Here is a 56,768-nt window from a genome sequence, read left to right on the forward strand (position 1 = left end):
CGGGCGCATCGCTTCGATACTTGCTGCGTGCTTCGGCGAGCACGCTTGCATCGATTGCGCCTTCGTCCACCAGCGCCTTCAACGACGCGATCACGATCGACTTGCGGTCCACTTCGAAGAACTCGCGCAACGCCTGGCGCGTGTCGCTGCGGCCGAAGCCGTCCGTGCCGAGCGTCACATAGCGGCGCGGCACGTAGGCCCGGATCAGTTCGGGCACCGCGCGAACATAGTCGGTCGCGGCGATGATCGGGCCGTGCGATGCTTCGAGCGCTTTCGTGACGTACGGCGCCTCTGTCGGTTCGCCAAGGCGCGCATTTCTCTCCGACGTCATCCCGTCACGCTGCAACTCGGTGAAGCTGGTCACGCTCCACACCGCGGCTTCAATTTGCCAGTCGTCCTTGAGCAGCTGCTGCGCCGCGATGACTTCACCGAGAATCGCGCCCGCGCCGAGCAACTGCACCTGCGCTGAAATTGCCGACGTTACCGCCTGCGCATCCCCGCCAAGGGGATAGATGCCCTTAAGAATGCCCTCACGCAGCGCCTGCAAATCACCACCCGGCACCGAAGGCTGCGCGTAGTTCTCGTTCATTACCGTCACGTAATAGAACACGTCGCGTTGCTCTTCGACCATCTCGCGCATGCCCTCGTCGACGATCGCGGCAGCCTCGTACGCGAACGCCGGATCGTACGCGCGGCAATTCGGAATCGTCGATGCCGCCAGATGGCTCGTGCCGTCCTGATGCTGCAAGCCCTCTCCACCGAGCGTCGTCTTACCCGACGTCGCGCCGATCAGAAAACCTCGCGCGCGCTGATCCGCCGCCGCCCAGATCAGATCGCCGATCCGCTGGAAGCCGAACATCGAGTAGTAGATGTAGAACGGCAGCATCGCCAGGTTATGCACGCTGTACGACGTCGCCGCCGCAATCCACGACGACACCGCGCCCGCTTCCGAAATCCCCTCTTCGAGAATCTGCCCTTTGGTGTCCTCGCGGTAGTACAGCATCGAGCCGAGGTCTTCCGGCTCGTACAACTGCCCGAGCGGCGAATAGATGCCGACCTGGCGGAACATGTTCGCCATGCCGAAGGTGCGCGCTTCATCCGCGACGATCGGCACCACACGTGGACCCACTTCGTTGTCCTTGAGCAGCGCGGTCAGCATGCGGACCAACGCCATCGTCGTGGACATTTCGCGGCCATTCGAATCCAGCGCGAATTGCCCCCAGGAGGACATCGGCGGGACGATCAGCCCCGTCGATGCCACTTTCCGCCTTCTGGGCAGATAGCCTCCCAGGGCAGCCCGGCGAGCGTGCAGGTATTGCATCTCCGGGCTGTCGTCCGCTGGCTTGTAAAACTTCACCTGTTCGACGTCCTCATCGGTGAGCGGCAGGCGAAAACGATCGCGAAACGCCTTGAGGTCGTCGAAGCCGAGTTTCTTCTGTTGATGCGTGGTCATGCGGCCCTGGCCCGAGGTGCCCATGCCGAAGCCCTTCATCGTCTTCGCGAGAATCACCGTCGGCTGGCCGCGATGGCCGAGCGCCTTCGCATACGCCGCATGCAGCTTGCGCACATCGTGGCCGCCGCGGCGCAAGCGGTCGATGTCGTCGTCGCTCAGTTGCGCGGCGAGCGCGGCAAGCTCCGGGTTCTGGCCGAAGAAACGCTCGCGGTTGTACGCGCCGTCATTAGCCGAGAAGGTCTGAAACTGGCCGTCGACGGTGTGTGCGAACGCGCGCAGCAACGCGCCGGTGCGGTCGCGTGAAAACAGCGCGTCCCAGTCGGAGCCCCACACCACCTTGATCACGTTCCAGCCGGCGCCGATGAAATGCGCTTCGAGTTCGTCGATGATGCGGCCGTTGCTGCGCACCGGCCCGTCCAGGCGCTGCAGATTGCAGTTGATGACGAACACGAGGTTATCGAGCCCTTCCCGCGCCGCAATCGAGAGCGCGCCGGTCGATTCCGGCTCGTCCATCTCGCCATCGCCGAAAAAGCCCCACACCTTGCGGCCTTCCGTTTGCACGAGGCCGCGATTGGCGAGATAGCGCATGAAGCGCGCTTGATAAATCGCGTTGATCGGACCGATGCCCATCGAGCCGGTGGGGAACTGCCAGAAGTCCGGCATCAACCACGGATGCGGATACGAACACAACCCCGGCCCGCCGATCTCGCGACGGTAGTGCTGCAAATGCTCCTCGGAGAGAAAGCCTTCCAGATAAGCCCGCGCATACACACCCGGCGACGAATGCGGCTGGAAGTACACGAGGTCGCCCGTGCCCTCCTCTCCGCCCGGCGCCGCGGCGCGAAAGAAATGGTTGAAGCCGACCTCGAACAGATCCGCCGCCGACGCGTAGCTCGCGATATGGCCGCCGAGTTCGCCGTACGCCTGGTTTGCGCGCACCACCATCGCCAGCGCATTCCAGCGCAGCGCGCCGGCCAGACGTTCCTCGAGGTCGAGATTGCCCGGATAGCGCGGCTGCTGATCGAACGGAATCGTGTTCTGGTACGGCGTGACGTTGGTCCGCGCCGATTCCACACCCAGCGACAGCGCATGCCCCGCGAGCTTGTCGAACAGAAACTGCGCGCGATCACGGCCGACATGCTCGACCACGGCATCGAGCGCTTCCAGCCACTCGGCGGTTTCCTGCGGATCGGCATCTTCCGGCTCCGCACGCTCCGCGCGCTGGAGATCCAAAGACTGCAACTGCTTGCTACCGCTGGACAAATCCGTCATGGCACCACTCCCGCATCAACGCGTTCGGCTCAAGATCAAGTGAATCAATGGTAATCACGTGCTCACAAAATGAGCATCTCATTTGCTTGTGATCCCGCACTGGGATAGGCTATTTATTCCGGATTTGGCCCACATGACAGAATATTTACTCTATGACCACGCCACCCAGACGACTCGACCGCATCGACATCGGCATCCTGAGCCAGTTGCAGCAAAACGCGCGCATCACCAATGCGGATCTGGCCCGCTCGGTGAATCTGTCGCCCACGCCCTGCTTCAACCGCGTGCGCGCGCTCGAAAAGCTCGGCCTGTTCAAGCAGCAGGTCACGCTGCTGAATCCGGAGCCGCTCGGGCTACGCATCAACGTGTTTATTCAGGTGAGTCTGGAAAAGCAGGTGGAAGACGCGCTGACTCGCTTCGAGCAGGCGATTTCGGAGCGCCCCGAGGTGATGGAGTGCTATCTGATGACGGGCGACGCCGACTATCTGCTGCGTGTGGTGATGCCGGATATGCAGACGCTGGAGCGCTTCATCGTTGATCATCTGACGAAGATTCCGGGCATCTCCAACATTCGTTCGAGCTTTGCGCTCAAGCAGGTGCGCTACAAGACGGCGTTGCCGCTGCCGTCGTCGGGACTGACGCTGGTCGATCCCGACGACGTTTCAACCGACTGGCGCTAGGCGCTCGCGAGGCGCACACCAAGCCAGCGATTACCCGCGTGTGTAACGCGCAGCCGGCAGGCTGTGCGACAGGTTCGGCCCGAGATGCTGGCGAGCGGTGTTGAAGCGCTCCCAGTCGGCCGCGTCCGGCAAGGACGGAATCGTCACGAGTTCATGCTGGTCGAGGCCCACGAGCGCGGCGTCCACCATGTCCTCGGCGGTCATCACGATCTGCGACGGCAGATGTTCGACCGCGAGACCGGCGCGGTCCCAGAACGCGGTGCTGGTTGCGCCCGGCAGCACGGCCTGCAATTGCACGCCCTTGCCGCCCACTTCGTGATGCAGCGACTGCGTCAGGTTCAACACGTAGGCCTTGGTGCCGCTGTAGGTGCCGTTCAGCGTTTCCGGCGACAGCGCGACGATCGACGAGATATTGATCACGATACCGTTGCCGCGCTCCACGAAACCCGGCACGACTGCAGCCGTCAGCCGCGTCAGTGCTGTCACGTTCAGCTCGATCATGCCGTCGAGGTCATCGATATTCGAGTCGATCAACGAAGCCGTCGCGCCGACGCCTGCGTTGTTGACCAGCATGGTGATGCCACGGTCGGCGCGCAGACGTTCCTCAATACGCCGCTGGTCGGCCTTGACGGTCAGATCAGCGGCAATGGTCTCGATAGGGCGGCCGGTTTCCGCGGTCAGACGCTCGGCGACGCCCGTCAGACGTTTGACGTCGCGCGCCACCAGAATCAGGTCGTAACCGCGCCGTGCGAGGCGGTCCGCATAAACCGCACCGATGCCCGACGATGCGCCCGTAATCAATGCCGTGCCCTTGTTTGCTTGCGTTGCCATGGTGAATCTCCTTGCGGGCTTGGCGCGTCACGCCTGAGCCCTGATCGATGAATGGGAAGACTGAAACCTCCGCCGCTGTGCCTTTTTTTGTGGGCATCGCGGTGTTGACGAGTGAAGTCTAGGCGCGTAGCCTCTTGTCTCAAATGTCGTATTTACCTCGTTTTAGGACATCGCAATGAAGCGCGTCGGCGTGGTGGTTTTTCCCGGCTTCCAGATCCTCGATATGGTGGCGATCTCCGTGTTCGAGCTGGCCAACCTCGAGGTCGGTCAGCCGGAATACCTGGTGGAAGTCATCTCCGAATCGGGCGGGATGGTGCGCAGCTCGGCGGGCGTCGAGGTTGCGACACAGGCGTTCGGTGACCCGGCGTATGACACGGTGGTCGTGACGGGCGCGATGCAGATCGAGCCGTCATCGGCGGGATTGCTGGGATTTCTGAATGACGCCCTCGCCGCCTCGCGCCGCACCACCAGCATCTGCACCGGCGCGTTCGTGCTGGCCGAAGCGGGCATTCTTGACGGCCGGCATGCCACGACCCACTGGTTCCATGCCCGCGACTTGCAGCAGCGCTTTCCCGATACGCGTATCGACGAAGACCGCATCTTTGTCGCCGACGGCTCGGTGTGGACCTCGGCCGGCATGACGGCCTGCATCGATCTGTGTCTGGCGCTGGTCGAAAGCGATCTCGGCGTCGAGGTGTCGCGCGCCATCGCCAAGAAGCTCGTGGTCTATCACCGGCGCACGGGCGGCCAGTCGCAGTTCTCGGCCATGCTCGACCTGGAGCCGAAGTCCGACCGGATTCAGGACGCGCTGTCATACGCGAAGAACCATCTGCGCGAGCCGTTGACGGTCGAACAGCTCGCCGACGTCGCGCATCTGAGTCCGCGCCAGTTCAGCCGCGCCTTTCGTGACGAAACGCGCCAATCGCCGGCCAAGGCCATTGAGGCGTTGCGTGTGGAAGCCGCCCGGGCCATGCTCGAAGCAGGCCGTCACTCGATGGAAGCCGTCGCGGCCGAAACCGGCTTTATCGATACCGAACGGATGCGGCGCGCCTTTCTGCGCGCGTTCGGCCAGCCGCCGCAAGCGATCAAACGCGCAGTGCGCGCCGTATAGCAGCGTGTTGTAACAGAGGTGGTGGACAATACGTCGGCAGCATCTCCACCTTGACCCGTACGGCATTTTGAGGACGCGTGATGAACTACGACGACAGCAATCCCTTCGCGAAGATTCTGCGCGGCGAACTACCCTGCATCAAAGTGGCGGAAAGCGATGCCGCGCTGGCCTTCATGGACCTGATGCCGCAAGCCGACGGTCACATGCTGGTCGTGCCGAAGGAAGCGGCGGTTGAGATTTTCGAGTTGTCGGATGCGTCGACGGTGGCCTGCATGCGCATGACGCAGAAACTCGCCATCGCCGTTCGCGCGGCCTTGCGCCCCGACGGCGTGTTCATCGGACAGTTCAATGGCGCCGCGGCGGGACAAACGGTGCCGCACGTGCATTTTCACGTGATCCCGCGCTGGGAAGGACAGCCGCTGCGCATGCATGCACGCGATGTCGCCGATGCGGCCACGCTCGAAGCGCTCGCCACGCGCATTCGCAACCATTGGCGCGCCCCTGCAGACGGCGCGAAGGCCGAGGACGACGCAACTGGTCACGCCCCGTAATATGTGTAATGGCCGGTGAAACCAGCCGCACGCGCTAGACGGCTAGACTGGCGTCTGCCTTGTACCCGCAAGGCATTGAGTGTGGATCTCTTTTCAGCCTGCCCGAAACGGCAGGCTTTTTTATTTGCGGGTCTGATTGTGGGTCTCGTTCGTGGGTCTCACACGAAGCGCCCTCGCCTCGCAGCGACGCTTGCAGCGCGATGATCGATGCATTCCCCTGAAAGGGTCAAACCCGATGCCGCGAGCGGCGCAGCGGATGCCGCCAGTCACGGCGCGGCTTCGTGGGCTCAAGATGCAGGTCATGCAGATGCCGATGCTCCTGCCACAATTCGTCGGAGAAAAGAAACGCGACGATGAGCAGCGGGATGACCAGAAAGGCGCCTAATATCAAGTGCTCGATCACGGTAGCCTCCATCGCAAGAGCATGATTTTCATTGTAGAGCACCGCATGTGCCCACACGGTGCCAAGCCCCTCACAAATTTGCGATAAGCGGCCTGCGACAACGCGACGCCCCTCCCTTGCCGAACCCGCGCAACGTCTCGCGCTTCGCAAGAACGCGCTGCGCGGGCGCGAGGCGTTGTAAGAACTCCCTGCGCTGAGGCCTGACTAACAGGAAACGCAAGCCTGAGCTCTCACGCTGAGCCTGCGCAATCAAACCAATAATTCTCAAGGGGAATCCAATGACTATCGAACGCAGCAGCGAACTGACCCTGCGCCCGCTCGAGCGCACCGATCTGCGCTTCGTCCACGAAGTGAACAACAACGCAAAGATCATGCGTTACTGGTTCGAAGAGCCTTATGAAACGTTCTCCGAACTGACCCAGCTCTACGATCAGCACGTGCACGACCTGCGCGAGCGCCGCTTCGTGGCGATCGACAACGACGGCCAGACCGTCGGTGTCGTCGAATTGATCGAACTGGACTATATCCACCGGCGCGGCGAGTTTCAGATCATCATCGCGCCGCATGCGCAGGGCCGCGGCTATGCCACCGTCGCCACGCAGCTCGCGATCGACTATGCGTTTTCGGTGCTGAACCTGCGCAAGGTCTACCTGATCGTCGACAAGTCGAATACCGCTGCCATCCACGTCTATGAGAAGTGCGGTTTCCGGCACGAGGCCGAGTTGATCGAGGAGTTTTTCGGCAACGGCCGCTATCACAATGCGTTGCGCATGTGCATGTTCCAGTCCGAGTTCTTCAAGACCAATCAGCACGGCTGAGTACCCTAAACCGCGTCGCCCAGGCACGCCATGCTGCGTCGCCTGGGGCACCTGGCACCTTTTATCTTCTGTATACACACCGTTATTTCGTGATTTTTGATTAGTCGGGTGAATGACTTTGTGTGCAATGCACCAAACACCTGCATTAATTGTAGTAAATCACTTAATTGGTGCCTCGCGTTTACGCCAATACGCGCCGCAAAGCTTTACTGGTTAAAGCGGCGCACCCTGCCCGTCTTTTAGTTATCCGTTTCAATCAGCCCTGTTTAAGCGACTGCTCAAGGCTTAAGCAGGTGCGGCAGGTGGTGCGACAATTCGCCGCTGTTGCGACCGCACACAAGATGTGCTTGTCGTTCTTGCGCGTTCTCCTAAAGTGCAAGGTGCGGGTTCGACGTTAAAGTTAAATACATAGCTAACCTGAGTAATTCAACCCGCACCGGAGGAAAATATGAAAACGCGAATCGCCCTTGTTTTCGCCATTGCGGGATTGGCTGCCGCTTCTGTTCAGGCTCAAGACTCCATGGTCAAGCCGCAGCAAACAATCCAGTTCAAGGCCAACGCGTATGGCTGTCTGTCGAAAGATAAACTCGACGCCGCCGATGTCCACGCGCAAGCCGGTGAACAGCAAAAGATGCAGGAATTCTTCTCGGGATATCAGTGCGTTTCGACGCCGGAAAACTCGAGTTTCCGCGTTGTGCGCGTAGTCGGCCATGACGTCGAATTCGTCAATGCCGGCAATAGCGATACGCAAGGCCTCTGGGCAAACGATCGATTCATCAAACAATAAGCTAAACGCCAATACCCCGGGTAAACGCCCGGTTTAATTTTCGCTATAAACCCTCTGATATTAAAAACTGAGGGGCTGCGAACCTGTGAGTTAAAAATCGGCTGGGCATTGCGTGCCCGGCCGCTTTTTATTTCTACGCGCGCTTTCCATGCGCGTTTTCCATAACGTAACGCCGATAAAAAAGCCGATGCGGGCTTTCGATCCGCATCGGCAATACGCCTTCTCGCAAAGCGCAGGGAGAACCGGCTAACCGTTAAAAAACAATCAATGCGAGTCGCGCGGCACCGGCGCGCCGCTCGATCCGACCAGGAAGTCCAGATCCGCCCCCTGGTCCGCTTGCAACACGTGCTCGACGTAGAGCTTGTAGTAGCCGCGCGTAGGCGGCGCAGGCGGCTGCCAGGCAGCGCGCCGACGCGCGAGCTCTTCGTCGGTGACATCCAGATGCAGGCGGCGGGCGCCGACGTCGAGTTCGATCATGTCGCCGGTCTGCACGAACGCGAGTGGGCCGCCTGCAGCCGCTTCCGGCGATACGTGCAGAACCACCGAGCCGTATGCCGTTCCGCTCATGCGGCCGTCCGAAATACGCACCATGTCCGTGATGCCTTTCTGCAGCACCTTCTTTGGCAGCGGCATGTTGCCGACTTCAGCGAAACCCGGGTATCCCTTCGGCCCCGCGCCCTTGAGCACCATGACGCAGTGCTCATCGATATCGAGCGAGTCGTCGTCGATCTTCGCGTGCAGCTCCTCGATGTTCTCGAATACCACCGCGCGGCCGCGATGTTTCAGAAGATGCGGCGTTGCCGCCGAGGGCTTGATCACCGCGCCGTTCGGCGCCAGGTTGCCCTTGAGCACCGCAATGCCGGCCTTCGGCTTGAACGGCTCGGCGAACGTCGTGATGACCTTCTCGTCGTGATTCGGCGCGTTGCGCACGTTGTCCCAGATCGTCTTGCCGTTCACCGTCAGGGCTTCGCGATGCAGCAGGCCTTGCTCGCCGAGTTGCTTGAGCACGGCGGGCAAGCCGCCCGCGTAGTAAAAGTCTTCCATCAGGTACTCGCCTGACGGTTGCAGATTCACGAGGCACGGCACGTTCGAGCCGAGCTCCCAGTCTTCCAGCGAAAGCTCCACGCCGATGCGCTTGGCCAGCGCGATCAGATGCACGACCGCATTGGTCGAGCCGCCGATCGCCGCATTCGTGCGGATCGCGTTTTCGAATGCCTGACGCGTGAGGATCTTGTCCATCGTGAGGTCCTCGCGGACCATATCGACGATGCGCCGGCCGGCCAGATGCGCGAGCACTTGCCGGCGTGCATCGACGGCGGGAATCGCGGCGTTGTGCGGCAAACCCATGCCGAGCGATTCGACCATCGAAGCCATCGTCGACGCGGTGCCCATGGTCATGCAGTGGCCGCGTGAGCGGTTCATGCACGACTCGGCTTCGGTGAACTCTTCCTGTGTCATCGTGCCGGCGCGCACTTCCTCGGACATCTGCCAGACGCCCGTACCCGAGCCGATGTTCTTACCGCGGAACCGTCCGTTGAGCATCGGTCCGCCCGACACGGCCAGTGCGGGAAGATTGCACGACGCCGCGCCCATCAGCAGCGCAGGCGTGGTCTTATCGCAGCCGACGAGCAAAATCACGCCGTCCATCGGATTGCCGCGAATCGACTCCTCGACATCCATCGAAGCCAGATTGCGAAACAGCATCGCGGTAGGCCGCAGATTGGTCTCGCCGAGCGACATCACCGGAAATTCGAGCGGCAAGCCGCCCGCTTCGTGCACGCCTTTTTTCACGTACTCGGCGAGCTCGCGAAAATGCGCGTTGCAGGGCGTCAGCTCGGACCACGTATTGCAGATGCCGATCACCGGGCGTCCGTCGAATTCGTCGTGCGGAATGCCCTGGTTTTTCATCCACGAGCGGTGCAGAAAGCCGTCGCGATCTTTGAGGCCAAACCACGCCTGGCTGCGCAGCGGCTTTTTAGTCTGGTTGGAATCAGCCATGAAATCTCCTGTTGACAAGCATGTAGTGCGGGGCGCGTGTCAGTGCACGCGCTTGCTGCGGCGGTACTGATCGAACAACACCGCGAGCAGCAGAATCCCGCCGCGAATCAGGTATTGGTAGAAGGTCGGCACGTTCATCAGGCTCATTGCGTCCTGCACGGAACCCATGATCAGCACGCCGACCAGCACACCGGAAATCGTTGCGACGCCACCCGTCAGCGAGACGCCGCCGAGCACGCACGCGGAGATCACGCCGAGCTCGAGACCGACCGACGTTTTCGGGTCGCCGAGACTCATGCGTGACGCCAGCATCACGCCGGCAAAGCCCGTGACGAGGCCCTGCAATACGAACACTGTGATCTTGATTCGGGTGACCGGCAAGCCCGCGAGCAAAGCGGCCTCGCTATTGCCACCCACGGCCAGCACGTTTTTGCCGAACACGGTTTTCTTCAGCAGAAAACCGAACAGCACGAAGCCGACAATGTTGCTCCAGATCGGATAGGAAATACCGAGGAACGCGCCGCCGCCGAGGTCGAAGAAACGCTCTTCGGAAATCATCACCGCGTCGCCGTTCGACGTGATGAAGGCGAGGCCACGCACGACCTCCATCATCGCGAGCGTGACGATCAGCGAGTTGATCTTGTAGCGCGCAACCAGCACGCCGTTGACCAGTCCGACCGCGCCGCCAGCGAGCACGCCGGCAGCGATGCCGAGCGTCACGCTATGCGTCGCGGTAATCAAGGTGGACGCCACCACGCCCGCGAACGCGACGATCGACGCCACCGACAAATCCACTTCGCCCAGCGCGAGCACGAACATCATCGTTACGGATATCGAACCAATTAGCGTGACGGAGAGCAGCAAGCCTTGGATGTTTCGCGAGCTCAAGAAATCCGGCACGGTGAACGACAAAGCCGCGAACAGGATGATGAACACCATCACAATGCCGGACTTGTTGATCAGGTCCCAGGTGCGCGCCGCGCGCGCGCTCAGGCCCGAGGAAGCGATGGCTGGCGTGGAGGAGTCGGTTGAGGGTGTCTGCATGATGTCTATTCCGTTTTCGATGGCGTGAGGCAGTTGCCGTCGGTTGCATTCAGTGTTCTTCGGTTGATTCGCGAACGCGGTGTCCTCAGCGTGGCAGCGCAAGCTTGATCAGCGCATCCGGCGTGGCCTGCGCCTTCGGCAGATTGCCGACGATGCAGCCTTCCTTCATCACGATCACGCGATCCGCCACGCCGATCACTTCGGCCAGATCGCTCGACACGACGATCACCGTGCGGCCCGCTTCAGCGAGCCCATACAGCAAGCCGTAAATTTCGCTGCGCGCGCCGACGTCGATGCCACGCGTGGGTTCGTCCATCAGGAACACATCGATGTCTTCGGCGAGCCAGCGCGACAGAATCACTTTCTGTTGATTGCCGCCGGAGAGGGTGCCGATCGGCGTTTCGCCGTTACGCGTTTTGATCGAGAGCTTGCCGATGAACTCTTTGGCGGTTTGCGCTTCCTTGCGACCGTTGAGCACGTTGAAGCGGCTGAAGTGACGGCGGCAACTGATGTTGAGGTTGTCCGACACAGAAGCAATCGAGACGATCCCTTCCTGTTTGCGATCTTCCGGACACAGTGCGACGCCGGCACGCACGGCATCGCGCGGCGTGGCAAACCGCACGCGCTTTCCCTTCAGCGTGATCTCACCGGCGCTCGGTTTGACGGCGCCGTAAATCAGTTTCATCAGCTCGGAACGGCCCGCACCCACCAGACCGAAGAACCCGACGATTTCACCTTTGCGTGCGGTGAACGAGGCCGGTTCGCACAAGCCGCGTCCCATCAGGTCCTTGACTTCGAGTTGCAGGCCGCCCAGTTCGCGTGAGCGGTAGCCGTACACGTCGGCGATTGAACGCCCCACCATGCAACTGATCAGGCGATCGCGATCAAGTCCGTAGCCGGCTTCGAACGTATCGATGCGGCGACCGTCGCGAAACACCGTCACGCGGTCGCATAGTTCGTAGACTTCATCCATCCGATGTGTGACATAGATAATCGCGCGGCCCTCGGCCTTCAATGCGCGAATGATCCGGAACAGCTGCGCGGTTTCGCGCGACGACAACGAGCTCGTCGGTTCGTCGAACGCAATCACACGCGCGTCGCGCATCAGCGCCTTGCCGATTTCGATCATCTGCCGCTGACCGATCGAGAGATTCTTCACCTGCTGCGACGGATCGATTTTTTCGCCGAGTCGTTCCAGCTCGCGCACCGCACGTGCAACCAGCGCCTTCTCATCGAGCACGCCGAAGCGGTTGGGCAGGGCGCCGAGCATCAGGTTTTCTGCAACCGTCAATTCAGGCACCAGATGCAGTTCCTGATAGATGATCGCGACGCCCGCCGCGATGGCCGCCTTGGTGGTGACGAACTGCTGCTCGACACCATCGAGCAGCAAGGTCCCCGCCGCCGGCTGGTTCACGCCGGACAGCACTTTGAGCAGCGTCGATTTGCCGGCGCCGTTTTCACCCATCAGCCCGTGTACTTCGCCGCGCCGCACGTCGAGCGACACCTGGTCGAGCGCGAGCACGCCGGGAAAGCGCACGGTGATGCCGTCGAGTTGCAGATACGGATCAGTCGACGCAAGCGTAGGCGAGGGCGCTTGCGTGGGCGACGCCATTTCGCCAGTGTGAGAAACCGTCATCAAAAGCCTCTAGCGGGTGGACAAGCTGTGCGGGCCGATCTCGCGTTGACGTCAGCGTGAACGTGAAAAAGGCCCGCAGTGTGCAAACTCGAATACCGCTTAAATTCCGAGCTCTTTACGCACGTCCTGCCAGTTGCCGCGCACCATCAGCTTGCCGGTGGTTTGCGTGTCGGCGGGCGGCTGCTTGCCGTCCTTGATCCACTCGACGAGGTTCTCCGTGCTCTCCTTGCCGTGCATCGTCGAGCTCACGGCGATCGTGCCGTAGAAGCCCGTCGGTTCCTTCTTCTGGAACTCGGCAAACGCTTCGCCCGCACCGTTGATGCCGACACCGATCACGTCCGCCGCCGGAATGTGCAGTTGTTCGGTCGCGCGAACGCCGCCCAGCACGCTTTCCTCGTTCAACGCGAAGATCACCCACTTCTTGATGTTCGGATGCTGCGCGAGTACCGGCGACGATGCGTTGAAACCGCCTTCGTCATCGGTGGTCTTTTGCGGCGCGTCGAAGATGTTTTCCTTCTTGAAGCCGCCGGCCAACAGCGATTCCGTTGCGCCGTCGGTGCGCAGTTTGGCGGTCGGCAGTTCGTAGTTCGTGATGCGCAGCGCGCCGACTTCTTCCGGCTTCCAGCCGCGGCGCTTCATCTCTTCGGAGATCGCCGTGCCGACCTGATTGCCGATCTTGAACGCGGACATGCCCAGATGCGGCACGTTCGGCAGCGGCTTGCCGGTGGAGTCAACGAGTTGATCGTCGACCGTGACGAACTTCATGTTGTAGCGCTTCGCACGCGCCTGGATCGCCGGTCCGAGCCGCACGTCGGGCGCGCAAATCACGAAGCCTTTGGCGCCTTGCGCGCCGAGATTATCGATCGCGGCCAGCACTTTTTCGCCGTCGGGCGTGCCGATGTTGACCACCGCGAAGCCGTCTTTCTGGCCGAGCGCGCTGGCGGCTTTCTGTTCGTTGATGAACCACGCCTGTTCCGGCATCTTCACGAGGAAGCCGACTTTCAGCGGCTGATCGGCGTGCGCCGAGAATTGTGCGGCAAAGGGTGCGGCGAGAGCCACGGCTGCGATCGCGGATAGCGTCAAACGGCGAAGCTTGCTGGTCATACTTGTCTCCTGAGGTTGGAAAGCTGCATTGGTTTCGTTTATTTGCAGCGGGGAATGCACGGCGGCGTCAGCCGGGGCGTGGATGGGCGATGGGGTGAACCGTTCGGATCGCGGCAGCGGGCGCTGTGCAATGCGCGGCATGCTGAGCAATGAGATTCGCGGCCGAGTGAACAGCGAGATACACGGCAGCTACAGCGCTGCAACGGGCAGCGGACTGAGCCGTGGGAGATGTGGCGTGGTAAGCGAGTCTCATGGCCATCAACCCGCAACGTAGGCCGTTTTCACGGCCGTGCAGAACGCTGAATCAGTTGCGCCGTAGGCCGATGCCTTGCGGCCGCCACCAGGCGCGCAATGCTCGACGGTGGTCGTCGGCAGATTGATCGTGACGAGGCCGCATTGCGCGTGGCGGCGGAAATGCCGCGCGCGACTCAAGGAGCGCGTGCAGATGCCGGCGCATAGACCGTAAGCGGAGTCGTTCGCGAGATGCAGTGCGTGGTCGTAGTCGTCGGCTTTCAGCACGACGGCGAGCGGACCGAAGATCTCTTCCCGTGCGATGCGGTGTTCGGGTTCGCCGATAAACAAAGCCGGTTCGAAAAAGTAGCCACGTGTCGCGCGCTCGAGCTGTCGGCCGCCGTGCAGCAGTTGCGCGCCTTCCTCCTGACCAACTCGCACGTAGTCGAGGTTGCGCTCCAATTGCGCGGCGTTGGCGACCGGACCCACATCCGTGCCGTGCTTCAGTGCGTGATCGACGTTGAGCCTGGCGAGCTTCGTCCGCAATGCGTCGACGAACGGCTCGAACACTGCACGTTCGACGATCAACCTCGACGCAGCCGTACTGCATTGGCCGGTGGAACCATACGCGCCGCTGAGGGCTGCATCGACAGCGCTGTCGAGGTCGGCATCACCCAGCACCACGAAGGGATTCTTGCCGCCCATTTCCAGCTGCACACGGGCTTGCCTGGCAGCGGCAACCTGCAGGACACGTGTGCCGGTTTCTGCCGACCCGGTGAAGCTGATCGCCGCCACCAACGGATGCGAGGCGATCCGCGCGCCGACCTGCCGGCCGCTGCCCATCACAAGATTGAATACACCGGCCGGCAAACCTGCGCGGCTGACAATCGATGCCAGCGCCGCCGCGCAACCTGCTGCCGATTCGGCCGGTTTGAAGACCACGCAATTGCCGTGGGCGAGGGCAGCGCCGATCTTGGCGGCGGCAATCACCAGCGGCGCGCTCCAAGGCGCGATGATGCCGATGACGCCGAGCGGTTCACGCGTCACATCGATCTCGACGCCGGCGCGCGCCGATGCTACAGGTTCGGCAAACACGCGGAGCGCCTCAGCAGCGAACAATTTGAAAATCTGTCCGGCGCGCGTAGCTTCGGTCAAGGCCTCGGACAACGGCTTGCCGACTTCGCGCGCGAGCAGCCGGCCCAGTTCGTCACGTCGCGCCAGCATCTCGCTGCCGATCGCATCGAGCGCATCCGCGCGGCGCTGCGCCGAACCCAGCGACCATTCGCGGAACGCCGCGCTGGCCGCTTCGATGGCCATGTCGGTTTGCCTCGCATCGGCGCGCACGTAGTCGCCGACGGGTTCATCCAGATCCGACGGATTGAGCGACACGCCGGTGGTCGCGCCCGTCTCCCATCCGCCATTGATGTAATGGCGAAACGGACTGGCAACGAGCGGGACGAGCGGATCACGATTCATCGACGGGAGGGCGCCACATGGGGAAGCTCAGAAAGTCCACGAATGGTATGAGCCGCCCCAATAACTTTCCAATCCCTTTTTCGGCCATCCCGATATCAATTTCGATATGGCATGATGGAGACTCAACGACGGCAAATCGTCCGATAGACGGCATCGAACCGCATAGGGAGACAGGCCATGACGCGTAGCTACTCGAACTGGTTCGTGCGGGCGCGGCTTAAAACACGACAGTTGCTGCTGCTTGCGGCAATGGAAGAGGAGGGCAACGTCCGGCGCGCCGCCGACGTGCTCGGCATGACCCAGCCCGCCGCGTCGCGGCTTCTGAAAGAGCTGGAGGACATGCTGGAGGTGAGTCTGTTCGACCGCACACCGCACGGCATGCACGCCACGCTGTACGGCGAAGTGATGATCCGTCACGCGCGCATGGTGCTCTCGAATCTCAGCCACGCACACGATGAAATCTCGGCCCTGCGCGCCGGTCTGGCCGGCCAGGTGCGGATCGGCGTGATCGCCGCGGCGGCTGCGACGATGGTGCCGCGCGCCATCGCCAGCGTGAAGGAACGCTATCCGCAGTTGCAAATCTGGGTGGAGGTGGAAACGTCGGATGTGATGCTGCCGAAGCTCGCCGAAGGCGAACTGGACATCATGATCGGCCGGGTACTGGAGCGGCAGAACCAGTTCAAGGCGGAAGTCCGCTACGAACCGCTCGCCGACGAGCCGCTCTGCGTGGTGGCGCGTCCCGGCCATCCTCTCGAAAATGAAACAGGTTTGACACTGCGTGGAATCGTCAACGCGAGTTGGGTTTTGCACCCGCCGGGCAGCGTTTTGCGTCACCGCTTTGATCTGATGTTTTCGCAGATCGGACTGAATCCACCCCAAAACGTCGTCAATACCAACAATTTTTTGGCGATTTCGAGCTTATTACTTCAAAGCGACATGTTGGCGGTTTTACCTGACGAAGTGGCGCGTCAGTACCAACAGTACGGTGTTCTCAAGCAGGTACCGATCGATTTACCGTGCAGAATGGATACATTCGGTATCATCACGCGCCAGTCGCATCTGCTTTCGCCAGCGGCCTCCGTCGTGCTCGAAGCCTTACGGGCAGCCGCTGCCGAGGTGTATGGCACGGCTTTCGAGCCAACAGTGGCGCGATAAATGCTTCTCCCGTTGCGATAGTCGCAATAGCAGCCGGTTTTTTCGGCCCGGGAGGAACACGCGATGTACAACAAACACGGAAAACGGCAACGCGCCGTCGACGATTCTTTTTCTGTTCGCTCCGGCTCCGGTGGAGTGAGCGCCTGGTTTAGTAACGGCATGGCTCTCAAATCGACGATTTACAAGGCGGAACTGCAGATCGCCAACATGGACCGGCACTATTACGCCGACCATTCCCTGACGATCGCCCGCCACCCCTCGGAAACCGACGAACGGATGATGGTCCGCGTCGCCGCGTTCGCGCTGTTCGCGCAGGAACGCCTCGAATTCTGCAAAGGTTTGTCGGATGTCGACGAGCCGGATCTGTGGCAGAAGGACCTCACCGGCGCGATCGAAACCTGGATCGAAGTCGGCCAGCCCGACGAACGGCGCATTGCCAAGGCGAGCGGCCGCTCGAACGAAGTGATCGTGATCGCTTATGGCGGCCGCACGTCGGATATCTGGTGGCAAGGCGTGCGCAGCAAGGTCGAACGCATGCGCAACGTGACGGTGTGGACGCTCGGCGAAGACGTCGCCGCCGCGCTTGGCTCGCTGGCTGAACGGACCATGCGTCTGCAATGCACCGTGCAGGACGGCGAAGCATGGCTCGGCAGCGCTGATGCCGATGCGGTGAAGATCGAGTGGACGGTGTTGAAGGCGCCCGCCAACGCCTGGTAGGCTGACAGACTCATGGCCTTCTAACGGCCTTGGCAGCGCGCCCGCTACAGCGACGTCACACGCGCCGCTTCGGGTGGCCCCTTGAGCTCGACCATGTTCCCTTCCGGGTCGAACAGATACAGCGACTGCCCAAACCCATCCGCGCCATAGCGCAAAGCCGCCTCGCCAGGCCGCGCGCCGTGTTCGGCCAGATGCGCCTTGAGCGCCTCGGCGTCGAACGGCTCGACTCGCAAACACACGTGATCCATGTTCCGCCCCGCGCCCGGCACGCCGTTTTCGGGGTGATCGAGCTTCGCGCCGACCTTTAACAGGTCGATCAGCGAGCGCCCCGCGCGCAACTGCGTCAGGCCCAGATCGGGCTGCTCCTTCTCGACGCTGCAACCGAGCACCTCGCAGTAAAAGCGCGTCATCTCCGGAACGTTCGACGCCCGAATGACAATGTGATCGATCTCGCGAATGTGGATTTTCATATCGAACGCCCCTTGCGTGGCCCGCAGAACGGATGAACAGCCACCAGTGTAGGAGAAAGGACGGCGCCGCGAGAGTGGGCGATGAACCTGCCACGAGGGGCAGATCGGAAATGTTCAGACGAAAAAAAGCCCGCTCTATGTGGAGCGGGCTGAATCCATATCAGGAGGAGACATGGAGGAGACAAGTACTAATATACACATGGGGTTGATGCGACGCAATAACTTTTTAAGGGAAAACCCGATATCGGGCCAAATTGTCGCAGTTTGAGGCGAAACGGGCGCCCGGCGGGGCTTCCGGCCCTACGAGGAAGCGCAATGACAGAGCAAGAACCGGGGCGTAGTGTTTCAGCATGCGGCCTACATTGGTGAGCATCGACACCGACTTTCCGGGACCATCATGAACCGCACCGACACTACCGAGATCAGCAACGAAGCCGCCACCAGCACGCCGCGCTGGACCACCGACGCCGAACGTTGGGAGGCCGTCACCCGCCGCGACCCGCAGGCCGACGGCGCGTTCTTCTTCGCCGTCAAAACGACGGGCGTGTTCTGCCGCCCGTCATGCGCGTCGCGCCAGCCGCGTCGCGAAAACGTCGCGTTCTTCACGGACGCCAACGCCGCTCGCGCCGCGGGCTATCGCGATTGCAAGCGTTGCCAGCCCGGCGGCCTGCCGCGCGAACTTGAGATCGTCAATCGCGCCTGCGCCGCGCTGGATGCCGATCCGCAGCAACGCCTCACGCTCGCGCAATTGAGCGACGCGGTGCACGTCAGCCCGTTCCACTTGCAGCGTCTGTTCAAGCGCGTGGTGGGTGTCTCGCCGCGTCAGTATCAGGCCGCGCAGCGCGGCGCCGCGTTGCGCGATGCGCTGCAGAGCGGGTCGGACGTGACGCGCGCCACGCTCGACGCCGGCTTCGGCTCGCCATCGCGGATGTACGACAGCGCTTCAGCCGAATTGGGCATGGCGCCCTCCGCGTTTCGCCGCAAAGGCGCCGGGCTCACCGTACGCTACGCGAGCGCGTCGACCTCGCTCGGTTTCGTGCTGATTGCGGCAACCGACAAAGGCATCTGCAAAATCGGTTTCGGCGACGATGCGGCGATACTCGTCGACGATCTGCGCGGCGAGTTCGCCAACGCCGAACTGGTCGAAGACGCAACGCGGCTTGCACCGTTCATCGCCCAGATCGACGCGTATCTGCGCGGCACCCGCCAGGACTTCGATCTGCCGCTGGATATCGCCGCCACCGCGTTCCGGCAACGTGTATGGGACGCGCTGCGGCGCATTCCCTACGGTGAGACGCGCAGCTATTCGCAGATCGCGGAAGCGGTCGGCTCACCGCGCGCTGTGCGCGCGGTGGCGAGCGCGTGCGCGACGAATCCGGTCGCGCTGGCGATTCCGTGTCACCGGGTCGTGCAGAAGGGCGGGGCGCTGGCGGGATACCGCTGGGGCCTGCCGCGCAAGGCCGCACTGCTCGATAACGAAGCCCAGCACGCAGGCGACGTTTCGCGCGACGAACCCAAGCGCCGCGAGCACGCGGCCATCGCAACCACCACCAACCTGGACCATGCCGCGTGAGCACGCTTGACGACGTCGCAACACTCGAACTGCCCTTCAAACCACCCTTCGACTGGCCGCGCCTGCTGCGCTTTTTCGGCGGGCGCGCGACGCCCGGCGTCGAAGCCGTCGAAGATGGCGCCTATCGCCGCGCGATCGATTGGGCCGGCGACAGCGGCACGCTGACCGTACGCCTGCATCCGCGCAAGCGCTGCATCGTCGCGAACATCGACGGCCCTGCGAGCCGTCACGCCGACGCGCTCGCCGCGCCGATCGCGAGGATGTTCGACCTGCACGCCGATCCGAAGAAGATCGGCAACGAACTGGCTGCCGACCCATGGCTTGCGCCATTGATCGAAGCCGTGCCGGGTCTGCGCGTACCGGGCGCGTGGTCGGGCTTCGAGCTGGTGGTGCGCGCGATCGTCGGGCAGCAGGTCAGCGTGAAGGCGGCGACCACCATCATCGGACGATTGGTGCAGCGTGCCGGCGAGCGCATCGAAGGTCATCCGCATGAGAACACCGCGTGGCGCTTTCCGACGCCCGCCGCGCTCGCGGCCGTAGATCTGGAAAAGATCGGCATGCCGGGTAAACGCGTAGCGGCGTTGCAGGGCTTCGCGCAGGCAGTTGCTTCAGGCGACGTGCCGCTCGACAGCAACGTCGCCGATGCCGACAGCCTGCGCGCAGCGTTGCTCGCACTGCCCGGCATCGGGCCATGGACCGTCGAGTATGTGGCGATGCGTGCATGGCGTGATGCCGACGCGTGGCCCGCATGGGACCTCGTGCTGATGCAGTCAATCTGCGCGCGCGATCCGTCGCTCGTGCGGCCCACGCAGCAACGCACTCGCACCGACACATGGCGGCCATGGCGCGCGTACGCCGCAATGCATCTATGGAACGAGGTGGCGGATCGGGCCGGCGCCGCGCGCGGCGGCTGAGGTGGTGTAGCGGTCGGGGGAGGGCAGCACGGAACTGGCGGACCGTGGGCGTGGGCACGCGGCTAGCGTGGCGGCTGCACTCGGGACGCTAAGCGAATCGCGCGTCGAGCGCGCGAAGGGTAGCGTAAGGCGCAGGGCAGCTACTTTCGTGCTGAATCGTGCTGAAATCAGGCCAGCTTGTGTCGTCGGAAGGCCGTCCGGAGCGGCCTCAAGCAGCCGTCGTGGCGAGATGTTAAAGTGCCCGCTACCCGAAAATTCCGCCGAACGTTGTCAACCGCGCAGTGCTGCACCTAAGCAGTGAAGCGGCACATGGCGGCCGACAACGCCCGACTCGCATCAATGCCAAACACGACACCTTCCCGCACGAACGACACGTTCTCGCACCGCTTGTCCGTGCTCACCACAGGCCCGCAGCGCGACGCGCTGATACGCGGCCTGCGCGGCATCGAAAAGGAAAGCCTGCGCGTGACGCACGACGGCAAGCTCGCCATGACGCCGCACTCGCGCGCGCTCGGCTCGGCGCTCACGCATCCGTCGCTCACCACCGACTATTCCGAAGCGTTGCTCGAACTGATCACACCGGCTGAACACGATGTGGCGATCACGCTTGAGAAACTCGATACGCTGCATCGTTTCGTCTACGCCGAACTCGGCGACGAGATCCTGTGGAACAACTCGATGCCGGGCCTGCTGCCTGAAACGGACGAAGGCATTCCGATCGCGCATTACGGCACGTCGAATATCGGCAAACTGAAGTACGTGTACCGCATTGGCCTCGCGCTCCGTTACGGCCGCACGATGCAGTGCATTGCGGGCATCCACTACAACTATTCGCTGAACGAAGAAGTGTGGCGGGTATTGCATGCCGACCAGCAATCCACGGCAAACGCCGTCGATTTCCAGTCCGACCGTTACCTCGCGCTGATCCGCAATTTCCGCCGCACCAACTGGCTGTTGATGTATCTGTTCGGCGCATCGCCGGCACTGGATCGCCGCTTCCTGCGCGATCGCCAGCACACGCTCGAAACTTTCGACGCCGACACGCTGTATCGCCCCTATGCGACCAGTTTGCGCATGAGCGACCTCGGCTACTCGAACACCACAGCGCAAGCCGCGCTCCAGGCCGACTACAACACCTTGCCGGGCTACCTCGACGCACTCGCGAAGGCCGTGAGCCAGCCGTATCCCGCGTATGAAGCGATCGGCACGCAACGCGACGGCGAGTGGGTGCAAATCAACACGAACGTACTGCAGATCGAAAACGAGTTCTATTCGACGATCCGTCCGAAGCGCGTCACGCATCCCGGCGAGCGTCCGCTGCACGCGCTGGCTGCGCGCGGCGTGCAATACGTCGAAGTGCGCTGCATGGACATCGACCCATTTGAGCCGACCGGCATTTCGCTGGAGACGTCGCGTTTTCTGGACGCCTACCTGCTGGTCTGCGCACTCGACGACAGCGCAACGCTGCCACCGGACGCGTACGCAGAGGCGAATCAGAACTTCGGCCGCGTAACGATGGAAGGCCGCAAACCGGGCCTCGAACTGACGCGCAACGGCAACCCGATCGCGATGACGGACTGGGCGAACGAACTACTGGTCAAGATCGACTCGGCAGCGGCTACGCTCGACGCACTACACGGCGGTGACTCACACGCACGCGCCGTGGCGGTTCAACGGGCAAAACTGGCGGATGCCTCGCTGACACCGTCCGCACGGGTATTGCAAACGATGCGCGACAAGCAGCAGAGCTTCCTCACCTTTGGCCTCGAGCAAAGCGAAGCGCACGCCGCCTATTTCCGCGCGCGCCCGCTGGATGCCGCACAGACGAAAGAATTCGCCGACCTCGCGACGCAATCGCTTGCAGAGCAGGCCAAGCTTGAACGAGAAGAGGTGGGTTCATTCGACGCATTTGTCGCCGCCTACAGGGCATACACGCTGAACCGGTTTAGCGTCTAAACGACGACGAACGTAGGCAGCGCGCCGGAAAAAGCAGGCTAAGAACTCATGCCGTTCAGTTATCGCTGAACGGCATTTTCATTTGCGAAGCAGGAAGCGGCCATGAAGGGCCGCTTTTTTATTGCGCCCAGGTAACGTCTACGCAAAGCGCCGCCGTCGGCCCAACTGCATCGGCAAATTCTCCGTCCGTTTAACCATTCGCAAAGGCGTATGAAACACTGTGCTGGGGATACGGTCCAACTTAGACGACACGCTCCAGAGAGGGAGGCTTCACCGCGATGAAAAAAGGTCTGTTGGCTGTAGTGTGCGTAGTGGCGGCGGGGTGTTCGACGCAGGGGCAGGTGAACCCGGACGTGATGCAGATCGCGACGACGCCGTTGACGTGTTCGAGCAAGGCCGAGTGTGACATCTGGTGGCAGCGAGCGCAGACGTGGGTAGCGGGCCATTCGACGTACAAGATCGAGTCATCGACTGACACGTTGATCCAGACATCGGGCCCGGACGGCGGCAAGCGCGCGCTGGCGTACCAGATCACACGCACCCCGAACCCGGACGGCACAGCGACGATCGGTTTCGCCGCACATTGCGACGGCTCGATGGGTTGCAAACCAAACCCATGGGAGGCGGGCGCCGACTTCAAGCAATACGTACGAGGCAACACGCCGGGCACACCGCAAAGCGCCACAAAACCATCGCAACCATCACCAACGGCGATGCACCCCGACGCCTCGCAGGGACAATCGGTCCCGGGAACAAGCGGAGAAGCGATAACGCAGTGAGAGAGGAAAACGCGGTGGCGCAATCAGCGAAAAACGAATTCGCGATCCTCTCGAGGATCGCTTCACCAGACACCGCGTGTAGAACGATCTGATCGGCTTTTGCACAAAAAATCAGACACGCGTACCCACTAACGCAAAAGCACGACGAGTGGTTTTAGGAACTACTCTTCGGCGCGCGGAGCGCCGCCGGAAGTATGACTCCCTTGTCACAAGCACGTGCACGGGCACGAACCCAGATTCCAGATGCACCACTACCCGTGGCAGACCACGGTGCCCACTTAGCAGGGGCTTCTAGCCGCTTTCTTTGCTTATCTTTCTTTGCGGCGGCAAAGAAAGTAAGTGCCGCCCCGCACAGGGGCAACGCTAATAGACCACTAACAAAACAAGGAAAGGCACTACCGCCGAAGGCAAAAAAGAACGCTCAATGCCCCATAGAAGGCCCAACCCCCTTCTTCGGCTTAGTAACCCAAACAAGCACAGCCAACACAAGAAACGCCGCACAAGAAATGCGGAAGAAGTCATTAGTGGCCATCATATAGGCCTGCGCAGTAACAACCTGATTCAACTGAGCGGTAAGGCTATCTCCAGAAAGCCCAATACTCCCCAACGCATTGGTATAAGCATTGGTATTAGCCGAATAGACGTTCACAGAATCAGTCAACATCGCATGATGATAAATAGTGTCATTCTCCCAGTACGTCGTACTGATGGCCGTCCCAATCGCCCCAGACAAAGTCCGAAAGAAGTTGGACAGCCCTGAAGCACTAGCAAGCCGCTCATCCGACACGCTGGACAGCGTAATAGTAGTCATCGGCACAAAGAAACAGGCAACGCCAATCCCCTGCACCAACCGCGGCCAGATCACATGATTGAACGGCACGTCGAGCGTAAAAGTCGAATTCCAGAACGACACAAACGCAAACACGATGAACGCAAAACTCGCGACCACCCGCAGATTCAGCCGATGCATGTTCTTGCCGATCATCGGCGACAAAAACAGCGCGAGAATGCCGACCGGCGCCGTCGCCAAACCGGCAAGCCCGGCGGTATACCCCATCACCGTCTGCAGCCAGAGCGGGAAAATCACCACTGACCCGAAGAACGCCATAAACCCGAATGAAATGATCACCACGCCGAGCGCAAAGTTGCGATCCTTGAACAGCGAAAGATCGACAACGGGTTCCTTGTCCGTCATCTCCCACACCAGCAGGAACGCAATCGACACCACCGCGATAATGGCCAGCGTGATGATGAACGTCGAGTTGAACCAGTCGCGATCCTTACCGAGGTCGAGCACCATCTGCAGGCACGACACGCCGATCACCAGCAACGCGAGACCGACCGCATCGATACGCTGTTTGGTGACCTTGGTTTCGCGGCCACGTAGCAACAGGAACGCGCACACCGCCGAGAACAACCCGATCGGCACATTGATGTAGAAGATCCACGGCCACGTGTAGTTGTCGGTGATATAGCCGCCCATCACCGGACCGAAAATCGGCGCGCAAATCACCGTCATCGCCCAAAGGCCGAGCGCGAGCCCGCGCTTTTCCGGTGGGTACGAGCGCATCAGAATCGTCTGCGAAAGCGGGACCATCGGCCCCGAGACCAGCCCTTGCACGAGCCGGAACGCGATCAGCGACTCGAAGTTGTGCGCGAAGCCGCACAGCGCCGAGGCGATCGTGAAAAGCAGAACGGACAGCGTGAACAACCGCACTTCGCCGACGCGCCGCGCCAGCCACCCGGTCAACGGCACGGCGATCGCCGAGGCCACGGAATACGACGAGATGACCCAGGTGCCCTGACTGGTCGCTACGCCGAGGCTACCGGAGATAGTCGGTACGGCGACGTTCGCGATCGAGGTGTCGAGCACCTCCATGAACGTGCCGAGCGCAAGGCCAACGGTGAGCAAGGCCAGCGCCCCGCCTTTGAGCGGAGTGGGTTCGGCGGCGGGTAGGGCGTCGGCGGAAGCCGTGGCAGCCATGTGTGTTTCTCCTCAGCCGGGAAAGCTTGTCGCGGCAGCTTTATCGCACCCTTCAAGTGGCGCGCATACATGCCGGATCACCCTCTGCCCAGACAGACATTTTCAAACGATGGCGCTTTCAAAAACGCCTCTTGGTTACTGTCCGCCGTGACCTGGCGGAGGCTCTTCGGGTGAGTCTTCCAGCGAGTCCTGCGATGGTCCGACGCCGCAACATGCGCTTCCTCCCGCATCGATCCCATTCGCAATAAAACGGCCGAGCAGGTCGAGCAGGGTGGCGTGGTCGGCGGCGGAAAATCCGCGCAACTGCTCATTCAGCACGGCGGCGCCCAGACTGGGCAATTGCTTCGCCGCTTCGTGGCCCTGCGGCGTCAGCTCGAGCTTGACCATCCGGCGGTCGGCGTCGCTGCGCGTTCGCACGATAAAGCCTTTCTTTTCAAGGCGATCGAGCAGACGCGTCATGGATCCGCTGTCGTATGACATGACGCGCGACAACTCGAACGGCGTGCTCGCGCGGTGCGCGGATAACACCAGAATCACGCCGATTTGCTGGGCGGTCAGTCCTAACGGTTTGACCGCGCGGTCCATCCGCTCGACCAGCACGTTTCGCGCTTTCGTCAGGTAATAGCCAAGACTCGATTCGAGGTGAATCTCGTCCGCGTTGTAAGGGCCGTCGGGCATCGTGTATCCGGGAACATCGTCGAGCAGAACGGATTCTAGCTGCCTAAGCAGACAAGTCAAATTTCATTTCGCGTCGTGCGAACGGCGCAAAAAACAACACCGCAGCCGCGCGCGAGCAAAGTATCTTGAAATTTAATTGCATAGTCAATATTATTGTAGGCAACGAGTTACGCGCGACCCGCGCCACCCGAGACCATGTTCTGACCGATTGTCTGCACGCCGCGATGGCGCCGTGCCAAAAGGATTTCCCTGATGCTGTACCTCAAAAACACCCTTGGCGGCTTGAGCCGCTCCCTGACCGATTCCGCGCTGAGCAGCTTTCAAGGTCCGCATCGCTGGTGGAAACTCGCGTTGTTCGCCGTGCTGTTCGTGCTGCCCGGTGGATCGGTGGGCGTCGCGGTGTTGGCGTGGGTGGAGCATCGGCGAGGGCAGAAGGAGAGCAAGGTCGTCCCGGTGGAGTCGGCGGGGTCCGTCATTGCGACGGGGAGTGTCGTCGCGACCACCGCTGTTGCGGCAAGCCCGCTTGGCCCTTGCCAGGCACGCTCTGGCGCGCCGTGTCGTGCCGCTGCTGGCAAGCAGGCCCGGCAACCCACGTCATCGGATTCGCGCGTTTGATTCTCTAGTCGAGGGACCGGCCTTTGTTGCCTGTGCGGTGTTTTTCCGTCGCCAGCGGCAGCCAGCCCGGTAACAGCACGTAACCATCCCGACACGCTAAGTAACACACCTCCGCCTTCCCCCGCATTACCCTTTCAGTTTCCCGCGCCCAAGCGGTCCCATACGCTAACATTCCGGCAGAGCCATGATCTCGGCCGGCAGTGCCGCCACCGGCCGCACTGCGGCGTCCAGAAGGAATCCATTGCATGCAGTTTGAACGAATCTCGCGCGCGCGGACGCTTGCGCCCCGCGCCCTGACTATCGCGGTTGCCGCGGCCCTCGCCACCGTGCTGGCCGGTTGCGTGGTCGGCCCCGACTACAAACGGCCCGCGGCCGAGATCCCCGCGTCCTACAAGGAAGCCGCGCCAGGCTGGAAAGTCGCTCAGCCGGCCGATCAGCACGACCGCGGCGACTGGTGGACCATCTACCAGGACCCGCAACTCAACACGCTCGAAGACCAGCTGAACGCGTCGAACCAGACCATCGCCCAATTTGCCGCCGCCTATCGCCAGGCACGTGCGCTGGTGGGCGAAGCACGCGCGGCGTATTTCCCGACCATCGGTGCATCGGCAGGCGCCACGCGCTCCGGCAACGGTTCGTCGTCGAGTGGCAATTCGACCGTCTCAAGCCGCTCCAGCGTCAGCAACAGCTTCAACGTGCAACTCGACGCAAGCTGGGAGCCGGACCTGTGGGGCTCGGTCACGCGTTCGGTCAATTCGCAGAAAGCCGGCCAGCAGGGCGCCGCCGCCGATCTGGCGAATGCGCGGCTGTCCGCCCAGGCCACGCTCGCGCAAACCTATTTCTCGCTGCGCGCGCTCGACTCCACCCAGAAGCTGCTCGACGACACCGTCGCGGCCTACCAGCGCTCGCTGCAGCTCACGCAGAACCAGTACGCGGCCGGCGTCGCCGCACGCTCGGATGTGATCCAGGCGCAAACGCAGCTGCAATCGGCACAGGCAGCGGCAATCGACAACGGTGTGCAGCGCGCGCAGGACGAGCACGCGATTGCCGTACTCGTCGGCGAGCCGGCCTCGACCTTCTCGATTCCGCCGATGCCGCTCACCGCCACGCCGCCCGCCGTGCCTGAGCAGATGCCGTCGGCGCTACTCGAGCGGCGCCCGGATATCGCATCGGCCGAGCGCAAGGCAGCGGCGGCGAACGAACAGATCGGCGTCGCGATTGCGGCGTTCTTCCCGACGCTGACGCTGTCGGCCACGGGTGGCTTCGAGAATTCGGTGTTCTCGCAATTGCTGACCGCGCCGTCGCGTTTCTGGACGCTCGGCCCGCAACTCGCCGCCACGATCTTCGACGCCGGCCTGCGTGAAGCAAAGACCGAAGCCGCGCGTGCAGCCTACGACCAGAACGTCGCCGCGTACCGTCAAACGATTCTGACCGCGTTCCAGGACGTCGAAGACAATCTCGCCTCGCAGCGCATCCTCGAACAGGAAATCGTCGTGCAGCAGCAGGCGGTGGATTCAGCGCGTCAGGCGCTGGCCATCGTCACGAACGAATACAAGGCGGGTACGGTCGGCTACGTTAACGTGCTGACCGCGCAGACCACGGCCTTCCTGGCTGAGCAGAAGCTGGAGAACATCGCCGGGCAGCGGATGGTGTCGTCGGTGGGTCTGGTGAAGGCGCTCGGCGGCGGCTGGGACGTGGCGCAAATGAACCGCGAAACGGGCGATATGGCGGCGCCAGCACCGCAGCCTGGGGCGTCGGCGACGCCGGTGGCACAAAGCAGCGCCGCGCCGCAACCGGCGCAGAGCAACTAGGCAAAGAACTCGCCCGGGCAAGGCAAAGCAAAGCAAAAGAGGCATGGCCGCGAAATGCAGCCATGCCTCTTTTTTTTACGACCCGCGGCTCAGCGCCTCAGTGCACGAACGTCAACGCGACCGTATCCGGTCCGCTTGGCCGGCCCAACAGATTCAGCAGTCCCGCGAGGTTGTCGCGTGCTTCCGGGGCGGCGCTGGCTGTCCCACGAAACGATGTCGAGACGGCGGACACCGTGCCATTGCCGGTCAGCATCAGTGGCCCCTTGAGAGTCGTCAGATCCAGCGTGGACGACACACCCTGCGCCTGGAACAGCAACCGGTAAGAACCCAGTGGCTTGACCAGCGAGACGCGCGAACTGACGTCGTTCAGGGTCACGGTCAACTGGCCGAACGCTTCCTGATTGAAGCTGCGCCAATCGGACCACGCGAGGCGCACGTCACCTTGCAGATCGAGCGTATTGAAAGGCGCGCCGAGGCCGCTCAGCAACGAAGCCGGCACCGCCAACGCACCCGGCGTGATGGTCGCGCTGCGCAGGGTCGCATCGACGGTGATCGGGTCGGGCATCGCTTCGCTGTGCCGCATGGTCATCCGCACACGGCCGGTGAAGAGCGGCCAGAACGCCGTGCGCCATTCGATTCGCCCCGGCAGCAGGGTCGCCGCGCTCATGTCGGAACCGGCGGCGAGCATCAGCGTGGCCGAGCCGTGCCACAGTGAGCCGGTCGGATTGACGAGATTGACGTGGCCATGGGTTTGTCTGCCGAACTGCGGCGTGATCCAGGCGGCCGGCAACAACGTGAGCATCACGACTGCGTTCGCCAGCAGCGCGACCGCCAGCCAGGGTAGCGCGACGCGCAGGCGCCGCATCCAGTAAGTCATGCGAAATCCTGTAACGGCGCGGTCATTTCGCGGTAGACGGCTGCATCGACGCCGTCAGATCCACCTGGCCGTCTTCCTTGAGCGCGGTCACGTGCGCCTCGGCGACCTGCACCTTGAACTGCTTGCGCGCATCGTCGACCCAGCTCGTCCACGCAGGGAACGCCACGTTCTTCATCTGGATCTGCACCATGTTGCCGATCACCTGCACCTGGGTCGCGGCGAGGCCGTGATCGCCGAGCGAGGCGGTGAGCGCGTCCTTCAGCGCCGCGCCGGTCGGTGCAACACCTTGAGCCGCGGCGGAGAGCTGGCGCGCTTCGTTCGCCTGCGCGGTCATCTGCGCCAGCTGACGCTGCAAGCTGGGCAGCGATTCACGCAGATGCGCGCGGCCGTCCTGCGCCGGCGCCCACAGCACCGACCATGCAATTACGACAGCCAGCACCCCGCCGCCCCATGCCAGTAGCGTTTTTTCCCGCTCGGTGCGCTGGTCCCAGAATCCAGCCCAGCTTTGGGCAAGTTCAGCTTTCATTGTCCGTTCCTGATGGTCCACTTGCCGGTATTGCTGTCGATCGCGCCGGTCAGGCCGTTGCGCGCGAGACGTTTGGCGAAATCGGGATCGAGTTTCACCTCGGGCTTGAAGGTCACATCGAGACGCCGGTCGTGATAGTCGAGCGCGGCGATGCCGTTGACCGGCACCGGCGCCAACGAACGCGCGAGGCCATCGGCGAGCGACAGGAAATCGTCCGGTGACAACTCACCCGCCGCCACCCGCAACTGTTGCAACTGGCGCGACATCTGGTCGGGCGCATCGAGCACGACCGTCGTCTTGGGGAAAGCGTTGAGGAGCAGCTCGGTCATCTGCGTGTTGATTGCGTCGCGCTGACGCGCGAGCATCAACCACTGCACGTTCGCGCCGATAATCGCGATCACTAGCGCGGCGACCGCCAGCGCGACCGGCAGGCGCAGACGCCGCAGCGTCGCGCGGTCGAGCCGCCACGGCTGTGAGGCGAACTCGAACTGACACAGGTCGAAGCGGCACTCCAGCGCGCGGCGGGCGAGTTGCTCGAACGGCAGCGGGCTGGCCCCGTGGATATGGGCCGCGAGCTTCGCCGGGCTGGTTGCCGCGAGACTCGGCTCATTGCCGGGCACTTCCGTCAGCATGTAGAGCGAAATCGGCGCCGCGCCGGCAAGCGCGCTGAGCGTCGCGTTCACAGAATTAGCCGGCACCGCGAGCCCTTCGCCTTGCACGCCGCGCGCGATCGCCAGTTCGACGCGCGGTGTGCCACTGACCGGCGCGCTTTCGACCTCACTCCCAAGCAGCAATGCGGGCGCGGTCTGGACGACGGCGCCGAGCACGGCCGCCACCATCGGCACCACCGACGCGACGCCAGGCGCCATCACCGGCGCCACGCCCGGCAGCGATGTTGCCACGCTCGCCGAGTCCGCCATAACCGGCTCGCCCGCGTTGACCATTTCCGCGACTTCGGCGGGCGTGTCGAGCGCGACGGCTTGCGGCAGACAGCGCGTAACCGGCACGGCGCGCACGCTGCGGTGACCGGCGGCGGCAAAGGCCTCGCAGATGAACCGGAACCAACCGCGGTCGATGATCGCGAGCAACTGCCGGCCGCCCGCGACCGGTTGCGGATCGACGGCGATGTGACAGGTTTGCGGGTCCTGGATCAGCTGATCCTCGACGACATTCGGCAGCGCCTGACGCAATCTCGGACCGCGCAAGGGCGGCAACTTGGCGGGCATCATCAGCAGGTCGCGGGCGGCGACCATCAGCACCGTCGACGTAGCGCGCGGCAGCAGCGCGAGCGCCGAGCGGCCCGCGCGTTGGGTGCGGCCCGACTTGTCGAGCAGCACGAACGGCAACTCCGGCAGTTGCCATTCCTGCGATGGCACCGCCGGATCACGCGGCGGCAGTAGGACGATCAGTGTGCTCAAAGGCCACTCTCTCTGGGAAAGGCGTTACTCATAGTTGGTCTTGTACCCGCACGATACGCGTAGTGTGAGTCAATGCGTCGCGATAGACGAGGGTCGTGCGGTCCACTTCCGCGCGTTCGTGCTGCACGCGGCCGTGAATCAGAAAGTAGTTCGTGTTGACATCCATTTGACTCGGATCGATCCCGACCGAAGGTACGCCGGCGCCGCTCAAGGCGAGTTGCACGTCGCTGACGTTATGGAAAAACACTGTCTGCCGACGCGCGACGAAGGCTTGCGCGGCGGACAGGTTCATCCCCGGCACGATGGCCGCGATCACTTCGGCGGAGGCCGTATTCATGTTGACCGCCGAGACCGTCGGCAGCACGGTGACGAACGGCCGCAAGCGCGCGACCATTTCCGGCGTATAGCCGGGAATATCGAGCAGCGAATCGACGCTGGTCATTTGCAGCGGCGCGACGGCCGCGTTGTCATCGCCGTCTTCCATACCGGGTTTGTCGGTGAAGCTGCCGCTCGTGGCGCCGCCACCCGTGCTGATCGGGGCTGCCGGCGCGCCGGTAGTGGACGTAACGGTCTGGAAGCGTGTTGCCGATTGACCCAGACTCGCGCGCATCTGGACCGCGGTGTTCTTTGCCAGTTGGCTATTCACGCCGAGGGATACCAGCAGGCGCTGATAGGCGCCGATCTGCTCCGTATTGATCTGCATGACGCCCGGCGCGGGGCTCGAGACGAGATTACGGAGGTTGAATTTGGCCTGAGCGTCTTCGATTGAACCTGAGAGATAGGTTGCCTGGCCTTGGTCGGCTCTGACTTCGCCGATTTGCCCGAGGAAATCCGACAGACGGGTTTTGGCGATGGGAACGCCCCATAGACCGCCCAGGTAGGTGATGCCTGCTGAGGTGTCGCCCTCCGAGCGGAGGATCAGGCGCGTCCAGTCCAGTGCGCCGCGGGCGACCCATTGCGCCTGGGAGAGGAGGCGTTGGTTTTCGATCCTTCGGATTTGGACTTGCTGGCGCCAGAGCATGCCCGAAACTAGGATCGCTGATAGCGCGACTACTAATAGGGCACTGATGATGGCTGCTCCGCGTTGGGTTGCCTGCGCGGCGCTTCGGTGTTTGCCTACGGCGTTGGTCTTTGCTCGGCTCTTTTGCCTGCTTTGCGCTTTTGTCAGTGTTCTTAGGGTGTTGGCCTTTCCTTGTTTTGCTAGTGGTCTATTAGCGTTGCCCCTGTGCGGGGCGGCACCTACTTTTCTTTGCCGGCTGCAAAGAAAAGTAGGCAAAAGAAAGCAGCTCAAACCGCTAATGCTAAGCGGGAACCGTAGCTCAGAACCGCCAGTGGCTCCGTGGAATCTGTGTTCTCTCACATTCAGCGTTGGTGACAAGGGCATCATACTTCCGGCGGCGCTACGCGCGCCGAAGAGTAATTCCGAAAACCAGGGGGCGAACTCCCGCGCCCCGGGAGCCGTCGGCTTCGCCTCGGCGAGGTGCCTGATTGGTTGGTTGCGCGTTGCACGCGCGACCGAAGTGGAAGGTAGCAATTGCGAGTGGGGCAGAATCACGCGAACCACTGGTTTATTGAATGGCTCTTCCGGCGAGCACGCAGTGTGAGACGGGAGGTATGACGCCCTTGTCACTAGCGTATGGAGGTGCACGAATACAGATTCCAGATGCACCACTATCTGTTGCAGGCTACGGTGCCCACTTAGCATTAGCGGTTTGAGCCGCTTTCTTTTGCCTACTTTTCTTTGCGGCGGCAAAGAAAAGTAGGTGCCCCCCCGCACAGGGGGAACGCTAATAGACCAAAAGCAAATCAAGGAAAGGCCAACACCGCAAGCGTGCAGACAAACCCGCCAAGCAGGCAAAGAAGACCAAACCGAAAGGCACCCCAGCACGCACCCAACCAAAGAGCGTCGCGAAGACAACAACAAACCAGAAGACCCAGAGCGTCGCGGAGACAACAAAAAACCCTTCATCTCATTCTCCGACGAGAAAAACCCGCGTTACAGGCCGCGCCAACGACTTAGCCCCCACACTCACTTCCAGCCCAGTCACCGACCGCGGCAGCGGCGCATTCCCCAACTGGGGCACCTTCAAATTATTATCGTTCTCCGTAATCGCACTCTGCACATCCTTCATCTGCGTGGTCCAGCCAACCTTCGGCACATACAGCCGGGCAGAAATAGCCCCGACGCCCCCCATCAAAGGTACCGCCGTCCAGCCATTCCCCTCACCACCGCGCAGCGCACCCCGCAACTCGCCCACATTCCCCAGCGGCGGCGACGCATACCGCACCACGCGCCCCTCGGATATGCGATACCTCACCACCTGCAAGCGCGGCGCCGTCCCCGGCAACACAATCTCCCGTACGATCTGCAGCACATTGCCACTCACCGATACAGCCGCCTGCCCAGACTCATCATCCGACGCGGCCTGCCGCACATCAATCCGCATCTGGTCGAACAGCTGCGCAAAGACGCGCTCGTCCTCCATCGCGTTCGTGATCGTCTGCCTGCCACGAATGATCTGGTCCAGCCCGCGCCACGACAGCACGGCAATCACCGCCATGATCGCAATCGCGACCAGCAACTCGATCAGCGTGAAACCACGCGTGCCCGATCGGCCGCGGCGCTCAGAGCGAACGGTTGTTTTCATTCGCGACCACCGTGACCATCTGGGCGAGATTGCCGGAACGCCCCGGCGTCGTCACCATCACTTCCACCCGACGAAAAACCGGATTCGGCGTCGCCGTCACATGCTCGGTACAGATCAACTCCAGATTGCCCTGCGAGCAGTCAAAACTCGTCGAGCCAACGTTCGGCCAGCCATGCGTCAAATGCAATTGCGCGAGCGTATTGTCGGCGCTCCATCCCGCCAGCAGCCGACGGTGCAGATCGGCTTCGCCGCTCGCCAAACTTCCTACCGCGCGCAACGACGCCGCCAATGCAATCGCGATGATCGCCAGCGCCACCAGCACTTCGATCATCGTAAAACCGCGCTCTGCGCCGTGGACCATCTCGCGAGCGCCCTTATTCCTGCAACGACGCATCTCAGTGCACCTCATAGCGGCCATTGCCGGTGCCGATGATCGTCGCGCGCCCCGCGGCAGAAAACAGCGTGATCTGCACGGGCACGTCGATCGCTTCGGTGCCGAACACGACACGGCTCGGGTGCGAGTCCGACCCGGGGTAATCGATCGTGACGCCGGTCACCCCACCTTCCCAGTTGCGCGGCCCAAGCAGGTCGTCACGCAACGGACGCCAGCCGTCTTCGGTACGCAGATCGAAGCGGAAGCCGCCATCGAGCGGTTGCCATGCGATCGGTCTTGCGCGCACCTGCGCTTCGTCGCCGGCCGACTCGAACAGCAGCGCGAGACGCTGCGCTTCTTCGTTCAAATCGGTACGCGGGTTGCGCGTCATGGTCAGCGCGGTCAGCGATACCAGAATGCCCGCGATCACCAGCACCACCATCATTTCCAGCAGCGTGAAACCCGCCGCACGCTTCCGGCGGCTTACGCTGAAATCACGCGCGCCGACACACGCCGTGCCCGGCAGCGATGCCGTACACGGAGTGTCCACACGGGACTTGCAAGCGGACAGTCGCATAGTGCCGGCCACGAACGATCAACTACCCGTCTATTGCCACGACCCTACGTCGGCGTCGTTGCCTTCGCCGCCCGCTTTGCCGTCGGCGCCATAACTGAACACATCGATCTCGCCATGCACGCCCGGGTTCAGATACTGATAGCTATTGCCCCACGGATCGTTCGGCAAGCGTTCGAGGTAGCCGCCGTCCTTCCAGTTGTTCGGCACCGGGTCCGTGCTCGGCTTTTCGATCAGCGAGCGCAAGCCTTGCTCCTGAGTCGGATAACGGCCGTTGTCGAGACGGTAGAGTTTCAACGCCTGCATTACGGTGCCGATGTCCTGCTTGGCGGCGACACGCCGCGCTTCGTCCGGACGGCTCATGATTTTCGGCACGATCAGCGCGGCCAGAATACCCAGAATCGCGATCACGACCATGATTTCAATCAGCGTGAAACCGCGTTGACGACGGCTGCGCGGACCCGCGATTTCATGACGGCGAAGGGTCGACAGTTGCATAGCTTGCTACCTCTTTTCAGGTGAAATTTCGATCGGGCGGAATTCGCGCGTCAGGCAATCAAGGTGCCATTGAACACGCCCGGCCGGTCATTTTAATGTCATGTTCTTGAAGGGTTGCGTGAAACCGCCAGGCACCCCAACGCAATTTTCACAATAGTCCGTACAATATGCGCATGAACGCTATCCAAATCCGCCTTCTGTCGCTCGCACTGTTCGCCGTGTTCTGCGCGACGCTGACCTACTGGGTCATCACGATCTCCACGACGTCCGGCGCGCCGTTGCCCGCCGCCGCCGCGCATACGCAGGTCTCGACCGATCAGGCTGCCACGCTGTTCGGCGGACAACTCACCCGCAGCGCGAACCAGGATGTGCATCTGTTCGGCATCCTCGCTTTGCGGGAAGGCGCCGCGGCCATCGTCAGCGTCGGCGGTGAACCGCCGCATGCTGTGTCGCTCGGCAGCGCGCTCATGCAAGGCGCCAAACTCTCCGAAGTCCGCGCCCGCTCGATCATCATCGACCGCAATGGCGCGCATTCCGAAGTGTTCCTGCCGGCCAATGCGCCAGGTCCTACCATCTACGTGCGCTGACCCAACCGGGCGTTCTGCCCGGTTTCCGCCTTACTGCACCAGGTTGTTCAACTCGATGATCGGCAGCATCACCGCCAGTACGATCACCAGCACCACGCCCCCCATCGCCAGAATCAGCAACGGCTCGAGCAGGCTCGTCAGGAACATCGTGCGACGCTCGAGCTCACGTGCTTCGCCGTCGGCCGCGCGATCGAGCATGGTCGTCACGTCGCCGGTCGCTTCACCCGAACGGATCAGGTGAACCAGCACCGGCGGAAATGTCTTCGTATTGCCGAGCGCGCGCGATAAGGACGTGCCTTCGCGCACACGCACGATCGCATCGTCGATGTTCTCGCGCATCGCGACATTGCTGAGCGTTTCGGCTGCGGCTTGCAATGCGCGCAGGATCGGCACACCGGCCGCCGTCAGAATGCCGAGCGTGCTGGCAAAGCGCACGGTGTTGTAACCGCGCACGAGTTTGCCGAGCAGCGGGGCGGTCAACAGCCAGCGGTCGAAAGCGAGGCGCGGGCCGGGCTGCTTCAGGATCGAGCGCACCAGATACACCAGCACGACCACGCCGATTAGCATCGCCCACCACCAGTGCCGCACGAAACCGGACAGCGCCATCATCATGATGGTGAGGATCGGCAGTTGCTGTTTGGTGCTGGCGAACACGTTCACCACTTGCGGCACCACGTAGCTCAACAGGAACGTGACGATACCGAAGGCGATCAGCGTCACGATCGCCGGGTAGGTGAACGCGAGCACGATCTTCTGCTTGAGCGCGTTGCGTTGCTCGATGTAGTCGGCCAGACGCGAGAGGACGAGACCGAGCTTACCGGTATGTTCACCGGCGGCTACCAGTGCCCGATAGATCTCGGGGAAGTCTTTCGGATGCTGCGTCAGCGCGTTGGCGAGCGAATGGCCGCCAAGCACTTCGGCACGAATCGACGCCATCAGCTCGCGGATGTAGTCGCGCTCCGATTGCTCGGTCAACACCGATAACGCTTCATCGAGCGGCAAGCCCGCGATCAGCAGGCTGGCCAGTTGCCGCGTGAGAATCGCCTGCTCGCGCTGCGACAAACGCCGTCCCAGTGACAAGCGTTGATTGCGCTCACCGCGTGTGCGCGTCGCAGCCGGTTCGACGACGAGTGGCGTCAGTCCCTGCGAACGCAAATTGGTCCGCGCGCCGCGCGCGCTGTCCGCGTCGAGCACGCCTTTTTGCGCTTTGCCCGCCGCATCGATTGCTTCGAAACGAAATGCCGGCATGCGCTTATGCTCCGCCCGTCACGCGAATCACTTCTTCAAGCGACGTCAGCCCGGATGCGAGCCAGCGGTCCGAGTCTTCGCGCAGCGTACGCATGCCTTGCGCGCGACCCGAAGTGAGAATTTCCGCATCGGACGCATTGCGGTGAACCAGCGTGCGGATTTCATCGTCGATCAGAAGCAGTTCGTAGACGCCGCGACGTCCCGCGTAACCCGACTGGCCGCATTTCTCGCAACCGACCGGATGCCAGCGCACGCTGCCATCCTCTTCGACGCGCTCTTCGCGGCATACCGGGCACAGGCGCCGCACCAGCCGCTGCGCCAGCACGCCGAGAAGCGATGACGCCAGCAGATACGGCTCGACGCCCATGTCGGTCAAACGGGTCACGGCGGATGCCGCGTCGTTCGTGTGCAATGTCGCCAGCACAAGGTGACCCGTGAGCGATGCCTGCACCGCGATCTGCGCCGTTTCCAGGTCGCGGATTTCACCAATCATGATGACGTCCGGGTCCTGCCGCAGTATCGAGCGCAGCGCCCGCGCGAAGGTCATGCCGATCCGCTCGTTGACCTGCGTCTGGCCGATGCCTGAGAGGTCGTATTCGATCGGGTCTTCGACCGTCATGATGTTGGTGGTCGCGGTCTCAAGCCGCGACATCGACGCGTACAGCGTGGTCGTCTTGCCCGAGCCGGTCGGGCCGGTCACCAGCACGATGCCGTGCGGTTTGCCGATCAGCTTGTCGAACTTGACGAGCGTATCGGGCGCCATGCCGAGCGCTTCGAGATTCAGGCGTGAGGCGTCCTTTTCCAAGAGACGCAGCACCGCGCGTTCGCCGTGGCCGGTGGGCAGCGTCGAGACACGCACGTCGACCGGACGTCCGCCGACGCGCAGCGTGATCCGGCCGTCTTGCGGCAGACGCTTCTCGGCAATGTCGAGCTGCGCCATGATCTTGATCCGCGATATCAGCGCGCCATGCAGCGCTTTTTTCGGCCGCACAACATCGCGCAACGTGCCGTCGACACGGAAGCGCACCACAGACGAAGTCTCGAACGGCTCGATGTGAATATCCGAAGCCTGTTCGCGTGCCGCTTGCGTGAGCAGAGCGTTGATCATGCGGATGATCGGCGCATCGTCTTCCGATTCGAGCAGATCCTCGATCTCGGGAATGTCCTGCATCAAACGCGACAGATCGACTTCGCCTTCCACTTCGCCGACCACCTGCGCCGCACTGCCGTCCTGGCGCGCGTACGCCTGGTTGATCGCGAGCGCGAGCTCGTCAGCCGGCACACGCACCACAGACAACGCGCCGAAGTTGCGTGCGACTTCAGCAAGCGCGGCATCGCTGGTGCGTTCGCTGATCCAGACTTCGAGACTATCGGCATGCTGATGCGCGACCAGAATCTGGCCGCCGCGGGCGAAGCCGTAGGGCACAAGGCGTGCGGCGACCGCCGACGGCGCGATGCGTTCGGCATGCTCCGCCGCGACTGCGGGCGGAATCGCCCCGGCTTGCGTCGATGCAGCGACGCGCGCCGCTGCGGGCGATCCCGAAGCTGACGGCGGCGTGGACGGCGTGCTCACGGCTGCACTCCAGGTGACGCCGTGGACGGTGCCGTCGGTACCGGATTCGTCTGCACAGCGCCACCGTTCGTGACCGGGTTCGTCTGCACAGGGCCACCATTCGTGACCGGCGGCGCCATCTGCTGACGACGCATCCTGTCGAGATCGAACAGATTCATCGCGGGCGAACCACCCTGGCTCGGGCCGATCGGCATCGGCGGAACCACCGGATCGTCCTTGTCCTTGATCAGGTTGTTATCCGACTTGTACGCGCCCGTCACGCCCTGGACGTAGTCGTAACGGTTCGCCGTCACGGCCTGTGCGGTATCACGATCGGTGATGATCACGGGGCGCAGGAACACCATCAGGTTGGTCTTGGCGCGGGTCTTCTGTTCCGAGCGGAACAACTGGCCGATCCAGGGAATATCGCCCAGCAACGGCACCTTGCTGTTGCTGACCTGGTAGTTGTCCTGCATCAGGCCGCCCAGCACGATGATCTCGCCGTTATCGGCAAGCACGGTCGACTGGATCGAACGCTTGGTGAACTCGGGACCCGCCGGATTGGTCGCGGCGTTGGTCGTGCCGTTCACGATCGCCGAGTCTTCCGTGTAGAGCTGCAGCTTGAGAATCCCGCCCTCGGTAATCTGCGGTTTGATGTGCAGCGTCAGACCGACATCGACGCGGTCGAATGTATTGAACGCGTTGCTGGTCGTCCCGCTCGTGAGGTTCGAATACGAACCCGTCTGGATCGGCACGTTCGTGCCGACAACGATCTTCGCTTCTTCGTTGTCGAGCGTGATGAGGTTAGGCGTCGAGAGTACGTTCGCATCCTGAGTCTGCGATAGTGCCTGCAACAGCGCGCCGAGTCCCTGCACACCGAAAATGTTGTGAATCCAGCCGACGTTGAGGCCCTGCTGGATATTCTGGGTTGCGAGCGCCCCGGCGAGACCGCCGGTCGCGCCCGTCGCTGCGGCCGCGGCCGTCAGATTGATAATGCTGTTGCCGGTGCCGGTCGCCAGGTTGGTGCCGGCAAAGATCGAATTGTTCGCGACCTGCCACTGAATGCCGAGGTTGGCGTTCGTGTTCGAGTTCAATTCGACGATCAGCGCCTCGATATAGACCTGCGCGCGCCGCGCGTCGAGCTGGTCGATCACTGCTCGCAGGTTGCGGTACACCGGCTCAGCCGCCGTGATGATCAGCGAGTTGGTCGCTGAGTCCGCCTGGATCATGCCGCCCGGCTGATTGTCGTCGTTCTTGTCCTTGTCGCCACCGAGCAGGCCGGCTGAGCCCGAACCGCCGCTCGAACCGTATCCGCCGCCCCCGCCACCACCCAAGGGTGACGCCCCCGAACTGCCGTTGAGTCCGCCCGACGGCAGCGGCGGCGTACCCGACGTGCCCGTCGAATTGCTGCCGAAGCCGCCTCCACCACTACCGTTCTGGTTGAACGAATTCGCGTCATTCGAGCCACCCGATGAGCCGGTGTCGCCGCCCTTACCGAGCATCCCGCGCAAGGTCTTCGCGAGCTTCGTTGCGTCGGCGTTGCGCAGCGCGACGACGTGCATGTTGCCGGGCATGGTGGTCGGCGAGTCGAGTTCCTTCGCCAGCTGCTTCGCGGCTGCGAGCCGGCCGCCGTTCGACGCGCGAATCAGCAGCGAGTTGGTGCGCGGGTCCGCGGTGATCGACACCTTCAACGTTGCGTCGGTGCTGCCGATCGCGCCGGGGTCGAGCATCTTGGTCAACTGCGTGGCAATGTCGATCGCGTTGGCGTTCCTCAACTGCACGACCGCTACCGACTGGCCCGCAGCCGTATCGACACCCGCGATGATCTGCGCGATACGCCGCACGTTGTCGGCGTAATCGGTCACGACAATCGAGTTGTTGGCAGGGTAGGCTGCCACGGTATTGTTCGGCGAGATCAGCGGACGCAACACCGGCAGCAGGTTATTGGCCGATTCGTTCTTCAGCACGAACACCTGCGTGACCACCTGGTCGCCTCGCGCCACCGGCGTATTGCCGACGTAGGTCGGCACGCCTTGCAGCTTGGCATCGGCCTCGGGTACGACCTTCAGCACGCCGTGGTCCTGGACCAGCGCGAAGCCCTGCATCCGCAAAGCAGATTGCAAGGTCTTGAGCGCCTGATCTTCAGGCACTGCATTCTCCGACACGAGGTTCAGCTGACCCTTCACGCGTGGGTCGACGATGATCGTTTTGCCGGTCGCCGCGCCGATCGCCTTGGCCACCTGGTCGATATCGGCGTTCACGAAGTTGAGTGTCACCTGTGCCTGTGCTGTCTGCGCGGTGATCAATCCAGCCACCAGCAGCGCCGTTGCGACGCGACGCAATGCCATACGATTTCTTCTCATGGAATATGGGATCGATGTCGACGGCAACAGCCGCCAACGGTCATGCAGTGCGAACATTGGAGCAGGCCGCCGCCCTGTCGGTCTGCCAGCCGGCTTCACAGGCGATCAACGCCCTGGATGCCTTACTTCCAATGCCCGAAAAAAAGGAACAGTAACAGTTTTTCATGTCGGATTTGTCACAAAACGAACGGCTCCGTGCGATTACTCTAAAGACCGTCGCTGACTGTCAAACAATTGAAAGCAAACGAGCTTGTGTGCGGCGAACCGCAGAAGCGCTTCGTTTTACGCTTGATTATGTCGGTTAGCTAACTTGACGCATGTAAGTCTGCCGGTATGATACGAGCCGTTCGAGGTACTGGTTGTGACTTGGCAACGCGGGTTTTCCCCGATGGCCGACGAAGGCCCGGCCAGTACGCCTCACCGGCTTCCAGAGACTGAAGTATGGCCGATGCTTTGCCTTACCAAACCTTACTCTTGCGATTTGATTAGTCGTCTTGACTGATGAAACGAACCTTTGTCACCGTCGCCGCAGGACTTGCCGTGCTGATCGCAGCAGGGCAGGCACGCGCCGATTGCTTTGACGAAGCGGCGAAGTATCAGAAGGTCAACCCCTTGATTCTGCGCGCAATTGCGTGGCAGGAGTCACACAATCGGCCGGACGCGCAGCATAAGAACGCCAACGGCTCGACCGACTACGGCGTGATGCAGATCAACTCGATCCATCTGCCCGTTCTCGCGCAGTACGGCATCTCGCAGGGCACGCTGATGGAGCCTTGCAAGAACGTCTACATCGCGGCGTGGCATCTGCGCCGCCAGATGAACAAGTACGGCAATACCTGGCAGGCGGTCGGCGCGTATCACTCCGAGACGCCGGCACTGCGTGACAAGTATGCGATGCAGATCGCTGCAATCCTGCGCAAGTGGAATCTGATGCCGGCTGCTGCACGCTGACTCACGCACGTCCCGATCCGGCCCGTCACGCGGCCGCTCCCCGTTTGATGCACAATGCGGCTTCGTGCTGCCGTCGGTGTTCGGCCATCTTCCGGCCCCGGAGTCATGCGACCCCAACCCGGCACGCCTTCCAATCCTCTTGTTTTCCCGTACTGCGATGAACCAGCCGCTATTGCCCGTCACCGTGCTCTCCGGTTTTCTGGGCGCCGGCAAGACCACGCTCCTAAACCACATCCTCGCGAATCGCGCCGGTTTGCGCGTCGCCGTGATCGTCAACGATCTGGCCGCCGTCAATATCGATGCAACGCTCGTGCGCGACGCCGCCGCGCTCTCGCATGTCGAAGAGCAGCTCGTCGAACTGTCGAACGGCTGCATCTGCTGCACGTTGCGTGATGACTTGCTGGTCGAGATCAAGCGGCTTACGGGTGAAAAGCGCTTCGATGCGATCCTGATCGAATCGACCGGTGTAGCCGAGCCGATGCCGATCGCCGAAACCTTCACCTTCGTCGACGACGACGGCGCATCGCTGTCCGACGTCGCGCAGCTCGATACGATGGTGACGGTGGTCGATGCATTCAACTTCCTGCGCGACTACGGTTCGGCCGACGCGCTTTCCGAGCGGGGCATCGCCGCTACCGAAGAGGACGATCGGACGCTGGTCGAATTGCTGATCGAGCAGATTGAATTCTGCGACGTGCTGGTGGTGAACAAGGCCGATCTGGTCAGCGCGGATGAGCTCACGCGTTTGCAGCGCATCCTCGCCCGCATCAATCCGCGTGCCGTGCAGGTGGTGAGCCGTTTCGGCGAAGTGCCGCTGGCCGAGGTGCTGAACACTGGGCGCTTCGATTTCGATGAGGCATCGAGCGCACCGGGCTGGCTGGCGTCGCTTAACGACGAGCATGGGCACGACCACGAACACGGCCATGCCCATCACGGTGAAGCGGACGAATTCGGCATCGGCAATTTCATTTACCGCGCGCGGCGGCCGTTTCACCCGGAACGCCTGTGGGCGCTGCTGCATCAGGAATGGAAGGGCGTCTTGCGCAGCAAGGGCTTCTTCTGGCTCGCAACGCGTAATGACATTGCCGGTTCGTTGTCGCAAGCGGGCGGCGCTTGCCGGCATGGTCCGGCGGGAATGTGGTGGGCCGCGCAGGATCGCAGCGAATGGCCGGACGGCGATGACGAACTGGCCGCCGAAATTGCCGCCGACTGGTACGGCGATCCGGACGATCTGAGCATCGGCGATCGCCGCCAGGAACTGGTGATGATCGGCGTCGGCATCGACCCGGCGGTCTGGCAAGCGAAGTTCGACGCGTGCCTGCTGACCGATGAGGAATACGCGGCGGGACCAGAAGCGTGGCAACAATTCGCCGATCCGTTCCCTGCATGGGACTTCGACGAAGACGACCATGATCATGACCACGATCACCACGACCACGACGGTCATGGCCACGGCGAAATCGTGCATCGCCACGATTGAGTTCGAGCGGCCTTTCTGCCTGATGCGGACTGTTTAGCCGCGACGCCCGTCGCGGCTAAACAAGCAGCACAGGCGAAAAAAAACCCGCCGTTGGCGGGTGTCAACTGCCAGGCAGTAATCTGCTTAGCGCTTGTTGACTGCGTCCTTGAACGCCTTACCAGCCGTGAACTTGACGGTCTTGGCGGCCGGGATCTTGATAGTTTCGCCGGTCTTGGGGTTACGACCCGTACGTGCTGCGCGCTTGCCCGAACCGAAGCTGCCAAAGCCGATCAACTGGACCGCGTCACCCTTCGACACAGACTTCTTGATCACTTCAAGCAACGTGTCCAGCGTCTCACCGGTTTGAGCCTTGCTGGCGCCGGTTTGTCCTGCGACGGCGTCGATCAGTTCCTGTTTGTTCATTAAGGTTCCTTTCTGAGTTTAGGTTGACACGAACAGCGCGAACGCGCCGATTATACGTGCGCGGGCCGCGCCGTCGAGCAGCTGCGGCTCCGGATCCCCTCCGGACAATTAGCGCCGGGCAGTGACTGCCCGTCGGCCGTGCTGCCGCTCCCTTCGCGGCGCTTGCTATGATAGCGCAGCGCAAACCCAATCAGGATAAGGGTTTCGAAGATTTAAGCGGTTCTGGGGCAGATATCGAGGGGAAACCCTTCCTTTTCCTCCTCGCAGAGCCCAATTGAAGGCTGAAACCCAGCATGGACGGGGCTTAGCGTTGGTTTTTGCCAACGTTGCAGCACGTCTTTTTCGCCGCCCGGCGAGTTGCGCACGCTGGCGGTAACGTCTGACCCGCTCTTTCGAGCGTCATTTCTGCCGCGCATGACCGATCCGCTGATCCCCGCCGTCCTCGCTTTTCGCGACAACGGCACGCCTTTTTCGCCGTTCTACGACGACATCTATCACAGCGCTGTCGGCGGTCTCGAGCAGGCTGAATACGTCTTCCTCCGCGGCAATGGACTGCCGCAACGATGGCAGGGCCGCCGCGTCTTCACCGTGCTCGAAACCGGCTTCGGCATGGGGATCAACTTCCTGATGACATGGGCTGCCTGGCGTGCCGATCCGGCGCGTTGCGAACGCTTGCACTTCGTCTCGACTGAGAAGCATCCGTTTACTCAAACCGATTTGCGCAGCGTCTATGCGAAGACGATTTCAGATCCGGAGATCGCCGCGCTGGCGGAAACGCTGGCCGCCGAATGGCCGATGCTTGTCCCCGGCACGCACCGGCTCGAATTCGAGGGCGGGCGAATCACGTTGACGCTGGTGTTCGCCGACGCCGCGCAGAGCCTGCCAGCATTGAGGTTGCGCGCCGATGCGTTCTATCTTGACGGCTTCGCGCCGGCAAGAAACCCCGAAATGTGGACACCCGCAATCTTCAAGGCGCTCGCCCGGATGGCCGGCGAGAACGCCACGTTCGCAACCTACAGCAGCGCCGGCGACATCAAACGCGCGCTGACCCAAAACGGCTTTGTGTACCAAAAAGTCGACGGCTTCGGCTGGAAGCGCGCGATGCTGGTCGGCCATTTCACGCCACGCTGGCGCGTGCGTCGTTATGAGCCGCCCGCGCCGCTTGAAGTCGATGAACGGCATGCGATCGTGATAGGCACCGGGCTCGCGGGTTGCGCGGCGATCGAGCGTCTGGCCGCACGCGGCTGGCGCGTCACGTCGCTGGAACGGCACGCGTCGGTGGCTCAGGACGCCTCGGGCAATCCGGCCGGCGTGTTCCATCCTATGATCTCGCGCGACGACAGCGTCGCGTCACGCGTCACGCGGGCGGGCTTTCTGTACACGCTCAGACGCTGGGCCGCGCTCGAACGGCTTGGTTTCCGTCCATTGCGCGGCGCGCCAGGGCTGTTGCAGATCGCCGCGGACGATGAAGAAGCACGCTCGATGAGCGAGGCAATCGCCGCGTTCGGTTACCCGGCGGAATATGTGACGCCGGTTTCGCTGAGCCAAGCACAAAGGCTTGCCGGCATGCCACTCGCGCAAAGCGGCTGGCTCTTTCCCCAAGGCGGCTGGATCGACCCGGCGTCGCTTTGCGCCGCGCAGTGCGCAGCTGCTGGCGGGCTGCTCGAACGCCGCTTTGGAGTAGACGTAGCGCGTCTCGAGCGATCAGGCAATCAATGGATCGTCTTCGACACAGCGGGGCAAGCCATCGCGCATGCGCCCGTGGTCATCGTCGCGAGCGCGCACGACGCCGCGCGGCTCGCCGGTTTGCAGTACGCATCGACCCGCAGCATCCGCGGCCAGTTGACTTTGCTGCCGCCGGGCACGGTGCCAACACTCGAAATGCCGGTTATAGGCGAAGGCTACGCCGTCCCACTCGCCGACGGCGTCACGCTGACCGGCGCTACCTACGAGCTCGACGACCCTGACACCGCGTTGCGACCGGATGGCCATCTGGAAAACCTCGAGCGCGTCGCGCAGATGCTGCCCGCCTTTGACGCCATTGTCGATCCGGCACAGGCGTTAAAGCTCGACGGGCGCGTCGCATTTCGCTGCGTCACAAGTGACCGGATGCCGATGATCGGCAACTTCGCCGATGAAACCGCCTCGGCACGCGACGCCCAACGCCTGCGTGGCGCATGGCCACTCGATCTGCCACGCGTCGACGGCTTGTACGGCGCGTTCGCGTACGGTTCTCGCGGTCTTGTATGGGCGGCACTTGGAGCGGAGCTGATCGCCTCGCAGATTGAAGGCGAGCCGTGGCCGCTCGAACGGAACTTGGCGGAAGACATCGATCCAGCCCGCTTCCTCTTGCGTGCGTTGCGCCAGGGAACGGTGAGTTAACCCGTAGTTAACCGTGCACACCAAACATCAGCGTGAATAAAAGTTATCCACCGAAACTTGTGGATAACCGCGCCGTTTACCGGCGCAACTCATGTGGAACCGTTGTGGACGTAAACGGGGTAACTCTGCCGCGTCCGAAAATCGCGAAAAGTTACCCTTGTATACCCGCCGCTGCCGCACACGCTGTGCATCCTGTTATGCGAGCGGCAAGCCGATGAATCAATTCGGTAAACCGGAGTTATCCACAGAAAATGAGTCACCTTGTTAACTGTTACTACGTATACATACGGTAAACCTGTAAACAGAAAGGCCGTGCCGGGATCGAGCGCAATCGTTGAGCCCGAAGCGTCGAAAGTTGGAGGAAAACGCCTCCAGCCGTGTCCCAGGAAACACATCTGCAACGTCAGATCTGTACGCTATGGGAGCCCGACCCGGTTTTAAAACGGTCGCTTTTTCCTCATCTCGCGAAGATAACGTACGTTTTTACCGTTTTGCCTGCATGTTCCTGTCTTTTCGGTCAAGTCTGAAAAAGCTATGGCACAATCGCCGTTCTTTTCCGCGTCGTGCCTCGCCGCTGGCCGCACGCGCTGCAATGGAACGGTGCCGCGCAATCAGAATCTGATTCAAAGTCGACGGCGTTCTTTCACCGTGCCGGGCCGGTAGCTACGGCCGCCCCCAGAATGCGCTGCGCCCCTTGCGGCAGCGGCACATTCAGATCATCCGATCGTTGAAAACTCGCAACGCGGGTCACGCGAAGCGATCGCGACAGTGAGCGCCTCATGCGTTCATCCGCTCGCCGGTGTTTGCGCCGGTTCGTGTTGTCTGCCGTTGCTGCCAAGGAGAACCCATCACGATGAAGTCGGCGTTTTCATTTTTCCCAGCCTGGCCACTCACACCCGACGCCATTTTTTGGGCTGGTCTTGCATTGCTCGCCGCGGGTCTGTGCGGTGAACTGTGCTATCGCGCATGGCGTTTGCCGCGCATTTCCGGATATGCGGTCATTGGTCTGGTAGCCGGCGCAGCCGGTTTCGGCGTGATCGACGCCGATTCCGCGAGCGCCGCGCGGCCATTGCTCGACGTAGCGCTCGGTTTGTTGTTATTCGAACTGGGTAGCCGGCTCGATCTGCGCTGGATTCGTCGCAATCCCTGGCTGATTCTGTCGAGCGTCGCGGAAGCCACGCTGACGTTCGCGCTGGTTTTGCCGGTTTTGTTATTCCTGAAAGTGCCGCTGATCGTAGCGACGGTGCTTGCCGCAATTGCCATGGCGACTTCGCCGGCTATGGTGATCCAGCTCAAAACGGAGCTACGCGCGGAAGGTCAGGTGACCCAACGTCTGTTGACCCTTACCGCATTGAACAGCATGTATGCGGTGGTGGTCGAAAAGCTTGTCTCGAGCTGGTTGCATCAGGAGGTTTACGGCAACGTCTACGCCACGATTCTGCAGCCGCTGTATCTGCTGGTCGGCTCACTCGTGCTGGCCTATCTGCTGGCGCGCACCTGCACGTTTTTTTATCGTCGTCTGAACATGCAGGACGAGCATTCGTTCGTCGCGCTGTTCGGCCTCGTGCTGCTCGCCATTGCGGTGGCGCATGTGTTCAAGCTTTCCACCATTCTCGCGTTGCTGGCCGCGGGCATCATCGTGAAGAATCTTGAAGCTCGCCCGCAGTTGTGGCCGGAACATTTCGGCACGGCCGGCTGGTTATTGACGGTGATTCTGTTTGTGCTGACGCTGACGTCGTTCGAATGGAAAGACATCGCGCTTGGCGGTGTCGCGGCGCTGGGTCTGATTGTTGCGCGTCTGGTTGCGAAACTGGTGGGCGTGATGGCTTTCGCCAAGCCAAGCGGCTTGAACTGGAAGCAGGGCATGGCGCTCGGTTTGTCGTTATCGCCCATGTCGGCGCTCGCGTATCTGCTCGTCGACGATACCTACAACCTCTATCCGAATTTCGATCCGCAACTGCGCGCGATCGTGATGTGTTCGATTTTCGTGCTGCAGATTCTCGGGCCGTGGCTCGTGTATCGCAGCCTGGCGCTGGTGGCTGAACGGCGCGAAGAGTAAGCGCACGGCAAGGGCACGCCGCTGTCCGATGCGCTGTCCAATGCTTCATGCGCCTGATTTGCGCGCTTTATCCAACTTATTCGATTCAAAAACGGCCGGATGTGTGACACAGACATGTGACACACATCGGCCGACCTGACTCAGGGGACGCTATGTCACTCGAACCCTTCATCGATTCGAAACCGTTCACTTTCGGTGTCGAACTCGAGATGCAGATCGTCAATACGCACGACTATGATCTGACCAAAGCCGGCTCGGATCTGATGCGCCTCATCAAGGACGAAAAGATTCCCGGCAACATCACGCCGGAAATCACCGAAAGCATGATCGAGCTGTCGACCGGTATCTGCACGACGCATGAACAGGCCGTCACCGATCTGCGCACGATCCGCGACACGCTGGTATCGGCGGCCGACCGTCTGAACGTCGGCTTGTGCGGCGGCGGCACGCACGCATTCCAGCAATGGAGTGAAAGGCAAATCGTCGATACGCCACGCTTTCAGTATCTTTCCGAGTTGTACGGTTATCTTGCCAAGCAGTTCACGGTGTTCGGCCAGCATGTGCACATCGGCTGTCCGGATCCGAACAGCGCGCTGTATCTGCTGCATTCGATGTCGCGCTTCATCCCGCATTTCATCGCGTTGTCCGCTTCGTCGCCGTTCGTGCAAGGTGTCGACACCGGTTTTCATTCGGCACGACTGAATTCCGTGTTCGCGTTCCCGCTCTCGGGCCGCGCGCCGTTCGTGTTGACGTGGGACAGTTTCGAGGAATATTTCTCGAAGATGGTCCACACCGGCGTGGTCAACAGCATGAAGGATTTTTACTGGGACATCCGGCCGAAGCCCGGTTTCGGCACGATCGAAGTACGCGTGATGGATACGCCGTTCTCAGTGGATCGCGCCGCGGCGATTGCCTGCTACATCCAGACGCTTGCCCGCCATCTGCTGCTCGACAAGCCGATCGTGCCGAAGGAAGACGATTATCTCGTCTACACGTTCAACCGCTTCGAAGCATGCCGCTTCGGTCTGGCCGGCAACTGCATCAACCCGCAAACAAGCGAACGCAAGACGATTTCCGAAGATATCCTCGAAACGCTGGATCTGATTGCACCGCACGCCGAAGCATTGGGTTCGGGCAACGCGCTCGCCGAAATCGGTGCGATTGCGCGCGGCCAGGTCAACGATGCGACGTGGCTGCGGGGCGTCTTCGATCAGGAAAAGTCCTTGCATGAAGCTGTCCGACAGCAGTGTCTGCAGTGGCGAGCCTAGCTAGATAGAGGATTGCTTACGTTAAACCGTAAGGAAGACCCGCCTCGTGCGGGTTTTTTTTCGTAAATAAATTTCCAGCTCGGGGGCCTTCAGGTTTTTCTAAAGTTTACGTATACAAACGTAGTAGTAGTTAACAAGCATTGCATCTGCCTGTGGACAACTGAATAATTCCCTGAAAAGTCAAAGTGCTACGTAAACCATAACCAGGCTGATCCGGGGCGCATCGAGGGCGGTAAACGAGGACAACTTTAGTAAGGAAAGAGGGGGCAAGTTACTTATCAAGAATCGGCACACACGCCATCCCCTGTGTTTTCCCATGGTTATCCACAGCTTGCGTTGGATAACTTAGCTGTACGATTGGCCGGTCTCGCATAGAATGTCGTTTCATCTGCCTTTGGCTTGCAAGGCGGTAAATTTTTGAGATAGTAGAAACCGTCTCGTCTGCTTTACGGCGAGGCTACCCCACACAGGCTACGGGCGTGTTCGGCAGCGGTTTGCCGACATCGCTCGCAAGCTAATAAACCAAACGAAGATTATGAGCGAAGGCGTATACGGAGAACAGGCAACCGGGCGAGTGACCCACAGCCTATTGCGATTGAGCACGGCCATGCGGAGCCAGGCTTGGGAATGGGCGGAAGGCGCAGGCCTTACGCCGACCCAGGGCGAAATCCTGGTCTTGCTGATGCAACGCAAGGGCCCGATGCGTCTTGGTGAAATTGCCCGCGAAACGGCCCTGACCGCCGCGACTACCAGCGATGCCGTGAGTACGCTCGAGACCAAAGGTCTGGTCGAAAAGCGCCGCGCCCTCGACGACGGCCGCGCCCTCGCGGTCCGTCTGACGGCGCGTGGCCGCACCGCCGCGAAGCGCGCTGCGCAATGGCCGGACTTCCTGGCCAAGGCGGTCGGCACGCTGCGCGACGAAGAGCAGACACTGTTCTATCGCACGCTGCTCAAGACCATCCATCAGCTGGAAGCGCAAGGCACGATTCCGCCGCACCGCATGTGCCTGAGCTGCTCGCACTTCGAGCCGAGCAAGAATCCGAAGAAGACGCCGCACCACTGCGCGCTGCTCGACATGAAGATGTCGGACACGGATCTGCGTCTCGATTGCTCGGTGTACGAAGTGGCCGACGTCGCTACCCAAAAGAAGACCTGGAAGATCTTCGCCCAATAAGGCGGCTTCTCCTGGGACAATCCGCTACACTGCGAAGCCGTGTGCCGGCGGGCGGTGAATACCGTCCGCCGGCTGGTTCGCTCCGTGTAGCGGCAAGTCTTTAGGCAACCTTAAGGTGGGACAGGCTGATGAATCGGGAAGTTCTGGCCATTCGCCACGTGCACTTCGAGGATCTGGGCAGTCTTGAGCTGGAGCTCGGCGAGCGGGGGCGCCCGGTGCGCTATCTCGACGTTGGCGTCGCCCGTATCGAAGCGCCGGACCCGTTTGCCGCATCGCTCATGGTCGTGCTCGGCGGCCCGATCAGTGCAATTGACGACGCGCTTTACCCGACGCTTGTCCCGTTGCTGTCCATGATCGAAAAACGCATCGCCGCCGGTTTGCCGACGCTTGGCATCTGCCTCGGCGCGCAATTGATCGCGCGTGCGCTCGGTGCACGCGTCTACCCCGCGGGCCATACCGAACTCGGCTGGACACCGCTTACGCTCACCGATGCGGGCCGTGCGTCGCCGGTGCGTCATCTGGACGGCGCCCACACGTCGATGCTGCACTGGCACGGCGACACCTTCGATCTGCCCGACAGCGCCACACGTCTCGCCTCGACGCCCGCCTGCGAAAACCAGGCGTTCGCGTGGGGCGGCCATGTGCTGGGTCTGCAATGTCATCCGGAGATTCGCGCTGACCGGTTCGAACCCTGGCTGATCGGCAATGCCGGTGAAATTGCCGGCCACGGCATCGATGCGCGGCAGTTGCGGGCCGAGACCGCACAGTTCGGTCCGCCGCTGGAAGCCGCCGCACGCCGGATGTTCGGTGAGTGGCTCGATCAGGTCGAGCCGAAACCCTGATCCGCGCACGCCTGCAGACAATCATCCGCGGTGCTATGCTCGATCGCTCTCGGGTTTCTACTGGGCGTAATCCATGAGCGCGCTTTTTTCCCCGCTCACGCTGCGTAGCGTGACGCTTCCCAATCGTATCGTCGTCTCCCCGATGTGCCAGTATTCCGCCGAACGTGGCGAGGCGACGGCATGGCACATGATCCATCTCGGCAGTCTCGCGTTATCGGGCGCCGGCATGTTGTGCATCGAGGCGACCTCCGTCGAACCGGATGGCCGCATCACGCCGGGCGATCTCGGACTGTGGGACGACGCTACCGAAGCCGCGCTGAAGCCGGTCCTGGCCGCGATCCGCAAGCATTCGCCGATTCGCGTCACCATGCAGTTGTCGCACGCAGGGCGCAAGGCGTCGAGCCATGTGCCCTGGGAAGGCGGCCAACTGATTCCGGTGTCGCAAGGCGGCTGGCTGCCGCATGCACCGTCGGCATTGCCGCACAAGGCGGGTGAAGAGCCACCGCTCTCCCTCGACACGCCCGCACTGAACCGGATCCGCGAAGCCTTCGCGGCCTCCGCGCGTCGCGCCGCGCGCCTCGGCATCGATGCTCTCGAAGTGCACGCGGCACATGGCTATCTGCTGCACCAGTTCCTGTCGCCGCTCGCCAATCAACGCAGCGACGATTACGGCGGTTCGCTCGAAAACCGGATGCGCTTTCCGCTCGAAATTTTCGACATCGTGCGCGCCGCGTTTCCCGCCGACAAACCGGTTGGCGTGCGCGTCTCGGCGACCGACTGGGTCGAAGGCGGCTGGACGCTCGAGGACACGATCGCGTTCGCGCAGGAATTGAAAAAGCGCGGCTGCGACTGGATCGACGTGTCGTCCGGCGGTGTTTCGCCTTTGCAGAAGATCCCGCTTGAGCCGGGCTATCAGATTCCTTTCGCGAGGGCCGTCAAACACGCAACGGGCCTGACTACTATCGGCGTGGGCCTGATTACCGATCCGTTGCATGCCGAACAACTCATTGAAGAAGGCGATGCGGATCTGATCGCAATGGCTCGCGCGTTGCTCTACAACCCGCGTTGGCCGTGGCATGCCGCGGCGCAGCTCGGCGCGACGGTCGAAGCGCCGCCGCAGTACTGGCGTTCGCAACCGCGCGAGCAAAAAGCCCTGTTCGGCGATATTTCGTTCGGACAACGGTGAACCAGCCAACGCGCCTTGTGCGCACACGTCTTATTGACGGTTGAACGAAGCCGTCTTGAGCGTGTAGGATGCCGGATGTGGCGCATGAGCGTCGCAGGTCGACGCGGCGCTCGCAAGGCGCCGCGTTTGCTATCCGCGTCGGAAAAAGCAGCGCGTTAGACGCGGGCATTTCTGACGGCTGCCGGATCTTCACCCCTAGTTCTTCACAAGGATTCATTCAATGAGTTCACGCAGGATCGCCGTGCGCCGTTCGGGTGTGCACGGCAAAGGCGTGTTTGCCACCGAGCCGATTGCGGCCGGCGAACGGCTGATCGAATACAAGGGTGAGCGGATCTCCTGGAAAGAAGCGTTGCGCCGTCATCCGCACAATCCGGACGAACCGAATCACACGTTCTACTTCGCGCTCGACAGTGGCAAGGTGATCGACGGCAAAGTGGACGGCAACAGCGCGCGCTGGATCAACCATTCGTGCGCGCCGAACTGCGAAGCCGAAGAGATCGACGGTCACGTGTACGTGCACGCGCTGCGCGACATCGCCGAGGGCGAGGAAGTCTTTTACGACTACGGCCTCGTCATCGACGCGCGCCAGACCAAGAAGCTCAAGAAGGAATATGAATGCCGTTGCGGCGCGCGCAAGTGCCGCGGCACGATGCTGGCGCCGGCGGAGAAAGAGAAATCCGACAAGACGGTGAAGAAGGTGAAGACGTCCGCGAAAAAAGCGAAGAAGAAATGAAACGCGGGCTGTCTGAGTTGAACGTAAGTGAACTCAAGGCAGCCCGTGGCAGTACATCAACCGACTACAAAGTCAGATATCGATCGGCGCCGAGTGCGCCGATTTTTTTGCCGGACGCCGCACCTCGGGTTCGACTTCGTGCTGCACGCTGATCGGTATCAGCGGAATGCGCACAATAAAGCGCGCACCGCCTTCCGGCGCATCTTCGTAATGCACGCTGCCGTGATGCAGCACCATGATGTCGTGAACGATCGCGAGACCGAGGCCGGCGCCGCTGTCCACACCGGCGTCGCTCTGACCGTCGCCGCGGAAGAATCGTTTGAACAGATCGGCTTGCTGTGTGAGCGGCACGCCCGGCCCGTTGTCTTCGACGACGATCTCGGCCATGCGCAGATTGTCGATCGCGGTTTGCGAAACCGTTACGGTGATGCGGCCGCCATCGAAACGCGAAGGCGGCACGTACTTGAGCGCGTTATCCAGCAGATTGGCGATCACCTCATGCAGCAGCACGGGATTGCCGCGCGCCATCAGCGGCTGATCGTTACCCGGGTCGTCGAGGCGCTGGAAGCCGAGGTCGACGTGGAACGTCAACGCGCGTGGCACCCATTCCGCACCTGTATCGAACGCGAGCGCGGCCATATCCACGGTGACGAAACGTGCCGCCTGTTCGCCCGGCTCCGCGCGCGCCAGCGAAAGCAACTGGTTCGACAGCCGCACGGCGCGGTCGGCCGCCGCGCGTAGTTCACGGACCGCGGCGAGCGTTTGCTGCGGGTCACGCGCCACCGCCGCCTGTTCCGCGTGCAGCTTGACGGCAGTGAGCGGCGTGCGCAACTGATGCGCGGCGTCGGCGATGAATTTGCGCTGGCCGTCGAGGGCAGTTTTCAGACGATCGAGCAGCGCGTTCAACGCGCCCGTGAGCGGCCGGATTTCAACCGGAACATAGGTCTCGTCCACCGGTTCGAGCGACGTGTGCGTCTGCCGGTTGAGCGAATCAGCGAGATCGGTGAGTGGATTGAGCTGCTGATTGACGACCCGCCACACGATCACCCAGCCCGCCAGCAGCAGCAACAGCAGCGGCATCATGATCGCGACGAGAAACTCAGCGGCGATCTGAAACCGGTGATGTACCGGCTGACCCACTTCGACGACGATTGGATTGCCGGTGGGCTGATCGACGCGCACCTGGGCCACGCGCACCGTCACGCCTTGGTGCTGCGTTTCGAAAACGTACGCGTAATGCATGCGCCGCACGCTGGTGCCTTGCAGCGGCAGGTTGTGGTCGCCGGCGATTTCGGTTTCGCCGTTGCTGATCCGATAGACGAGTTGTTCGACCGGATCGGAGAACATGGCCTGCGCGAGCGGCGGCACCGTCACCTTGGCGTCGGGGCCGGCAATCTGGATCTGTTTGGAGATCGCGGTGGCGAGATCGGCGAGCGAGCGGTCGACCACATGCTGCGTGTACTGCCACGCCAGCCAGTAAGCGATCAGGCCGCTCATCAGGGCGAGCAGCGAAAGGGGAGCAGCGAGGCGCCGCAGCAGCGTGCGGCGCAGACTATTGGCGGCCGGCTGGGGCATGATCGAACGCGCGGGAAAGGAGCAACGGCGTAAAGCACCGTAGCACCGTGAAAATTCGCCGGATGCCGGCGAATTGCGCACCGAGTGCGCGGCGCCGGCCCGGCGCTGTCAGGCCGCAATTCAGATTGCGGCCCTTGCAACGATTATGCGGCCTGACGGATTTCCTGCAACAGGTAACCGAAGCCACGCACCGTGACGATTTCGACACGGCAGTTTTCGAGCTTTTTGCGCACCCGGTGCACATAGACTTCGATCGCGGTATCGCCGAGATCGCCGCCGAAGTGCGTCAGATGGTCTTGCAACTGAGCCTTGCTGACCACGCGGCCGTGGCGCAGCAGCAGCATTTCGAGCACCGCGAATTCACGCGGCGACAGCTCGAGCGGCTTGTCGTCGTTGAAAATGCGGCGATCGACGCCTGACAGACGCACACCGCCCAACGACACTTCCGGACGCGGCATGTCGCCATGCGGGCCGCTGCGGCGCATCACGGCGCGGATGCGCGCTTCGAGTTCGGTGGGTTCGAACGGCTTCAGCATGTAGTCGTCCGCGCCGGAATTCAGGCCTTGCACGCGGTCGTTCAACTCGTCGCGCGCGGTGAGGATGATCACCGGCGTGTGACGATTGCTCTGACGAAAGCGCGCGAGCAGCGTCATGCCGTCGATACCGGGCAGGCCCAGATCGAGAATCACCAGTTCGTGGCGGTTTTGGGTGAGGGCCTGTTCGGCGAAAATGCCGTCATGGACCATGTCGACGGTGAAGCCGGCTTGTTCGAGACTACTTTGGATGCCGCGTGCGATGGGGCGGTCATCTTCGATCAGAAGGAGTCGCATGGATTTCGCTCAAGTACAATGGTTTTAGGCGTTTGGGCAAGCGGTTCGCCGGGGCGCCTGCTGCACAGGCAGCGTGCCGCGTGGCCGTGCCGAACTGGCGCCAGGCAGCCACGAGACAGCTATCGAGCAGCCATGAAGTAGCCATCAAGCAGCCACTGAGCGACCACGAAGTCATGTCCGAGATAACGATCCACGAACTGGAAGCCGCGATCAACTTCTGGCGCGCCCGCTCACCTTCGAGCGGCGACGAACTCGTTCTGTGCAAGGAGGCAAGCGCGCTCTCCAAGCCGTATGCGCTGATGATTGTACAGCGTCAGCACACGCTATCACCGGATCGTTTAGACGGGTTTGCGAGGCAAGCGTGGGATTCTTACGTGCGCCTTAATAATAGCCTGTAGAACTGAAGGTTTGGGCGCCGGATTGCCTGCAATGCCCTTTCATTACCGTCAAATCGCGCGATGCGGGGTGCATCGAGGCATCTGATCGCTTGTATTACGCAGTAATACTGTCGATAAATCGTGCCAATTTAATGTCTCGCTCGGTCAGGCCATTGGCTTCGTGCGTCGACAAGGTGATTTCCACCTTGTTGTACACGTTGAACCATTCCGGATGGTGATCCATTTCCTGCGCCTTGATCGCCACGCGCGTCATGAAGCCGAATGCTTCGTTGAAGTCGGCGAACTTGAAGTGGCGCTGGATCGCGTCGCGGCCCGCCACGGCTTGCCAGCCGTGCAGTTCAGCCACTTGCGTGGCGCGTTCTTCGGAAGTCAGTTTGCTAATCATGGTGCTACCTCGTTGATCTGAACAGGCGCGCCGGCAGGCGTGCGTATCCGCTATTTTTTCACGGATGGCATCAGTCTGCTGTCGGCCTGCTCAGGCTGCGTTGTCAGATATCGCCGTCGGCTTGCCAGCCTTCCTGCGAGCCGCGCGTGATCACGCTATCGTCTTCGAGCACGTCGCCTGCCGCGAACGCCGGCTCTGCGGCCAGCTTGGCCAGCAGCGGGGCGAAGTCGGTTTGCGCGACGCCGAACAACTGCGCGAAGTCGTCGATCACGAAGTAGGTTTTCTGGAACGTGTCGATGCGATAGCGCGTGCGCATCACGCGTTCGAGGTCGAAGCCGAGCCGGTTCGGCGCCGCGCTTTGCTGGCTGTAGAGCGTCTCGCCTTTGCTTGAG

At 62.1% G+C, this 56,768-nt stretch carries 52 protein-coding genes (2 of these 52 only partly in view); 25 read left to right on the forward strand and 27 right to left on the reverse strand.

Going from position 1 to position 56,768, the window contains the following annotated elements:
- Window positions 1-2,725, reverse strand: partial view of an alpha-ketoglutarate dehydrogenase gene (mdeB, locus tag M0D66_RS19955; protein ID WP_266211389.1) — the 5' portion only. The gene continues 26 nt to the left of window position 1, outside the view; the window shows 2,725 of its 2,751 coding nt (coding positions 1-2,725); it begins with the start codon at window positions 2,723-2,725; its stop codon lies beyond the left edge, outside the window.
- 152 nt (window positions 2,726-2,877) lie between these two features.
- On the opposite strand from mdeB, the gene M0D66_RS19960 reads away from it, so the two are divergent.
- A complete protein-coding gene (locus M0D66_RS19960) occupies window positions 2,878-3,405 on the forward strand; it encodes an Lrp/AsnC family transcriptional regulator (RefSeq protein WP_054037036.1) in 528 nt (175 codons plus the stop codon).
- Window positions 3,406-3,435: 30 nt separating this feature from the next.
- On the opposite strand, the gene M0D66_RS19965 is transcribed toward M0D66_RS19960, so the two are convergent.
- Window positions 3,436-4,236, reverse strand: coding sequence for an SDR family oxidoreductase (locus tag M0D66_RS19965; protein ID WP_266211390.1), 801 nt, complete (start codon window positions 4,234-4,236; stop codon window positions 3,436-3,438).
- 175 nt (window positions 4,237-4,411) lie between these two features.
- Here M0D66_RS19965 and M0D66_RS19970 point away from each other — a divergent pair, with 175 nt between their 5' ends.
- The gene (locus tag M0D66_RS19970) at window positions 4,412-5,347 is read left to right on the forward strand and encodes a GlxA family transcriptional regulator (protein WP_266211391.1); all 936 of its coding nucleotides are present in this window, start codon (window positions 4,412-4,414) and stop codon (window positions 5,345-5,347) included.
- An 80-nt stretch (window positions 5,348-5,427) separates the two neighbouring features.
- A complete protein-coding gene (locus tag M0D66_RS19975) occupies window positions 5,428-5,898 on the forward strand; it encodes an HIT family protein (protein WP_093634541.1) in 471 nt (156 codons plus the stop codon).
- A gap of 226 nt (window positions 5,899-6,124) precedes the next feature.
- Here M0D66_RS19975 and M0D66_RS19980 read toward each other — a convergent pair whose 3' ends face one another.
- Window positions 6,125-6,358, reverse strand: coding sequence for a hypothetical protein (locus M0D66_RS19980; protein ID WP_143131699.1), 234 nt, complete (start codon window positions 6,356-6,358; stop codon window positions 6,125-6,127).
- Between the two features lie 221 nt (window positions 6,359-6,579).
- Between M0D66_RS19980 and speG the strand changes: the two genes are divergently transcribed.
- Window positions 6,580-7,119, forward strand: a complete 540-nt coding sequence (gene speG, locus M0D66_RS19985) for a spermidine N1-acetyltransferase (RefSeq protein WP_093634539.1) — start codon at window positions 6,580-6,582, stop codon at window positions 7,117-7,119.
- Between the two features lie 448 nt (window positions 7,120-7,567).
- Window positions 7,568-7,906 (forward strand): surface attachment protein Sap1, encoded by a 339-nt coding sequence (gene sap1, locus M0D66_RS19990; RefSeq protein ID WP_093634538.1) that lies wholly within the window; start codon window positions 7,568-7,570, stop codon window positions 7,904-7,906.
- A 264-nt stretch (window positions 7,907-8,170) separates the two neighbouring features.
- Here the strand turns inward: sap1 and M0D66_RS19995 are convergent, their stop codons facing one another.
- The 5 genes from M0D66_RS19995 to M0D66_RS20015 form a co-directional block, all read right to left on the reverse strand.
- Window positions 8,171-9,904 carry an IlvD/Edd family dehydratase gene (locus M0D66_RS19995; protein ID WP_266211392.1) on the reverse strand — a complete coding sequence of 578 codons (1,734 nt, stop codon included), beginning with the start codon at window positions 9,902-9,904 and terminating at the stop codon, window positions 8,171-8,173.
- Between the two features lie 39 nt (window positions 9,905-9,943).
- Window positions 9,944-10,948, reverse strand: coding sequence for an L-arabinose ABC transporter permease AraH (araH, locus tag M0D66_RS20000; protein WP_093634676.1), 1,005 nt, complete (start codon window positions 10,946-10,948; stop codon window positions 9,944-9,946).
- Window positions 10,949-11,033: 85 nt separating this feature from the next.
- On the reverse strand, window positions 11,034-12,560 hold the full coding sequence (gene araG, locus M0D66_RS20005) for an L-arabinose ABC transporter ATP-binding protein AraG (protein ID WP_266211415.1): 1,527 nt from the start codon (window positions 12,558-12,560) through the stop codon (window positions 11,034-11,036).
- A 123-nt stretch (window positions 12,561-12,683) separates the two neighbouring features.
- On the reverse strand, window positions 12,684-13,688 hold the full coding sequence (locus M0D66_RS20010; RefSeq protein ID WP_093634535.1) for an arabinose ABC transporter substrate-binding protein: 1,005 nt from the start codon (window positions 13,686-13,688) through the stop codon (window positions 12,684-12,686).
- Window positions 13,689-13,946: 258 nt separating this feature from the next.
- Window positions 13,947-15,395: an aldehyde dehydrogenase family protein gene (locus M0D66_RS20015; protein ID WP_266211393.1), complete on the reverse strand. Its 1,449-nt coding sequence runs from the start codon at window positions 15,393-15,395 to the stop codon at window positions 13,947-13,949.
- A gap of 177 nt (window positions 15,396-15,572) precedes the next feature.
- Here M0D66_RS20015 and M0D66_RS20020 point away from each other — a divergent pair, with 177 nt between their 5' ends.
- Together M0D66_RS20020 and M0D66_RS20025 are read left to right on the forward strand one after the other, a co-directional pair.
- Window positions 15,573-16,550: a LysR family transcriptional regulator gene (locus M0D66_RS20020; RefSeq protein WP_093634533.1), complete on the forward strand. Its 978-nt coding sequence runs from the start codon at window positions 15,573-15,575 to the stop codon at window positions 16,548-16,550.
- A 159-nt stretch (window positions 16,551-16,709) separates the two neighbouring features.
- Entirely contained in the window at window positions 16,710-17,267 is a 558-nt protein-coding gene (locus M0D66_RS20025; RefSeq protein WP_054037178.1) for a YaeQ family protein, read from the forward strand.
- Window positions 17,268-17,311: 44 nt separating this feature from the next.
- On the opposite strand, the gene M0D66_RS20030 is transcribed toward M0D66_RS20025, so the two are convergent.
- A complete protein-coding gene (locus M0D66_RS20030) occupies window positions 17,312-17,737 on the reverse strand; it encodes a VOC family protein (protein WP_093634532.1) in 426 nt (141 codons plus the stop codon).
- Between the two features lie 397 nt (window positions 17,738-18,134).
- On the opposite strand from M0D66_RS20030, the gene ada reads away from it, so the two are divergent.
- The 4 genes from ada to M0D66_RS20050 all read left to right on the forward strand — a co-directional run bounded on the left by ada (window position 18,135) and on the right by M0D66_RS20050 (window position 22,959).
- Window positions 18,135-19,310: a bifunctional DNA-binding transcriptional regulator/O6-methylguanine-DNA methyltransferase Ada gene (ada, locus tag M0D66_RS20035; RefSeq protein WP_266211394.1), complete on the forward strand. Its 1,176-nt coding sequence runs from the start codon at window positions 18,135-18,137 to the stop codon at window positions 19,308-19,310.
- A complete protein-coding gene (locus M0D66_RS20040) occupies window positions 19,307-20,224 on the forward strand; it encodes a DNA-3-methyladenine glycosylase (RefSeq protein WP_266211395.1) in 918 nt (305 codons plus the stop codon). The genes ada and M0D66_RS20040 overlap by 4 nt, the downstream gene beginning before the upstream one ends.
- Before the next feature lie 339 nt (window positions 20,225-20,563).
- A complete protein-coding gene (gshA, locus tag M0D66_RS20045) occupies window positions 20,564-22,180 on the forward strand; it encodes a glutamate--cysteine ligase (protein WP_211706306.1) in 1,617 nt (538 codons plus the stop codon).
- 278 nt (window positions 22,181-22,458) lie between these two features.
- A complete protein-coding gene (locus tag M0D66_RS20050; protein WP_266211396.1) occupies window positions 22,459-22,959 on the forward strand; it encodes a hypothetical protein in 501 nt (166 codons plus the stop codon).
- Between the two features lie 421 nt (window positions 22,960-23,380).
- On the opposite strand, the gene M0D66_RS20055 is transcribed toward M0D66_RS20050, so the two are convergent.
- Both M0D66_RS20055 and M0D66_RS20060 read right to left on the reverse strand, forming a co-directional pair.
- Window positions 23,381-24,943, reverse strand: coding sequence for a DHA2 family efflux MFS transporter permease subunit (locus M0D66_RS20055; RefSeq protein ID WP_266211397.1), 1,563 nt, complete (start codon window positions 24,941-24,943; stop codon window positions 23,381-23,383).
- Between the two features lie 135 nt (window positions 24,944-25,078).
- A complete protein-coding gene (locus tag M0D66_RS20060) occupies window positions 25,079-25,621 on the reverse strand; it encodes a MarR family winged helix-turn-helix transcriptional regulator (protein ID WP_093634527.1) in 543 nt (180 codons plus the stop codon).
- A gap of 252 nt (window positions 25,622-25,873) precedes the next feature.
- Between M0D66_RS20060 and M0D66_RS20065 the strand changes: the two genes are divergently transcribed.
- Together M0D66_RS20065 and M0D66_RS20070 are read left to right on the forward strand one after the other, a co-directional pair.
- A complete protein-coding gene (locus M0D66_RS20065) occupies window positions 25,874-26,236 on the forward strand; it encodes a hypothetical protein (protein ID WP_093634526.1) in 363 nt (120 codons plus the stop codon).
- A 245-nt stretch (window positions 26,237-26,481) separates the two neighbouring features.
- The gene (locus M0D66_RS20070) at window positions 26,482-28,047 is read left to right on the forward strand and encodes an efflux transporter outer membrane subunit (protein WP_266211398.1); all 1,566 of its coding nucleotides are present in this window, start codon (window positions 26,482-26,484) and stop codon (window positions 28,045-28,047) included.
- A 97-nt stretch (window positions 28,048-28,144) separates the two neighbouring features.
- Here the strand turns inward: M0D66_RS20070 and M0D66_RS20075 are convergent, their stop codons facing one another.
- From M0D66_RS20075 to gspG, 8 genes are all read right to left on the reverse strand, one after another.
- Window positions 28,145-28,924: a type II secretion system protein N gene (locus M0D66_RS20075; protein WP_211706300.1), complete on the reverse strand. Its 780-nt coding sequence runs from the start codon at window positions 28,922-28,924 to the stop codon at window positions 28,145-28,147.
- Between the two features lie 22 nt (window positions 28,925-28,946).
- Window positions 28,947-29,450, reverse strand: coding sequence for a type II secretion system protein M (locus M0D66_RS20080; protein ID WP_093634523.1), 504 nt, complete (start codon window positions 29,448-29,450; stop codon window positions 28,947-28,949).
- Complete coding sequence (gspL, locus tag M0D66_RS20085) at window positions 29,447-30,868, reverse strand: type II secretion system protein GspL (RefSeq protein WP_266211399.1); 1,422 nt, start codon at window positions 30,866-30,868, stop codon at window positions 29,447-29,449. Before gspL ends, M0D66_RS20080 begins: the two co-directional genes overlap by 4 nt.
- A gap of 28 nt (window positions 30,869-30,896) precedes the next feature.
- Window positions 30,897-32,255 (reverse strand): type II secretion system minor pseudopilin GspK, encoded by a 1,359-nt coding sequence (gene gspK / locus M0D66_RS20090; protein WP_266211400.1) that lies wholly within the window; start codon window positions 32,253-32,255, stop codon window positions 30,897-30,899.
- Window positions 32,256-32,838: 583 nt separating this feature from the next.
- Entirely contained in the window at window positions 32,839-33,516 is a 678-nt protein-coding gene (locus tag M0D66_RS20095) for a type II secretion system protein J (protein WP_266211401.1), read from the reverse strand.
- On the reverse strand, window positions 33,494-33,910 hold the full coding sequence (gene gspI / locus M0D66_RS20100; RefSeq protein WP_266211402.1) for a type II secretion system minor pseudopilin GspI: 417 nt from the start codon (window positions 33,908-33,910) through the stop codon (window positions 33,494-33,496). Before gspI ends, M0D66_RS20095 begins: the two co-directional genes overlap by 23 nt.
- 1 nt (window position 33,911) lies before the next feature.
- Window positions 33,912-34,466 (reverse strand): GspH/FimT family pseudopilin, encoded by a 555-nt coding sequence (locus M0D66_RS20105; RefSeq protein WP_266211403.1) that lies wholly within the window; start codon window positions 34,464-34,466, stop codon window positions 33,912-33,914.
- A 30-nt stretch (window positions 34,467-34,496) separates the two neighbouring features.
- Window positions 34,497-34,961, reverse strand: a complete 465-nt coding sequence (gene gspG, locus M0D66_RS20110; RefSeq protein ID WP_093634518.1) for a type II secretion system major pseudopilin GspG — start codon at window positions 34,959-34,961, stop codon at window positions 34,497-34,499.
- 173 nt (window positions 34,962-35,134) lie between these two features.
- Here gspG and M0D66_RS20115 point away from each other — a divergent pair, with 173 nt between their 5' ends.
- A complete protein-coding gene (locus M0D66_RS20115) occupies window positions 35,135-35,548 on the forward strand; it encodes a type II secretion system protein N (protein WP_093634673.1) in 414 nt (137 codons plus the stop codon).
- 30 nt (window positions 35,549-35,578) lie between these two features.
- Here the strand turns inward: M0D66_RS20115 and gspF are convergent, their stop codons facing one another.
- The 3 genes from gspF to gspD are packed head-to-tail and all read right to left on the reverse strand — an operon-like array spanning window position 35,579 to window position 40,696.
- Window positions 35,579-36,796 (reverse strand): type II secretion system inner membrane protein GspF, encoded by a 1,218-nt coding sequence (gene gspF / locus M0D66_RS20120; RefSeq protein WP_093634517.1) that lies wholly within the window; start codon window positions 36,794-36,796, stop codon window positions 35,579-35,581.
- A gap of 4 nt (window positions 36,797-36,800) precedes the next feature.
- Window positions 36,801-38,369, reverse strand: a complete 1,569-nt coding sequence (gspE, locus tag M0D66_RS20125; protein WP_301772901.1) for a type II secretion system ATPase GspE — start codon at window positions 38,367-38,369, stop codon at window positions 36,801-36,803.
- Window positions 38,366-40,696 carry a type II secretion system secretin GspD gene (gene gspD / locus M0D66_RS20130; RefSeq protein WP_266211404.1) on the reverse strand — a complete coding sequence of 777 codons (2,331 nt, stop codon included), beginning with the start codon at window positions 40,694-40,696 and terminating at the stop codon, window positions 38,366-38,368. The genes gspE and gspD overlap by 4 nt, the downstream gene beginning before the upstream one ends.
- Here gspD and M0D66_RS20135 point away from each other — a divergent pair.
- From M0D66_RS20135 to M0D66_RS20145, 3 genes are all read left to right on the forward strand, one after another.
- Complete coding sequence (locus M0D66_RS20135; protein WP_211706295.1) at window positions 40,690-40,866, forward strand: hypothetical protein; 177 nt, start codon at window positions 40,690-40,692, stop codon at window positions 40,864-40,866. The genes gspD and M0D66_RS20135 overlap by 7 nt on opposite strands.
- 346 nt (window positions 40,867-41,212) lie before the next feature.
- The gene (locus M0D66_RS20140; RefSeq protein WP_093634514.1) at window positions 41,213-41,662 is read left to right on the forward strand and encodes a lytic transglycosylase domain-containing protein; all 450 of its coding nucleotides are present in this window, start codon (window positions 41,213-41,215) and stop codon (window positions 41,660-41,662) included.
- 157 nt (window positions 41,663-41,819) lie between these two features.
- The gene (locus tag M0D66_RS20145; protein ID WP_266211405.1) at window positions 41,820-43,142 is read left to right on the forward strand and encodes a GTP-binding protein; all 1,323 of its coding nucleotides are present in this window, start codon (window positions 41,820-41,822) and stop codon (window positions 43,140-43,142) included.
- 123 nt (window positions 43,143-43,265) lie between these two features.
- Here the strand turns inward: M0D66_RS20145 and M0D66_RS20150 are convergent, their stop codons facing one another.
- Window positions 43,266-43,544, reverse strand: coding sequence for an HU family DNA-binding protein (locus M0D66_RS20150; protein WP_006050811.1), 279 nt, complete (start codon window positions 43,542-43,544; stop codon window positions 43,266-43,268).
- Between the two features lie 414 nt (window positions 43,545-43,958).
- Here M0D66_RS20150 and mnmC point away from each other — a divergent pair, with 414 nt between their 5' ends.
- The 7 genes from mnmC (at window position 43,959) to M0D66_RS20185 (ending at window position 53,188) form a co-directional block, all read left to right on the forward strand.
- Window positions 43,959-45,926 carry a bifunctional tRNA (5-methylaminomethyl-2-thiouridine)(34)-methyltransferase MnmD/FAD-dependent 5-carboxymethylaminomethyl-2-thiouridine(34) oxidoreductase MnmC gene (mnmC, locus tag M0D66_RS20155; protein ID WP_266211406.1) on the forward strand — a complete coding sequence of 656 codons (1,968 nt, stop codon included), beginning with the start codon at window positions 43,959-43,961 and terminating at the stop codon, window positions 45,924-45,926.
- A gap of 853 nt (window positions 45,927-46,779) precedes the next feature.
- Window positions 46,780-47,985 (forward strand): cation:proton antiporter, encoded by a 1,206-nt coding sequence (locus M0D66_RS20160; protein ID WP_256455815.1) that lies wholly within the window; start codon window positions 46,780-46,782, stop codon window positions 47,983-47,985.
- A gap of 152 nt (window positions 47,986-48,137) precedes the next feature.
- Window positions 48,138-49,253 carry a YbdK family carboxylate-amine ligase gene (locus M0D66_RS20165; RefSeq protein WP_200651938.1) on the forward strand — a complete coding sequence of 372 codons (1,116 nt, stop codon included), beginning with the start codon at window positions 48,138-48,140 and terminating at the stop codon, window positions 49,251-49,253.
- Between the two features lie 535 nt (window positions 49,254-49,788).
- The gene (locus M0D66_RS20170) at window positions 49,789-50,427 is read left to right on the forward strand and encodes a MarR family winged helix-turn-helix transcriptional regulator (protein WP_054042738.1); all 639 of its coding nucleotides are present in this window, start codon (window positions 49,789-49,791) and stop codon (window positions 50,425-50,427) included.
- A 128-nt stretch (window positions 50,428-50,555) separates the two neighbouring features.
- Window positions 50,556-51,269, forward strand: coding sequence for a glutamine amidotransferase (locus M0D66_RS20175; RefSeq protein WP_200619591.1), 714 nt, complete (start codon window positions 50,556-50,558; stop codon window positions 51,267-51,269).
- A gap of 73 nt (window positions 51,270-51,342) precedes the next feature.
- Complete coding sequence (locus tag M0D66_RS20180) at window positions 51,343-52,455, forward strand: NADH:flavin oxidoreductase/NADH oxidase (protein WP_211703111.1); 1,113 nt, start codon at window positions 51,343-51,345, stop codon at window positions 52,453-52,455.
- Between the two features lie 220 nt (window positions 52,456-52,675).
- Window positions 52,676-53,188 carry an SET domain-containing protein gene (locus tag M0D66_RS20185; RefSeq protein WP_093634507.1) on the forward strand — a complete coding sequence of 171 codons (513 nt, stop codon included), beginning with the start codon at window positions 52,676-52,678 and terminating at the stop codon, window positions 53,186-53,188.
- 72 nt (window positions 53,189-53,260) lie between these two features.
- Here M0D66_RS20185 and M0D66_RS20190 read toward each other — a convergent pair whose 3' ends face one another.
- Together M0D66_RS20190 and M0D66_RS20195 are read right to left on the reverse strand one after the other, a co-directional pair.
- Window positions 53,261-54,763 (reverse strand): sensor histidine kinase, encoded by a 1,503-nt coding sequence (locus M0D66_RS20190; RefSeq protein ID WP_266211407.1) that lies wholly within the window; start codon window positions 54,761-54,763, stop codon window positions 53,261-53,263.
- Between the two features lie 143 nt (window positions 54,764-54,906).
- Entirely contained in the window at window positions 54,907-55,593 is a 687-nt protein-coding gene (locus M0D66_RS20195) for a response regulator transcription factor (RefSeq protein WP_028197606.1), read from the reverse strand.
- A gap of 173 nt (window positions 55,594-55,766) precedes the next feature.
- On the opposite strand from M0D66_RS20195, the gene M0D66_RS20200 reads away from it, so the two are divergent.
- Entirely contained in the window at window positions 55,767-55,991 is a 225-nt protein-coding gene (locus tag M0D66_RS20200) for a DUF3717 domain-containing protein (RefSeq protein ID WP_211703219.1), read from the forward strand.
- 94 nt (window positions 55,992-56,085) lie between these two features.
- Here the strand turns inward: M0D66_RS20200 and M0D66_RS20205 are convergent, their stop codons facing one another.
- Window positions 56,086-56,430, reverse strand: a complete 345-nt coding sequence (locus M0D66_RS20205; RefSeq protein WP_266211416.1) for a 4a-hydroxytetrahydrobiopterin dehydratase — start codon at window positions 56,428-56,430, stop codon at window positions 56,086-56,088.
- 49 nt (window positions 56,431-56,479) lie between these two features.
- A protein-coding gene (gene phhA, locus M0D66_RS20210) for a phenylalanine 4-monooxygenase (RefSeq protein ID WP_266211408.1) crosses the window boundary here: on the reverse strand, window positions 56,480-56,768 show its 3' portion. 602 nt of this gene lie beyond the right edge of the window; the window shows 289 of its 891 coding nt (coding positions 603-891); its start codon lies off the right edge, out of view; it ends in the stop codon at window positions 56,480-56,482.

This window comes from Paraburkholderia sp. SECH2, from assembly GCF_030464795.1.
GTDB classification, from domain to species: domain Bacteria; phylum Pseudomonadota; class Gammaproteobacteria; order Burkholderiales; family Burkholderiaceae; genus Paraburkholderia; species Paraburkholderia aspalathi.

Excerpts from the sequence above, each read along its gene's own strand:
- M0D66_RS19995 (WP_266211392.1), bottom strand. The coding sequence starts at position 9,904 with ATGGCTGATTCCAACCAGACTAAAAAGCCGCTGCGCAGCCAGGCGTGG.
- M0D66_RS20060 (WP_093634527.1), bottom strand. The coding sequence starts at position 25,621 with ATGCCCGACGGCCCTTACAACGCGGACGAGATTCACCTCGAATCGAGT.
- M0D66_RS19975 (WP_093634541.1), top strand. The coding sequence starts at position 5,428 with ATGAACTACGACGACAGCAATCCCTTCGCGAAGATTCTGCGCGGCGAA.
- sap1 (WP_093634538.1), top strand. The coding sequence starts at position 7,568 with ATGAAAACGCGAATCGCCCTTGTTTTCGCCATTGCGGGATTGGCTGCC.
- speG (WP_093634539.1), top strand. The coding sequence starts at position 6,580 with ATGACTATCGAACGCAGCAGCGAACTGACCCTGCGCCCGCTCGAGCGC.
- M0D66_RS20105 (WP_266211403.1), bottom strand. The coding sequence starts at position 34,466 with ATGCGACTGTCCGCTTGCAAGTCCCGTGTGGACACTCCGTGTACGGCA.
- M0D66_RS20075 (WP_211706300.1), bottom strand. The coding sequence starts at position 28,924 with ATGACTTACTGGATGCGGCGCCTGCGCGTCGCGCTACCCTGGCTGGCG.
- M0D66_RS20020 (WP_093634533.1), top strand. The coding sequence starts at position 15,573 with ATGACGCGTAGCTACTCGAACTGGTTCGTGCGGGCGCGGCTTAAAACA.
- M0D66_RS20070 (WP_266211398.1), top strand. The coding sequence starts at position 26,482 with ATGCAGTTTGAACGAATCTCGCGCGCGCGGACGCTTGCGCCCCGCGCC.
- M0D66_RS20150 (WP_006050811.1), bottom strand. The coding sequence starts at position 43,544 with ATGAACAAACAGGAACTGATCGACGCCGTCGCAGGACAAACCGGCGCC.
- M0D66_RS20030 (WP_093634532.1), bottom strand. The coding sequence starts at position 17,737 with ATGAAAATCCACATTCGCGAGATCGATCACATTGTCATTCGGGCGTCG.
- M0D66_RS20195 (WP_028197606.1), bottom strand. The coding sequence starts at position 55,593 with ATGCGACTCCTTCTGATCGAAGATGACCGCCCCATCGCACGCGGCATC.
- ada (WP_266211394.1), top strand. The coding sequence starts at position 18,135 with ATGAACCGCACCGACACTACCGAGATCAGCAACGAAGCCGCCACCAGC.
- gspG (WP_093634518.1), bottom strand. The coding sequence starts at position 34,961 with ATGCAACTGTCGACCCTTCGCCGTCATGAAATCGCGGGTCCGCGCAGC.
- M0D66_RS20050 (WP_266211396.1), top strand. The coding sequence starts at position 22,459 with ATGAAAAAAGGTCTGTTGGCTGTAGTGTGCGTAGTGGCGGCGGGGTGT.
- gspK (WP_266211400.1), bottom strand. The coding sequence starts at position 32,255 with ATGATGCCCTTGTCACCAACGCTGAATGTGAGAGAACACAGATTCCAC.
- M0D66_RS20025 (WP_054037178.1), top strand. The coding sequence starts at position 16,710 with ATGGCTCTCAAATCGACGATTTACAAGGCGGAACTGCAGATCGCCAAC.
- gspF (WP_093634517.1), bottom strand. The coding sequence starts at position 36,796 with ATGCCGGCATTTCGTTTCGAAGCAATCGATGCGGCGGGCAAAGCGCAA.
- M0D66_RS19960 (WP_054037036.1), top strand. The coding sequence starts at position 2,878 with ATGACCACGCCACCCAGACGACTCGACCGCATCGACATCGGCATCCTG.
- gspD (WP_266211404.1), bottom strand. The coding sequence starts at position 40,696 with ATGGCATTGCGTCGCGTCGCAACGGCGCTGCTGGTGGCTGGATTGATC.
- M0D66_RS20115 (WP_093634673.1), top strand. The coding sequence starts at position 35,135 with ATGAACGCTATCCAAATCCGCCTTCTGTCGCTCGCACTGTTCGCCGTG.
- M0D66_RS20140 (WP_093634514.1), top strand. The coding sequence starts at position 41,213 with ATGAAACGAACCTTTGTCACCGTCGCCGCAGGACTTGCCGTGCTGATC.
- M0D66_RS20170 (WP_054042738.1), top strand. The coding sequence starts at position 49,789 with ATGAGCGAAGGCGTATACGGAGAACAGGCAACCGGGCGAGTGACCCAC.
- M0D66_RS20015 (WP_266211393.1), bottom strand. The coding sequence starts at position 15,395 with ATGAATCGTGATCCGCTCGTCCCGCTCGTTGCCAGTCCGTTTCGCCAT.
- M0D66_RS20135 (WP_211706295.1), top strand. The coding sequence starts at position 40,690 with ATGCCATACGATTTCTTCTCATGGAATATGGGATCGATGTCGACGGCA.
- araG (WP_266211415.1), bottom strand. The coding sequence starts at position 12,560 with ATGGCGTCGCCCACGCAAGCGCCCTCGCCTACGCTTGCGTCGACTGAT.
- M0D66_RS20160 (WP_256455815.1), top strand. The coding sequence starts at position 46,780 with ATGAAGTCGGCGTTTTCATTTTTCCCAGCCTGGCCACTCACACCCGAC.
- M0D66_RS20175 (WP_200619591.1), top strand. The coding sequence starts at position 50,556 with ATGAATCGGGAAGTTCTGGCCATTCGCCACGTGCACTTCGAGGATCTG.
- M0D66_RS20145 (WP_266211405.1), top strand. The coding sequence starts at position 41,820 with ATGAACCAGCCGCTATTGCCCGTCACCGTGCTCTCCGGTTTTCTGGGC.
- M0D66_RS20200 (WP_211703219.1), top strand. The coding sequence starts at position 55,767 with ATGTCCGAGATAACGATCCACGAACTGGAAGCCGCGATCAACTTCTGG.
- M0D66_RS20080 (WP_093634523.1), bottom strand. The coding sequence starts at position 29,450 with ATGAAAGCTGAACTTGCCCAAAGCTGGGCTGGATTCTGGGACCAGCGC.
- M0D66_RS20165 (WP_200651938.1), top strand. The coding sequence starts at position 48,138 with ATGTCACTCGAACCCTTCATCGATTCGAAACCGTTCACTTTCGGTGTC.
- M0D66_RS20185 (WP_093634507.1), top strand. The coding sequence starts at position 52,676 with ATGAGTTCACGCAGGATCGCCGTGCGCCGTTCGGGTGTGCACGGCAAA.
- mnmC (WP_266211406.1), top strand. The coding sequence starts at position 43,959 with ATGACCGATCCGCTGATCCCCGCCGTCCTCGCTTTTCGCGACAACGGC.
- M0D66_RS20180 (WP_211703111.1), top strand. The coding sequence starts at position 51,343 with ATGAGCGCGCTTTTTTCCCCGCTCACGCTGCGTAGCGTGACGCTTCCC.
- M0D66_RS19970 (WP_266211391.1), top strand. The coding sequence starts at position 4,412 with ATGAAGCGCGTCGGCGTGGTGGTTTTTCCCGGCTTCCAGATCCTCGAT.
- M0D66_RS20065 (WP_093634526.1), top strand. The coding sequence starts at position 25,874 with ATGCTGTACCTCAAAAACACCCTTGGCGGCTTGAGCCGCTCCCTGACC.
- gshA (WP_211706306.1), top strand. The coding sequence starts at position 20,564 with ATGCCAAACACGACACCTTCCCGCACGAACGACACGTTCTCGCACCGC.
- gspI (WP_266211402.1), bottom strand. The coding sequence starts at position 33,910 with ATGCGTCGTTGCAGGAATAAGGGCGCTCGCGAGATGGTCCACGGCGCA.
- M0D66_RS20010 (WP_093634535.1), bottom strand. The coding sequence starts at position 13,688 with ATGACCAGCAAGCTTCGCCGTTTGACGCTATCCGCGATCGCAGCCGTG.
- M0D66_RS20190 (WP_266211407.1), bottom strand. The coding sequence starts at position 54,763 with ATGCCCCAGCCGGCCGCCAATAGTCTGCGCCGCACGCTGCTGCGGCGC.
- M0D66_RS20095 (WP_266211401.1), bottom strand. The coding sequence starts at position 33,516 with ATGAAAACAACCGTTCGCTCTGAGCGCCGCGGCCGATCGGGCACGCGT.
- M0D66_RS20055 (WP_266211397.1), bottom strand. The coding sequence starts at position 24,943 with ATGGCTGCCACGGCTTCCGCCGACGCCCTACCCGCCGCCGAACCCACT.
- araH (WP_093634676.1), bottom strand. The coding sequence starts at position 10,948 with ATGCAGACACCCTCAACCGACTCCTCCACGCCAGCCATCGCTTCCTCG.
- M0D66_RS19965 (WP_266211390.1), bottom strand. The coding sequence starts at position 4,236 with ATGGCAACGCAAGCAAACAAGGGCACGGCATTGATTACGGGCGCATCG.